Origin of the sequence: Turicibacter sp. T129 (genome assembly GCF_025594975.1) — a bacterium.
Taxonomy (GTDB): domain Bacteria; phylum Bacillota_I; class Bacilli_A; order MOL361; family Turicibacteraceae; genus Turicibacter; species Turicibacter bilis.
Genome location: NZ_JAMQUU010000030.1, coordinates 1 through 40,669 on the forward strand (window position 1 = coordinate 1; position 40,669 = coordinate 40,669).

Annotated in this window: 35 protein-coding genes, 1 pseudogene, 2 riboswitches and 1 other annotated feature; of the genes and pseudogenes, 13 read left to right on the forward strand and 23 right to left on the reverse strand. The window is 33.0% G+C overall.

Annotated elements, in window-relative coordinates; all coding sequences use genetic code 11:
* The 12 genes from NEH75_RS06340 to NEH75_RS06395 all read right to left on the reverse strand — a co-directional run.
* A partial coding sequence (locus NEH75_RS06340) for a leucine-rich repeat domain-containing protein (protein ID WP_411158681.1) occupies positions 1-474 on the reverse strand: 474 nt, incomplete at its 3' end.
* A gap of 99 nt (positions 475-573) precedes the next feature.
* Positions 574-1,173, reverse strand: a complete 600-nt coding sequence (locus NEH75_RS06345) for a sugar O-acetyltransferase (protein ID WP_055305309.1) — start codon at positions 1,171-1,173, stop codon at positions 574-576.
* 94 nt (positions 1,174-1,267) lie between these two features.
* Positions 1,268-2,521 carry an erythromycin esterase family protein gene (locus NEH75_RS06350; protein ID WP_055305308.1) on the reverse strand — a complete coding sequence of 418 codons (1,254 nt, stop codon included), beginning with the start codon at positions 2,519-2,521 and terminating at the stop codon, positions 1,268-1,270.
* A 56-nt stretch (positions 2,522-2,577) separates the two neighbouring features.
* Positions 2,578-2,937, reverse strand: a complete 360-nt coding sequence (locus NEH75_RS06355) for a helix-turn-helix domain-containing protein (protein ID WP_055277258.1) — start codon at positions 2,935-2,937, stop codon at positions 2,578-2,580.
* Positions 2,938-3,438: 501 nt separating this feature from the next.
* Positions 3,439-4,605: an AI-2E family transporter gene (locus NEH75_RS06360; protein WP_055277284.1), complete on the reverse strand. Its 1,167-nt coding sequence runs from the start codon at positions 4,603-4,605 to the stop codon at positions 3,439-3,441.
* A 148-nt stretch (positions 4,606-4,753) separates the two neighbouring features.
* Positions 4,754-5,884, reverse strand: coding sequence for a M20 family metallopeptidase (locus NEH75_RS06365; RefSeq protein ID WP_055277283.1), 1,131 nt, complete (start codon positions 5,882-5,884; stop codon positions 4,754-4,756).
* Positions 5,885-5,896: 12 nt separating this feature from the next.
* Complete coding sequence (locus NEH75_RS06370) at positions 5,897-7,324, reverse strand: YfcC family protein (protein WP_055305307.1); 1,428 nt, start codon at positions 7,322-7,324, stop codon at positions 5,897-5,899.
* A gap of 243 nt (positions 7,325-7,567) precedes the next feature.
* A riboswitch (Lysine riboswitch) is annotated at positions 7,568-7,742 on the reverse strand.
* Between the two features lie 442 nt (positions 7,743-8,184).
* Positions 8,185-8,391 (reverse strand): hypothetical protein, encoded by a 207-nt coding sequence (locus NEH75_RS06375; protein ID WP_055277279.1) that lies wholly within the window; start codon positions 8,389-8,391, stop codon positions 8,185-8,187.
* Positions 8,392-8,488: 97 nt separating this feature from the next.
* Positions 8,489-9,736: a transcriptional regulator gene (locus NEH75_RS06380; protein ID WP_055305306.1), complete on the reverse strand. Its 1,248-nt coding sequence runs from the start codon at positions 9,734-9,736 to the stop codon at positions 8,489-8,491.
* 429 nt (positions 9,737-10,165) lie between these two features.
* Positions 10,166-11,302, reverse strand: a complete 1,137-nt coding sequence (gene nagA / locus NEH75_RS06385; RefSeq protein ID WP_055305305.1) for an N-acetylglucosamine-6-phosphate deacetylase — start codon at positions 11,300-11,302, stop codon at positions 10,166-10,168.
* Positions 11,303-11,606: 304 nt separating this feature from the next.
* Positions 11,607-12,815 carry a TolB family protein gene (locus NEH75_RS06390; RefSeq protein ID WP_055305304.1) on the reverse strand — a complete coding sequence of 403 codons (1,209 nt, stop codon included), beginning with the start codon at positions 12,813-12,815 and terminating at the stop codon, positions 11,607-11,609.
* Positions 12,816-12,824: 9 nt separating this feature from the next.
* Positions 12,825-13,133 carry a cupin domain-containing protein gene (locus NEH75_RS06395; RefSeq protein ID WP_055305303.1) on the reverse strand — a complete coding sequence of 103 codons (309 nt, stop codon included), beginning with the start codon at positions 13,131-13,133 and terminating at the stop codon, positions 12,825-12,827.
* 102 nt (positions 13,134-13,235) lie between these two features.
* Here NEH75_RS06395 and NEH75_RS06400 point away from each other — a divergent pair, with 102 nt between their 5' ends.
* Positions 13,236-13,676 (forward strand): staygreen family protein, encoded by a 441-nt coding sequence (locus NEH75_RS06400; protein ID WP_055305302.1) that lies wholly within the window; start codon positions 13,236-13,238, stop codon positions 13,674-13,676.
* On the opposite strand, the gene NEH75_RS06405 is transcribed toward NEH75_RS06400, so the two are convergent.
* Positions 13,673-14,245: a GNAT family N-acetyltransferase gene (locus NEH75_RS06405; protein WP_055277268.1), complete on the reverse strand. Its 573-nt coding sequence runs from the start codon at positions 14,243-14,245 to the stop codon at positions 13,673-13,675. The two genes, NEH75_RS06400 and NEH75_RS06405, sit on opposite strands and share 4 nt — an antisense overlap.
* A 138-nt stretch (positions 14,246-14,383) precedes the next feature.
* Entirely contained in the window at positions 14,384-15,733 is a 1,350-nt protein-coding gene (gene brnQ, locus NEH75_RS06410) for a branched-chain amino acid transport system II carrier protein (RefSeq protein WP_262948650.1), read from the reverse strand.
* A gap of 258 nt (positions 15,734-15,991) precedes the next feature.
* Positions 15,992-16,251: a binding site (T-box leader), on the reverse strand.
* A 321-nt stretch (positions 16,252-16,572) separates the two neighbouring features.
* On the opposite strand from brnQ, the gene NEH75_RS06415 reads away from it, so the two are divergent.
* The 3 genes from NEH75_RS06415 (at position 16,573) to NEH75_RS06425 (ending at position 19,405) form a co-directional block, all read left to right on the forward strand.
* Positions 16,573-18,054, forward strand: coding sequence for a YjjI family glycine radical enzyme (locus tag NEH75_RS06415; protein WP_262948651.1), 1,482 nt, complete (start codon positions 16,573-16,575; stop codon positions 18,052-18,054).
* Positions 18,054-18,887, forward strand: coding sequence for a YjjW family glycine radical enzyme activase (locus NEH75_RS06420; RefSeq protein WP_055305299.1), 834 nt, complete (start codon positions 18,054-18,056; stop codon positions 18,885-18,887). Before NEH75_RS06415 ends, NEH75_RS06420 begins: the two co-directional genes overlap by 1 nt.
* Before the next feature lie 134 nt (positions 18,888-19,021).
* Positions 19,022-19,405, forward strand: coding sequence for a hypothetical protein (locus tag NEH75_RS06425; protein WP_055305298.1), 384 nt, complete (start codon positions 19,022-19,024; stop codon positions 19,403-19,405).
* Positions 19,406-19,606: 201 nt separating this feature from the next.
* Here NEH75_RS06425 and NEH75_RS06430 read toward each other — a convergent pair whose 3' ends face one another.
* The 3 genes and pseudogenes from NEH75_RS06430 to aac(6') all read right to left on the reverse strand — a co-directional run bounded on the left by NEH75_RS06430 (position 19,607) and on the right by aac(6') (position 22,102).
* Positions 19,607-20,830, reverse strand: a complete 1,224-nt coding sequence (locus NEH75_RS06430; RefSeq protein WP_070104378.1) for an IS256 family transposase — start codon at positions 20,828-20,830, stop codon at positions 19,607-19,609.
* A gap of 378 nt (positions 20,831-21,208) precedes the next feature.
* A pseudogene (locus NEH75_RS06435) lies at positions 21,209-21,628 on the reverse strand (bifunctional hydroxymethylpyrimidine kinase/phosphomethylpyrimidine kinase).
* A 21-nt stretch (positions 21,629-21,649) separates the two neighbouring features.
* Positions 21,650-22,102, reverse strand: coding sequence for an aminoglycoside 6'-N-acetyltransferase (aac(6'), locus tag NEH75_RS06440; RefSeq protein WP_055245245.1), 453 nt, complete (start codon positions 22,100-22,102; stop codon positions 21,650-21,652).
* 325 nt (positions 22,103-22,427) lie between these two features.
* On the opposite strand from aac(6'), the gene NEH75_RS06445 reads away from it, so the two are divergent.
* Both NEH75_RS06445 and NEH75_RS06450 read left to right on the forward strand, forming a co-directional pair.
* On the forward strand, positions 22,428-23,258 hold the full coding sequence (locus tag NEH75_RS06445; protein ID WP_262948652.1) for an AraC family transcriptional regulator: 831 nt from the start codon (positions 22,428-22,430) through the stop codon (positions 23,256-23,258).
* A 13-nt stretch (positions 23,259-23,271) separates the two neighbouring features.
* Positions 23,272-23,910 carry a nitroreductase family protein gene (locus tag NEH75_RS06450; RefSeq protein WP_055277512.1) on the forward strand — a complete coding sequence of 213 codons (639 nt, stop codon included), beginning with the start codon at positions 23,272-23,274 and terminating at the stop codon, positions 23,908-23,910.
* A gap of 287 nt (positions 23,911-24,197) precedes the next feature.
* On the opposite strand, the gene NEH75_RS06455 is transcribed toward NEH75_RS06450, so the two are convergent.
* The gene (locus NEH75_RS06455) at positions 24,198-24,782 is read right to left on the reverse strand and encodes a helix-turn-helix domain-containing protein (RefSeq protein WP_262948653.1); all 585 of its coding nucleotides are present in this window, start codon (positions 24,780-24,782) and stop codon (positions 24,198-24,200) included.
* 539 nt (positions 24,783-25,321) lie between these two features.
* Positions 25,322-25,380: riboswitch (Fluoride riboswitch) on the forward strand.
* A 39-nt stretch (positions 25,381-25,419) separates the two neighbouring features.
* Here NEH75_RS06455 and NEH75_RS06460 point away from each other — a divergent pair.
* On the forward strand, positions 25,420-26,652 hold the full coding sequence (locus NEH75_RS06460; protein WP_237297020.1) for a cation:proton antiporter: 1,233 nt from the start codon (positions 25,420-25,422) through the stop codon (positions 26,650-26,652).
* Positions 26,653-26,697: 45 nt separating this feature from the next.
* On the opposite strand, the gene NEH75_RS06465 is transcribed toward NEH75_RS06460, so the two are convergent.
* From NEH75_RS06465 to NEH75_RS06480, 4 genes are all read right to left on the reverse strand, one after another.
* Positions 26,698-27,873 (reverse strand): NupC/NupG family nucleoside CNT transporter, encoded by a 1,176-nt coding sequence (locus NEH75_RS06465; protein ID WP_055305296.1) that lies wholly within the window; start codon positions 27,871-27,873, stop codon positions 26,698-26,700.
* A gap of 18 nt (positions 27,874-27,891) precedes the next feature.
* Positions 27,892-28,542 carry a deoxynucleoside kinase gene (locus tag NEH75_RS06470; RefSeq protein ID WP_262948654.1) on the reverse strand — a complete coding sequence of 217 codons (651 nt, stop codon included), beginning with the start codon at positions 28,540-28,542 and terminating at the stop codon, positions 27,892-27,894.
* Positions 28,543-29,424: 882 nt separating this feature from the next.
* Entirely contained in the window at positions 29,425-29,913 is a 489-nt protein-coding gene (locus NEH75_RS06475; RefSeq protein WP_212725980.1) for a YbhB/YbcL family Raf kinase inhibitor-like protein, read from the reverse strand.
* A gap of 97 nt (positions 29,914-30,010) precedes the next feature.
* Positions 30,011-30,265: a hypothetical protein gene (locus tag NEH75_RS06480; RefSeq protein ID WP_055245240.1), complete on the reverse strand. Its 255-nt coding sequence runs from the start codon at positions 30,263-30,265 to the stop codon at positions 30,011-30,013.
* Positions 30,266-30,699: 434 nt separating this feature from the next.
* Here NEH75_RS06480 and NEH75_RS06485 point away from each other — a divergent pair, with 434 nt between their 5' ends.
* From NEH75_RS06485 to NEH75_RS06495, 3 genes are read left to right on the forward strand one after another with little or no spacing between them, the layout of a single operon-like run.
* Positions 30,700-31,392, forward strand: a complete 693-nt coding sequence (locus tag NEH75_RS06485; RefSeq protein ID WP_055245238.1) for an ABC transporter ATP-binding protein — start codon at positions 30,700-30,702, stop codon at positions 31,390-31,392.
* 2 nt (positions 31,393-31,394) lie between these two features.
* Positions 31,395-32,201, forward strand: a complete 807-nt coding sequence (locus NEH75_RS06490) for a hypothetical protein (protein WP_055277500.1) — start codon at positions 31,395-31,397, stop codon at positions 32,199-32,201.
* Positions 32,202-32,214: 13 nt separating this feature from the next.
* Entirely contained in the window at positions 32,215-33,324 is a 1,110-nt protein-coding gene (locus tag NEH75_RS06495) for a hypothetical protein (protein ID WP_055305293.1), read from the forward strand.
* Between the two features lie 1,741 nt (positions 33,325-35,065).
* Here the strand turns inward: NEH75_RS06495 and NEH75_RS06500 are convergent.
* Positions 35,066-37,297: a glycoside hydrolase family 3 C-terminal domain-containing protein gene (locus NEH75_RS06500; protein WP_055305292.1), complete on the reverse strand. Its 2,232-nt coding sequence runs from the start codon at positions 37,295-37,297 to the stop codon at positions 35,066-35,068.
* Between the two features lie 505 nt (positions 37,298-37,802).
* Between NEH75_RS06500 and NEH75_RS06505 the strand changes: the two genes are divergently transcribed.
* The 3 genes from NEH75_RS06505 to NEH75_RS06515 all read left to right on the forward strand — a co-directional run bounded on the left by NEH75_RS06505 (position 37,803) and on the right by NEH75_RS06515 (position 40,327).
* A complete protein-coding gene (locus NEH75_RS06505; protein WP_238581276.1) occupies positions 37,803-38,738 on the forward strand; it encodes an aldo/keto reductase in 936 nt (311 codons plus the stop codon).
* 20 nt (positions 38,739-38,758) lie between these two features.
* On the forward strand, positions 38,759-39,247 hold the full coding sequence (locus NEH75_RS06510; RefSeq protein ID WP_055244207.1) for an LURP-one-related/scramblase family protein: 489 nt from the start codon (positions 38,759-38,761) through the stop codon (positions 39,245-39,247).
* Positions 39,248-39,508: 261 nt separating this feature from the next.
* Positions 39,509-40,327 (forward strand): aldo/keto reductase, encoded by an 819-nt coding sequence (locus NEH75_RS06515; RefSeq protein ID WP_055305290.1) that lies wholly within the window; start codon positions 39,509-39,511, stop codon positions 40,325-40,327.
* The last annotated feature ends 342 nt before the right edge of the window (positions 40,328-40,669 follow it).

Consider the following 40,669-nt stretch of genomic DNA (forward strand, 5'->3'; position numbering starts at 1 on the left):
ACATTTCTGTTTATATATATATAAATAGTATAAAGTAGGTATATTTTGCAATGGCTGTAAATTAGTTACTTGATTATTATTTAGATTCAATAGTGTTACATTTTTTAAATTAGCCAGTGGTGCAATATCTTCTATGACGTTATCATTTAATAATAATATCTTTAACTTAGTTAAGTTACTCAGGGGAGTTAAATCCTGAATATTATTTTCATGTAACTTTAAGAATGTGACATTTTTAAAATACTGTATTCCTTCTAAATTACTAATACCCGCCTGACTTAAATCAAGGGTTTGGGGTGCATTCTCAGCTTCTGCTATGGAAATCTCATCATTTGGTGATTTTCCTAATTGACGTAAAAGAGCAACTTTTAAATCTGAGTCTGGAAATTGAATGACATCACTAGCTTGAATACTGAAAGAAAAAATTAACAATAGACTAAAAATACTTATCATAGTAGATATTTTTTTCAACATGTATTGTTCCTACCCTTCACAAGAATGTTATTTTTAATATGTTAATTTTAAAGTAACCTTATGAATGAATTTAAAAAAAGGAGTCAAAAATGACTCCTTTTATGCTTCAATTCTTAAATTCTTATAGTAATATTTTTTATCCTCATCTGTAATTTCACGAAGAACACGACATGGATTTCCAACTGCAATTGAATTAGCTGGAATATCTTTTGTAACAACACTTCCTGAACCAATGACACAGTTATCCCCAATTTTAACACCTGGATTAACAACTGTATTCCCGCCAATCCAAACATTATTTCCAATCATAATTGGTAAAGCATATTCATATTCTTGATTACGAGGCTCATGGTGAATCGGATGTCCTGCTGTAAATAAGCTAACATTCGGAGCAATAAGTACGTTATCCCCAATTTTAACTTTGGCACAATCCAGAATCGTTAAATTATAGTTCGCATAAAAGTTATTTCCAATTTCAATGTTATATCCGTAATCACAGCGAAATGGCGGTTCAAAGTAGAAATTTTCCTTTGTTTGACCTAATAACTCACGTAACAAATTATGACGCTCTTCAACGAGTACTGGATTCATATTATTAAATTTGAACAAGACTTGCTTTGCATATTGGCGCTCTTTTACTAATTGCTCTTCACTTCCTAAGTATGCTTTTCCAGCTAACATTTTATCTTTTTCAGTCATCTATCTTACCCTCCAATGCTAGTGTTTAACTACATGAATTTCTCCGTACCTTACTCTACGTAGCTCGGTTTTATTTTAATATTAGTTTTCCTCTTTATTTTTCTTTAATTATTTTAGTGGGGTTTGCATCTGCTACAAATATCATGCTATCATAAAGTATCGCAGGAGGTTGAAACATTCGGTAAGTCGGAGGAAGGATACGCATAAACCAAGAATAACCTTCTCCAAGAGTACCCATATAGATGTATTGAGAAATTAGTTCAGCTAGTTCCGAATTTCCCGGGACATTTTCAAAATCCAACCAGCAAATATCTAACCCAGCCATTTTTGCTGTTTTAGCCAATGGATTATGTGAGTAAAATACTTGATTTGTGCGTCTTTTAGAAGAACGCGTTGGCATATTGCAACGGGTCCTATAGAAATCTGTACCTATTACATAGTAACCATCGTCTGTTTCATTTGAAAGTAATTTACCCATGGAATCAAAGCTACCCCATTTAGCCACATGACTGTTATGACCTGTAACAAAGATACGCTCGTAACCTCTCTGTTGCTCTTGCTGTAATATCCATTGGACATTTTCAGCCATAAATCTATCTCTTAATGTACTGCCATCTGTATCTGTTAGGTCTTGAAGTTCACAATATTGCAATAGCATATCTGCAAAATGTATTGCTTTAGTAGAATCGTTCTTCCCCTTAAGTTCATTTTTGACTTGATTTATGATTTCCATTCGAGTAAGGTAATCGTATTCACTACTCCAATTTTCGCCATCCATAAGTTTTTGTAAAATAGTGGTATCTACGCCCAGTTCTTTGCATGCTTCATTTAAGAATTGAAAACTGTAATAGATTCTTTGCATATCAGATCCGTAAAAGCGAAGGTCTTCGCCTTCCGCCGCACTTTCATTATACTGTTTCATATACGAAATAAGCTCAGCCATCTCATCCGTGCGATATATAGCAAAACCAATAGCCGCTGCTGCTTCTTGAGCAGTTCCTTCTCCACCATGTATGTATCGATTTACTTGCTCACAGCCACCATAGTCCCCCTCAAGCACAAACGCTCTCACACCATAGTCTTCCACCATTTGTTTGAATACATCAAGCTTAAGCTGTTGGAATTCTACATTCCCGTGTGTAGCCTCTCCTAAGGCTATTATTTTAGCATTTTCTGGTATTGTAATATCTTCCACAGATTGTGCATATTTAGCAAACTCTTCTGGATTTGCATTTTCTCCTGTACTAAATCCGCCCAAGTGCATAAATATGAATGCCGCCAAAACTATTACTCCTAATAGTCCAAAGACTATATACCATATCTTAGAGTGTTTTGTTCTTTTTTTCATAACTAATATTTCCCCTTGTTATTAATATGAATTTCTCTACGTCATACTTATCATATCTAGTGTACTTCGTGTAATAGTTCTTCAGCAGAGATTTTAAATAATCTTGCAAGTGCAATTAAATTTGAGGTACTTGGATCAGATGTTCCATTCTCCCATTTAGATACAGCTTGTCTGCTTACACCTATTGCCTCTGCAACAAACTCTTGAGTCATATTACGGTCTGTTCGATGCTGTTTTAAAACTTCACCAAGAGATTTTCTGATGATTGATTTTTCTTTTCTAACATCTCCTGATTTTATATATTTAATTAGTGCTTTCATGATAAGTATACCTACACCGATAAAACATATTATAACTGTCAGTCCAATAAGAAGTATGCCTCCAAAAATAGCTACTCCTAAAAAATCAAGTTTCATACTATCAACTCCTTTCTTAGGTTTACTATAACAATATTTTCTGGTTTACACCACCAACTATCTCGCTATTCTAAGTTGCACTTTGGTTGCAAATATAAAATAGTGTAAATTTCAATATTATTTTACTCCTTTCCTATCAAAGTTTAAGTACTCAGACTTAATATAGAAATTAAATGCAAATAAAAAAGCACTCCATCCCTCAAAGATTAGTTCTAATTTTTATTTACTTGATACGATAGCTCTAAAGCAAAAGTAATTCGCCGACGCAGTTGCTCAAATAAATACTCTAAGGATGCTTAGTGTTGACGCACTAAGCATTTTTTATTTATATAATTATTATATTATGTTTAAACCTAAAATAAGATATAAGTTTTCTAATTAAAGCGTGCTCCGTTACTTGTGATACGGTTCATCATAACATATCCCTATATATGCAACAATAGTTGCTGTAAAATCAGTAACCCGATACAGAAAAAGGCACCCTAATAGGGGTACCTTGAATTAATCCATATAATTATTTGTTTCAGTGGGTAAACCTTTATATCGTAAACGTGCTTCAATAATATCCTTAATAATTGAATAAATGACTGCAAACATCGGAACTCCAATGATCATTCCTACTAATCCAAACAGTTTTCCTGCAACTAAAATTGCGAATAAAATCCAGAAGGCTGAAATTCCAATTGAATCTCCTAAGATTTTAGGTCCAATAATATTTCCATCGACTTGTTGAATCACAAGAACAATGACTAAGAACCACAATGCTTGGATTGGAGATACGAATAAAATGATAATGGCTGATGGGATTGCACCAATAAATGGTCCGAAAAATGGGATAATATTCGTAATCCCAATAATCACTGAAATTAATAAGACATACGGCATCTTAAAAATAGCTAAGATGATAAAGGTTAAAATCCCAATAATCAATGAATCAACAATTTTTCCACCGATGAACCTACCGAATGTTAAATTAGTACGATTCGCCAAGTCTAGAATAATTGTTGTATGCTTTTCATTAAATAACGATGTCACAACTTTTTTTCCTAGTCCAAAGAATTTTTCCTTGTCCATTAATAAGTAAATAGAAATGATAATACCTAAGACAATATTCCAAATACTTGAGGCAATAGACATCACAGCATTTCCGACAATCGGTAAAACGTTTGTTAACAACTGAATTACCCAGTTTGTAATCTCTGCGAATTTTTCACTAATGAGTGTCATATATTCTTGATTAATATTCATTTCTTGCAACTGCGTATCAACAATAATAGTTAGCTCTTTAACATATCGTGGAATATCGTTAATTAATCCACGGACACTTTCAATTAATTGTGGAAGAACAAATTGCATAAAGACATATAATATAATTCCTGCGGTAATATAAGAGAGTAAAATCCCTAGACCTCTTATCGATGACTTTTTAACTTTATTTAGCCCTCTCATTTTAAATACTTTATTTTCATAAAACTTAAGAATAAAGTTTAATAAATACGCAATAATGAATCCGATAATGAAGGGTTGAAAAATACCCATAATTTCATTTAACTTGCCTGCAAAGCTTTCAAGCTTTGAGATAATATTATAAAAAATAATACTTAAACTCACAACAATAAACGCATATACTGCAATCGTGTTATATTTCTTATTCCAGTTGAATTTCATATGTCCTCCTTATGACTTTTTAATTAGTCTTCCTAATCCGCTATCTAATTATAATTATATATCATAAATAAGGTAAAACTTATACCTATGTTCCTATATTTCTACTATTTTTCTATATATGTAAAAAACCACCTTTGGGTGGTTTTTATTATTTCAATTTAATAGCTCCAGATAATACATCATATCCTGTATAAGCTAAAGCAACTGCAGCTGTTATTAAACGATCATGAGCGAAATCTGTTACCGTTGCATCAACCATTTGTTGAGAATGTCCTGTAATTTCACAATCAGCAATTCCGATATACGGATGGATAGTTGGACATACATTACTAATGTTTCCAATATCTACTGATCCTGTTCCTTTACGATGTTTATGAATCTCTGTAATTCCTAATGAACGAAGGTTTTCGTTAAATGTTTCTGAAAGCACAGCATTTGTTTTTAAATCATCATATGATAACTCATAGTTGCTTACTTCTAAAGTTGCTCCTGTCATTAAAGCAGCCCCTTGAGCAATACCTAACACTTTTTCCTTAACAACTGCTAAATATTCTTTAGTTGCTGCGCGGATATAAAACTGTGCTGTTGCATGTTCAGGTACAATATTAGCAGCAACCCCACCATTAGTAATAATTCCATGCATTCTTACATCTGGTGTCACATGCTGACGTAAAGCATCTACTCCATTAAATAATTGAATCACTGCATTTAAAGCATTAATCCCGTTTTCAGGAGATGCAGCTGCATGAGATGGACGACCTGTATAATCAAACTGTAAAGCTTCCATCGCTAAAGATGTTCCACTTTCTGTCGTGAATCCCGAAGGGTGCACCATCATAACAGCATCCATCTTGTTAAACAGTCCAGCCTCTGTCATAGTCACTTTTGCTCCATTTGTTTCTTCGGCAGGTGTCCCGAACACATAGACTTTTCCACCGATTTCATCGATAACTTTACTTAAGGCAACTCCAGCCCCGGCACTGATTACACCAATCATATTATGACCGCATCCATGTCCTAGTTCAGGTAAGGCATCGTATTCACAAAGGTATGCCACTGATAAACCTGGTTTCCCACTATCGTATACAGCCTCAAATGCAGTGTCTAACCCTGCCACTGGGCATTTAATTTCGAAATCATGTTCTTTTAAAAAGGTTGTTAATTTTTCAACTGCTTTGTATTCTTGATTCCCTAATTCCGGATTATCATGAATAAAGCGATTCATGTCTACTAAACGTTCTTTTAATGATTCCCCGATTGATAATAATTCTTTTTTCATTATACTGTCTCCTTATGACCATCCCATTAAGATGGCAATTGTAATAAAGATAATTGCTAATCCACCAAAAATTAATTGAACTGGCCAAACCCATTTAATCCATTTTGCCCATGGAATTCCCGCTACACCTAAACAAGCCATTAAAACAGCACTTGTTGGGAAGATAGCATTTGAGAATCCATCACCAAATTGGAAAATTAAAATTGAAGTTTGTGGTGTAATACCAACTAACTCACCAAGCGGTGCCATGATTGGCATCGTTAAAGCAGCTTGTCCTGATCCCGATGAGATAAAGAAATTGATAAACATTTGAACAAAGAACATCACATATCCAGCAACTAACGATGGCAATTGTCCAATGAAGTTTGATAAGTTATAAAGAATCGTATCAATAATTTGTCCGTCTTGAGCAATGATAACAATTGCACGTGCAAATCCAACCACTACTGCTGCACTAATCATATCTTTTGCTCCATGAATGAATGAATTGGCCATATCATCTAAACTTAAACGCCCAATGAATCCACAGATAATTCCCGTTGCAAAGAAAATAGCCGCAATTTCTGGAATTCCAAATCCAAATTGTAAAACACCTATAACGATAGCAGCTAAACATACTAAGATAGATGCTAAAATAACTTTATGTTTGAATGTGAATGGTAAATGTTCAGATTCTGCGTCTTCTAACTCCTGACGACGTACCTGATCAATTTCGTAAACTGGACTTAATTGTGGATTACGTTTAATACGGCGTCCATACCACATTAAATATAAAATTGAAGCTACTGTTGTAACCGCCCAGATGATCGTGCGGAATCCAACCCCTGTTCCTGCTGGCACCTGTGCGATACTTTGAGCAATTCCTACCGAGAATGGATTTAACATGGCTGTTGCGAATCCAACAATACATCCCATATAAGAAATTGCCATCGCCATAATACTATCGTATCCTAAGGCTAAACATAAAGGAATAAGCATCGCAATAAATGGAATAGCTTCTTCCGTCATTCCGAAGATGGCCCCACCTAATGAGAATAATCCCATAATAACCGGAATCATTAACATTTCTTTTCCTTTAAATGATTTAACGGCATTTGTAATTCCAGCATCAATAGCACGTGTTTTTGTAATAATTGCAATTGATCCGCTAACTACAAATAAGAAAGCAATAATTTCTGCCGCTCCTACAATTCCATGAATTGGGGCTTGTAATACACTAAATAATCCTTGTGGGGTTTGATCAACATAAGCGAATGAACCATCAACAACGACTGTTTTCCCTGCATCATTGACGATACGCTCATATGTTCCTGCAGGTAAAATCCATGTTGCTAATGCTACGATAACTAAAATAAATGTAACAATGACTAAAGTATGAGGGACTTTAAATTCTTTTGTCTCCTCTTTACCATCAACTCTTGGTTTTCTTAAACTAAGCATATTTTTTTCTCCCTCTTATTTTAAATTTTAAATAGTGTTTAGTTGAAAGAGGCAAATAAAAAAAGCCTTGAGCCATTCACTCACGACCTTCAGAAAAGAACAATAGATCATCCTTATTTCCGATTCTCAAATGATAGCTCTCCACGATTATTGGGACGACTCTAATCAAAACATTCAAAAAGTCCTGAGGCCATTCTCAAGACTTTTATCATATAACCGTACTAAGTTAGGATGATTTAAATCCGGAATGATAGCCCTCCACAATAATAAATTGTGACAATGTTAAATATCTTCTACTTAACACCAGCTCTATAACCTTAAAGTATCAGTTATAGGCTTCGGCGAGAATCCCTTTCCTATCGCGTCAACATCTTCACTCTTCGATAGTACTCTTAATTACCGCACCTCTATCTAAAACCTATTTAATTTACAATGTCATCTTATCTTATTTTATACTCAAAAACAACATTTTTTTATTAAATAGTATAAGAAACACTTATTTTTTATTATTAAAACATTAAAATTTTATATAAATTAGTTATAAATACCATATAATGTTGAAATTAGCATTTTATTATTTGATGCTTGTTTTATCATTCTCTATTTTATAATCATATAGTTTAAAAGAAGACTATTTCGTTTATTTTTTAAATATTAATGTGTATTCATGATGATTTAAGGCTTTATTTTTTTGAATATTTTTAATGAAACATAAAAAGCTGTTGCTACCCCTAACAACAGCTTTCTACGTACCCTTGTAATGATGAACGACACTAATCTTAATTAGAGTGTATAACACTCTCCCTAATTAATGATAGATATAGAAACTTATTTTATATCGATTTTATTTGTAAGACATTTCAAATATGATGTGATTCTTCCAAGATTTCATCTAAATTGACTAAGTCAATTGGATAATCTTCTAAACTAATTTTATTATTAGTTGAGTTATTCGGAGTATCATTTACTTTCGTATCCGGAATGTACTTATTCTTTTGATCGATACAAAATGATAATCGTAATAAATAAATCATCCGATGCATTTGATAATCGTTAAATTTATTCACTACTACGTCCTCCTGTTTCCATAACTATTATAAGTAGTTATTTATTGTATAATAAAGAAAAAAAAGGTCACAGATTTATTAAAAAATCTGTGACCTTTTACGTAATAGCATCAAGTAAAATACGGTATTCATTTAAATCTTTCTGTTGACCAAGAACATCATCCATAATCCTTTTATATAATCGATTTTGAAATTTCGTATAAATAAACTCATCTAATATCTCTTTATCAACTAATTTTTGAATATCCTCTAACAAAATCAACATGGATTCAAAGTCTTGAGTTTCCAAATATAAATCTAATCCCCACTCTAAAGTCGCCTCTTGTTGTTCAAAAGAACCTTTATGAAAAATAATATCTTTAACCTCGACTAATAGACTATGAGCTTTTTCATAATTGCCTATTCTAAAATAAACTTCGCCCATCAAACATTTGGTAATCGAGCGTTGCTTAACTGTTTCACGGAGAGGGAGTGCTATCTTTAAACAATCAAGTGCTTGTTGATATAGTCCTGAGTCTTTAAAGCTATAGCCTAAATTATGATAAGCATAACCCAAATAGTCTTCATAAAAAGGATTATTAATCAATTCGAGTAGTAACTCTCTTCCTAACTCATCTCGACCTTGTCTTTTTAAAATAGTCGATTTAATTAAATACGCTGCCGCTTTAGGCTGTAGATATTCATTTTGTTCTAATACAGGAATAATCCACTCTAAACTTTTTTCATACTTGGCTTGATTTAAATAACAAAGAGAAATGTAATATCGAATGCGATTAATATTTCTCCCCCTATCACCCTCCTGACAATTAATAGACAGTTGTAAGATAGAAATAGCTTCTTGATATTGCCCTAATGTAATATAATTAGTTCCTACTACTTCATATAAAGAAGCAGGATTTTTAGTAACCTGGATACAGTAGCCGATTGCCTTTAATAAATGAACATTAGCTGCTAATAACTCATCATTTTTAACATAGTGTAATCCAAGTAATGTTTCTATTTTAATTTTATATTCAATTAAATCAAAATCCGATGCAATCTTATTAAAAGTTTCATATTGATTTAAGGCATCTTGAAGATTACAATGCTGCTCTAACCATTCTCTTGCTTGTTCAACAGGTGATTTTATAAACTCATTATAGGAATAGTATTGTTGATAGTCACAATTACTCAATTCACAAATTGCATCATAAACATTTCTTAACATATTTTCATTTAAGGAGCGCTTCTCTGTCTCAATCATACTAATATAATTACGTGAGAATCCATAAGACTCAAATGCAATCTGCTTCAACCCGTACTTCTCTCTTGCCTGACGGATCTTTTCTCCTATTGTTAAAAACATTTTATCACACCTAAACTATAATGATACTCTTCTTAGATTAAAAACTAATCCAATGGATAATTATAACTTTTTTATATTTATTTTACCACCGATTTTAAATGTCAATACTTTCCGAGCATTCAATAAATTTTAAATTCATCTGTCTAACAAATGTGTTATATTCTTGAATAATTGTATTATCAATTGATACCATCCCACATATTTACTTTTACTATATATACAGAAATATTTCCTATAGCAATCTAAATGTTTGATATTTATGGCTTCCAAGACAGACTATAGTCTGAAGCGAGCCTGACATCTCCCGACAAAACGTATCCTCCATTGGCAGGGTTTGGATCACCTAGCGATTTCTGAAAGAAATCTATTCCTCAATTGCTAGGGCTTTAAAAGTTTTTACGATGTAAAAAACTTATGGGAGCTTATATTTTAATCAAGTTGGTTATACACCTCGCGACCTTCAACGATGGATAAGTAACAATTCATTTCCTCATCAAAGATTGCAATATCTGCATCTTTTCCGATTTCTAAACTTCCTTTACGATTGCAAACTCCAATCGATGTCGCTGGATTTAATGAAGCCATGTGAATAACTTCGGCAATAGTAGCATTTGTATTTTGCAAGAAGTTATAGATGGCTTTGTTTAATGTTAAGACACTTCCCGCTAAGTTTCCACTTTCTAATCGGGCAGCTCCATCTTTAACAACTACCCGCTGTCCACCAAGATCATATTGCCCCTCCTTCATGCATCCCCCGCGCATACTATCTGTAATTAAAACAATCTTTTCTTTTCCTTTATTGTCTAATACGAATTGAAACAATTGTTTATTCACATGAATCGTGTCAGCGATTAACTCAGTAAAAACATCACTAGTTAAAGAGGCTCCGACTACACCTGGCTCACGATGATTTAATGGTGTCATTGCATTAAATAAATGTGTCACATGTGAACATCCTAAAGAAAAGGCTTCTTTGGCTTGGTCATATGTTGCATTTGTATGTCCAATCGACAACGTAATATCTGTTTTTTCTTTCACATCTTTTGTGAATGAATAATCTTCATCCATTTCAGGTGCATATGAAACTAATCTAATCACATCTGTATAGTCTTTGATAAATTCATAACTCGGTTTAATAACATATTGTTCCGGTTGAGCCCCTTTATAAATCCTATTGATAAAGGGGCCTTCCATGTGAGCACCTAATACTTTCGCCCCATTTAGTGATTGTTCCATACATTCACGAATCACATTTAAAGCACCATAAATATCTTTAGGACTCATCGTCATCGTTGTTGGCAAAAATGATGTTACCCCATTCTTAGCAATACCCGTACCCATTAATTTAATCGCTTCCGTTGTTTGATCCATCGTATCTGCTCCGCAGCTTCCATGGACATGAACATCGATTAATCCTGGAGCAATATACATCCCCTTAGCATCAATCACCTCACAATCGATTGGCACTTCTGTTTGAATATGCTGAATTGTTTCATTAAAAACTAAAACTTTATTTTCAATAACCCCATTTAATGTTACTAATTTCCCATTAATAATTGCTTTCATACGCCACCTCATCCTATTGATCTTTGTTTAAACCAAACTCAAAATTCTCATTATTACACCTATCATATCTTCCATGACTGTTTTTTCTGCGATTAATCGATAATGATTTATTGATGATAGTCACCCTGTGATAAATTCCTTTCTTTATTTAGGAAAAGAACTGCTTAACATTTTTTATTTCGTTCCTTTAAGGAACAAAATTGTTCAATAACTAAACTATAATTAAAAATGATTTTTTTCAAGCAATAAAAAAGACTTTTCCAGCTAGTTTAATGCATAAAAAGTCTTTTTTTATTCCATCAATTTAGTATTTAACATTCAAAATTTGATAGCTATCTAGGTAGCCATAGATTTCAAAATTAGTCGTTAATAAGTTAGTTAGGATAATACTTTCCTCACCCTTATTTTCTCTTCTCACTAAACTTAACTGGTGATCTTTATCAAATCTTAAAAATAGTAATTCTTCATTTTCAATGTCTTGTGGATAGAAATCAAAACCAGTTCGATCATTGGTTAGCTTCTCGGTCTTTTTCGTGTTTAAATCATACACGTAAATTTGATTGCTTCCTGGTACAAAGGTAGTATATTGATCTTTTACTTCTATACCAGCTGAATAATAGAGCCTCGTTCCGTCCTGTGAAAAGGATGGACTCATGGCTACGATACCTGGTTTTGTTATATTCTCGATTTGCTCATTCATCGGATTAAATAATTGTAACTGCTTATTCTCATTCATCATACGCCATGTTCCATTAATAACTGCAATGAGATTATCGTTAGTTGGATGAATGGCTAAATTATCAGGATACACCAACATCTTAATTTGATTAAACGTTTTAAACTCTTTTGTCTTCACATCATAAACACATAATGGAACACCATCCATTCGTTGCGAAGCTGAATTAGGTTCACACCAGATATATAATAGCTCACCATTTGTTGATAATTTAGCAATAGAAGGGTCCATTCCAATGTCGTCTTTTGTAATGGGAATATAATCAATAATTAAAGACTCCATTTTCTTATTAAAATCATATTGAATGATTCCTACAGGCGAATCTTCTTGAATTAGATATTTCTTCGCAAATAAAAGTCCTTGAGAATTAATCGTTAATTCATCATAATAATACTTTGACCTCTCAATTAAAGAGATGACTTTGTTTTTACTCATATCGTATAAAAATATGCCGCCTTGTGTTTTAGAGAAGATAAGATTATTACCATATACAGCATAAGACTTCACATCAGACATTTGAAATATTGTATCAAACGGATCGTTTAACTTTGATAGATAGACGTTTGATTTTAAATCTTGGTAAGCAACAAATTGTTTATTATCAAAGATTTGAGGATTAAAAAAATCTTCACCTTTATTCAAAGTTATTACTTTATTATTTTCCTCCAAATCAATCGCCACAATTTCTTTCTCTTTAATCGCCACAACTGAAGAAGCAGCGAAGACGGAAGTGGATGGTAGCATAAATAAAATGAATAATAAAATAACTTTTTTCATGATAGCAACTTAATCTAATGACTCTGAAATGGTCACTAATATTTGACTTTCTAATGTAGCAAGGACATCATGTTCTACCCTAGCATCAAAGGATAAAAAATCTCCAGTTAATAACTCATAGCTTTGACCATCACTAAAACTCATTCCTATTTCGCCTTTAATCACATAAATGGTCGCATATCCATTATGACTATGTTTCGGTAATCCTCTCCCGACATCAAACTTAAAATATACCGTACGGAACTTAGAATTACTTGCAATCACTCGTTGATCCTCATTTAAGTTTTTCAACTTATAAAATTGATTTTGTTCACTCATAATAGACCTCCATTTCATCAATCTTAGTATGCTTCATAACCATCATGTTATGAATGACCAAAACTAGGCAACCCTCATACAATAGACTAAGGAGGAGATGATATGAGTAATTTTAACCCAAATAAATTGTGGATTAACTATCGCTTGTCTAATCTAAATCAAATTCAACCAAGAAGATATACGTTAACACATTCCGATGAGACAGGTGAATTATTTTTAGTCATTGGATCTGATTTTGCTTACGAGAAGTTCACAACAATGCGAGATGAGGTGGCGGCAGAGTGGATGACGAATAGCTCAGGTCAATATTATTTTTATGTTTACATTCGTGTAGATGGAATTGATGGCACCAAATCATCGACTAAACGAAATGAAATTTTTATGAAAGAACTCCCTTTAGCATTGAGTGCTATCAAACATGGCGATCCTCATCTCTTTCATCTTTACCCACAATTTGAAAATGCCCCTATTTATGTGTTCTTTCAATCACAAGATTCAAAATTAAATCGAACCGAATGCTTCGGTTCTTTTAAAGACTATTAAAGCATTTTAACGAAACCAGTACACTCATGAACTCGTTTGTATCTTTTCTTTATCATGTCCCAATCCGTCCCTGTATATTGACAGAATGACTGGACTGGAATCAGTCCTGAAACTTGTGATCGAATCCCATTATTTCCATTTACATAGACGTGTAAATATGTACTTAATTTCATAAATTGTTGCTTTAGGTACCAACGTTGCACCCATTTGTCATCACGGGTCCATGCTTCAAGATAAGTAATCTGTTTTTCCTTTAATCTTTTTTGTGCCTCATTCAACAAAGAAGTGCCAATTCCTTTACGGCGATAATCTGGATGTACAGCTAAATGCCAAATCATAGCCCCTAACGTCTCATGTGCTGTGCAAATAGCATTTGGTTCTTCTTCACACTCAATATCAAGCAATCCTATAACAACTCCGTTTTCTACTGCGACCAATTCAATAGACGGATGTTGATATCTTTCCTTCTCTCTTGCCACAATGTCATAATAAGCCGTATCTAAAAAAGATAACACGCGACAACGTACCCAACTGGTTTCATCTTCTATTTGATAATCCCTAATTTCCATTTAGCTCTCCCCTATCTATATAAAAAACATTAGAATCTCTAGATACTACATATACTTTCATTATACTCACTTGCATCATGAATCATGTTTTTCTTTCTATACATAAAAGAGGTATCGCTAACGATACCTCTTTTCATTTTACTCTTCTACATATTTAACTTTTGTTGTTTGGTTTGATGTTGATAACTGGAAAACTTTATCCATGACAACTGTCACAACAATAGCTCCGAGAGCTAACGTTACCCATCCTAATCCTTGTTTATATAACGGAAGGTATTCACACCATGTTGTTAAAGCTCCTAAACGAATATTTACTTGATTTAAGGCATCTACCACACTTATGACTCCAGTGACTAAGATTGTTACACTATAAACTAAACGACTTTCATTAATAAATCGATTCATCATCGCTAAAACGATTAACATGATCGCCACTGGATAAATCGCATTTAAGATTGGAACCGAAATTGAAAGGATTTGATTTAATCCCATGTTAGCTAAAGTAAAACTTGCAAAAGCCAACACCGTCGCCCATACTTTATAGCTCATTTTTGGAGTTAACGAAGCAAAATATTGTCCACAAGATGTGATTAGACCAACACATGTTGTTAAACATGCTAGTGTGAAAACAACTGCTAGTAGGAGAGCCCCTTGCGTTCCAAAGATATAAGTCATAACATACGTTAACGTTTGTGCTCCATTTTCAGTTGCTCCGTAAATAGCTCCACTCATTGCACCTAAATGTCCTAAAATCGAATAGATGGCAACTAATAATCCACCTGCAATTAACCCGGCTTTAACGGTCGTGCTAACAACTGCTTTTTCTTCTTCTAATCCTTTAGTTTTAATCGCTAAAGCAATGACAATCCCAAAGTTTAAAGCTGCAATTGTATCCATTGTTAAATACCCTTCTAAAAAACCTTTAACAAATGGCGTCGTTGCATAATCCCCTGTTGCTTCTCCATAACCACCTAGTGGTTTAATAAGTGATCCTACAAAGATAACTGCAATTAAAGTTAAAAGAGTTGGGGTTAACACCTTTCCCATGCGATCGACTAATTTAGTTGGTGCTAAAGCTAACCAGTAAGCCACACAGAAAAAAACAGCTGTAAATAAGAAACGTGCTAAAGTCACTGAAAATTCTGCTGGTAAATAAGGAGCGACTGCCATTTCAAAGGGTAAACTTCCTGCACGAGGAATTCCGAGCCCTGGTCCAATTGATAAATAAATTAAGACGGTAAATACAGAAGCAAAGACCGGGTTCACACGGTTAGCTAGATTATATAACCCCTTTGACTTAGCAACAGCAACAACTCCAAGTACGGGAAATCCAACCGCTGTAATAAAAAATCCTAACATTGAAACCCACATCTCTGTTCCTGCACTTTGTCCAAGAAACGGTGGAAAAATTAAGTTTCCTGCTCCAAAAAATAATGAAAATAACATTAAACTAACTAATAATAAATCTTTTCTTGATAATTTATTCATGAAAATGCCTCCCTTGTGGATTAATCTTTGTTCCCCCAAAGACTAATCTCTAACTTTGATTTTCTAGATTTTACTCGATAATATCACCTAAAATATCAGACTCCAATTGAATCACTCCCTTCAAATACTTAACAACCTTTCAATCAAAAAAACTTTTCTCATTCCTAAAACAGCTACATAGTAAGTAGTAAAGATCTTCACCTTCCTCAATCAATGAGATAATTTCAGAGAATAAAAAAAATCCCATGAATATAACATTCATGGGACGAAAAATTCTCCGTGGTACCACCCAAATTCTATAAGCTAAAAAAGCTCATAGCACTCTATACGTCTCACCTATTTCAAGGTTTTAACGGCTTTTTTTGATAACGGGAAAAGACACCCGATAAGACTTACTCTTGGTTCAGCCTTACTTCTCAGAGATGATTTTCAGTTAATCCGTGACCATCGACTCTCAGCAAACGTCGACTCTCTGTGAGATATTAAACTAACTTACTCTTTCTCTTCAACGAATTTGATTTCTTGTTGTGATTATCTTAACACCCCCTAGACACAAAGTCAACACAACTTTTACATTTTATCCTATTTAGTTATTAAATTACTAATAACTTACTCTGATTAAAACGTGTCTATAAAAACAATACTTTCTACATGAAATAACTCAAAAGATATTCCTCTACTTAACATAATGACTATTAACCAATACATTCTATCCATTCTTAGCCTTTATATGGATTTTTTTTCGTATAGTGAATATCTAGTGTGAAATGTTATAATGTAATCTTACCCTGCGGTCATTAATACCCTGGGTGTTGAATATTAACTATGAGGTGAGATTTATGACTGGTGTTGAACAAATTGTTAAGGATACAACTTTAACATTTGAACAAAAAGTCGTGGCATTAGCACGTTATGCTGAAAATAGTGTTCAAGTCTTAAATATTTCAGAAGAAACACAAGCGTTACGTGATGCGGGAATTATTTGTGATTTATTTGAGGGAAATGTTCCATATCGTCCACGCTATATTCTTCCTAACTATGAGAAATTAATGAAAGAAGGATGCCAATTCTTACAACTAAATCCTCCTAAAAACATTTGGGAAGCAACAAACTACTTATTAATTTTCTATAAGCATGTTCCTTCGATTACAACAATGCCTGTATATATTGGAAACATTGATTACTTATTAGAACCATTCATTACAGATGAAGAAGAGGCTAAATTAGCAATTCGTTTATTCTTCACACAATTAGATCGCACAATTACAGACTCATTCTGTCATGCTAACTTAGGTCCAAAACCGACAAAAGCAGCTAAGATTATTTTAGAAGTGGAACGCGAACTAGAAAACGCCATTCCTAATTTAACGTTAAAATATAATGAAGAAACACCAGACGATTTAGCTATTGAAGCGATTAAAACTGCTTTAGTAACAGCTAAACCAAGTTTCGCTAACCATGCGATGTTCACTGAAGATTTAGGTGATTACGGAATTGCAAGTTGTTATAACGGTCTTCATGTTGGTGGAGGGGCCCACACATTAGTACGTATGCGCCTTTCAAAACTAGCGGAAACAGCAACTGATATCGATGATTTCTTCAACAATAAATTACCTCATGCCATGACTTGTATGGCAAACTATATCAATGAGCGCATTCGATACATCGTTGAAGAAAGTACATTCTTTGAAACAAACTTCTTAGTTAAAGAAGGATTCATTTCAAAAGATCGTTTTACTTCAATGTTTGGATTAGTAGGACTTGCTGAGTGTGTGAATACTTTATTAAAAGCGGAAAAATTAGAAGATAAATTTGGTCATTCACAGATTGCAGATGATTTAGGTGTGCGTATCATGGATGCCATGGAAGACTTCATCAATAACTTTGAAAGTAAACATTGTACTGTGACAAATGAGCGCTTATTATTACATGCTCAAGTTGGAATCGGTGATGACATTAATACAAGCCCAGGTTCTCGTATCCCAATTGGAGAAGAACCAGAGTTGTGGAAACATTTAAAACAAACGGCTCGTTTCCACAAATACTTCCCATCAGGGGTTGGGGATATCTTCCCATTCGAATTAAATGCAGCCAATAATCCTGAATTTATTTTAAATATCATTCAAGGGGCATTTAAAGAAGGAATGCGTTACTTCTCACTTTACTCATCAGATGCAGATGTGATTCGTATTACAGGATACCTTGTTAAACGTAGCGAAATTGCAAAATTAGATCAAGGAATTGCTACACTTCAAGATACCGTTGTGCTTGGACAAGGACAAGTTCGTAATGGAAAAGTGTACGAGCGAAAAGTACGCTAATGAACGGTTATTTAAATAAAATCATTCCTTTCAGTTCTGTTGACGGCCCTGGAAATCGTACCGCCATCTTTTTACAAGGATGTAATTTTGACTGCGTCTACTGCCATAACCCTGAAACCATTAATCATTGTATTAACTGTAGTTTCTGCGTCAGTTTCTGCCCGGTTGAAGCACTATCTGTCAATCGTGAAGAACGACGTGTTCTTTTCAATCCAGCACTTTGTGTTGAGTGCGATGCCTGCACGAAAAAATGTCATCGTAACAGTACTCCTAAATATAAAGTCCAATCAGCCGATGACATCATGAAAGAAATTGAAAACTATCGTCCATTTATTCAAGGGATTACTGTTTCTGGCGGTGAGTGTACACTACAAGCTCCATTTTTAATTGAGCTTTTCACCAAAGCAAAAGAAATTGGATTAACATGCTTCATTGATACCAATGGATCAACGGATTTAAGGGAGCATCCTGAACTAATGGCTTTGACAGATGGGATTATGCTTGATATAAAAGTATGGGATAAAGAAACTCATCGAAAATATATAAAAGCTGATAACGATATGGTCCTTAAAAATTTAGACTACCTTGTGGATTGTGGAAAACTTTATGAAGTTCGTACGGTTATTGTGCCTGAACTCTTTAATAATGAGGAAACCATTCGTGAAGTCTCTAAAAAAATTAGTGGACATAATATTCGTTATAAGCTGATTAAATATCGTCATCTCGGTGTTCGGAAAAATCATTTAAATATGCAAACCCCAACGGATGATGACATGAAAAAATTAGAATCTATCGCTCATAACTTAGGCGTTTTAAATACAATTATTGTTTAACTTAAAACGGAAGTAAGCCTAATTGCTTACTACCGTTTTTTTATCTTTTTAAGAGCTCTTAGTGAAGGCTTTTTATGATGACCTATCTTTTTATAGTAAATTTGTAGTATAATGCTTTAAAAGGTGGTGCTATCATGACAATCCGTATTCAAAAATTAACCTTTTGGTTTTACATTTGGTTCTTCTGCTCATTATCGTATTTATCGAGTTTAGGAATCTCTTTAAATCAACCGAGTATCGTGATTCTAACACAGCTTCTTTTATTCCTGATTTTCTTAGGAATCTCATTAGTTGTACTTTCTAAACGCCAAAAAGAAATTAAAGAGTTAAAAAAAGCTCCTTCATTTCAGGCTCTTTATCGTCGTGAAATAATAACAGCTTGCATTGTTGCATTCAGTAGTGTGATTGATATCTTTTTCTTAACTAATATTTCTAAACTTATTTACTTAATTGCAGTATTTTATCACTTATATTGGTTTATTAAAAATTATTCATTATCAACAACTACCAACAAGTAAAATAAACCTCTATCAACTATCGATAGAGGTTTATTTATTATCCATCAGTCACTCTCAGATTAATTTATTTCGTTTAACGACAAACAAAATTAAAGGTGTGAATTTAAAATAGTTACCTTATTATAAGTCCCCTAGTCATAATCCCCACTTATAATGATAGCCGAGCCTGTCAAGTTAAGTGTGTAAACTAATTTTTAAAAATTATAGATAGGGTGTTAAACGATCTGGGTATAAGATTAATAATTGATTTAATATTTGACTCCAATTTGAAAGTTGACGTCGCCACTTCTTAGTAACTTCCATGGTTTGAAGATAGATTAATTTCATCACCGATGTTTCATTTGGAAAAGCTCCTTTTCCTTTTAGAACTTTTCTTAATTGGCTATTGTAGCTTTCAATGGCGTTTGTCGTATAAATCATTTTTCGAATTTCTTTAGGAAAATTAAAGAGTTGATAAACTTCTTCGATGTTATTTTCCCACACTCTAACGGCTAAAGGTACCAGGGGACTCCATTTATTTTTAAAGGTCTCAAAGGCTTGTTCTGCTACTGATCGATTAATCGCTTGATAGATTTGTTTTAAATCATAACAGAATGATTTTCTATCTTGATAAGAAACAAATTTCGTTGATTGTCGGATTAAATGAACTAAACAACGTTGAACGAGGGCATGAGGAAAAACAGCTTGAATGGCCTGTTTAAAGCCACTTAAACCATCCACACAGGCAATACAAATATCTTGCACTCCACGAGCCTTTAATTCATCTAATAAACTCATCCAATAAGAGGCACTTTCTGCTTCTCCGATAGAGAGGCTTAAAACATCTTTGCGACCATCTAAAGACACACCTATGATACAGTAAACTGCTTTGTTTGAGGCACTCATTCCATCACGCACTTTGACATGAAGCGCATCTAAATAAATGATAGGATAAACAGGCTCTAAAGGCCGTTGTTGCCAATCTTGAATCAGTGGAATCACTTTATCAGTTACAGCAGAGATCGTTTCATGTGACGTTTCAAAGCCATAAATCTCTGCTAATGTTTTAGAAATATCACGCGTTGATAAACCTTTAGCATAAAGCGATAGAATCTTTTCTTCAATTCCGATGACATTGGTTTGACGTTTAGGCACGATTTGAGGTTCAAATGAACCTTGCCGATCTCTGGGAGTCTGAATCGTTGTTTCACCAAGACGCGTTTGAATGGTTTTAGATTGACGTCCATTTCGTGCATTTGAAGTTGATTTATTACGAAAATCATATCGGCTATATCCTAGATGTTGATCTAATTCAGCTTCTAATGCTTGTTCAATAAAGCCTCCAAACATGTCTAATAAAACAGCTTCAATATCACTAGCAGATTTAATGTTGTATTCATCTTGGAGGAGATTAAATAATTGGTTCATCGTAGCTTTTCTTGTCATAAATAATAAACTCCTTTGAAATAGTTAACTTATTATGGTAACTGTTCTAAGAGTTTACACACTTTATCTTACGCCCTCTGATAGCCGTTCTAAGTATGTACTGACTTTATGTTACAATTTAATTAAATGTATTGTCACTACTCTTGACTTATATGCCTGTCATTTCCTTATCCCTCAGTGCATATCATTTATATTGGATATATATAAATACTTGAATCTATCATCATGAATCTTTATAAAAGGAAGTGGTATTATGGGGTGGTTTAATGGAAGAACAGCCGCAATCTGCATTATTCTATTTATTGTATTCGCCCTACTATACACAGACTTCTTCGATGACATAAAAAGATGAGACTAAAACTGGTCTCATCTTTTTTACTATTTAATAATATACGTATGATCAAGTGGGCCATTCCCTTGGCCTAAATCTAATCCTTGTTTCAATGCTCCTGTAATATAATCTTTCGCAAATTTAACACTATCTTGTAGTGAACATCCCGCTGCTAAATGGCATGCAATGGCCGATGATAAGGTGCATCCTGTCCCATGTGTATTTTCAGTCAACACACGTTCACTATTGAATCAATACTCTTGTTCATTAGCATAGAGTAAATCATCCGCATCACTCACAGAGTGTCCACCTTTAACTGAAACGCCTCCGTTTAATTGGCCTGAAATAGTTTTTGCTGCATTTATCATGTCTGCTTTTGAAGTGATTTTAAATCCGCATAACACCTCAGCCTCTAAAAGGTTAGGTGTTATAATTGTGGCTAACGGGAGAAGTTGATGAATGAGCACATCCGTGGTATTTAATAAAAATTAATACGATTCGCCTTTTAATGGTTTTGTAAAACAGATAATACGATTCGCTTCTTCAAACCCAACACAACGATGAAAGTTTAGGCTTTCTTCACTAGATAATTCACAGTCACTTGCTAATTCTTCACATCCTTGTTCACGTGCCCATTTTTCACATGCAGCTAATAATTGTTTTGCACCACCTTGTTGACGATAATTCTCAACAACGAAGATTCCTTCTAAGTATCCAACTGGACTACTATGTGTCCCTTCTACATAATCATGTCTTAAATTAACCTGAGCAAAACCAATGGTTTCATTTTTATCAAGTGCTAAAAAGTAGGCTCCTTTATTCTCTTGTATTGTTTCTGAAATTTTTAGTGCCATAGCGTGCATTGAGTGATGGGGCCATAAAACTAACGCTAATCTCGCTACATCTAATACATCATTTAAATTTGCTTGTTTAATGTTCATAAAGTCTCCCTCCTAACCCTTTCAAGACTACTCTCGTTGTGGTCTGTTTTAATATGATTTATACAATTTATCTCTTTAAAATTGTATAAATTATCAATCTTAATCATAAAGCTATACAAATAAAAATCTCATAGAGTTTAGTTACTACTAGTATTAAAATATCTACTTCTCTATATGTAATCGATTACACTTTTGATTAATATAAAAACGCATCCAATAATAACAGTCAATATTATACAATATATATAAAAGTGCTTTCAATCAATGTACATAAAGCCATTAAACTATGATATAATGACTTCAGATATGGAGGGGGATATTTAAAATGTATTGTTTTAAACCAAAAGCGGATTATTCTAGATTAGATTTTATGCTTTATCACTGTGGTAACAATGATTGTGAAAAGAACCAATCATGGGGGCCTGGAATTCGTGATTATTATAGCCTATATTATGTAACGGAGGGGTCAGGCTTTTTAACGATCGATGGACAGGATTATACAATTGTAGAAGGAACTTGCTTTCTAATTCCACCACAAGTTATTGTTAGTTACAGACCAGATTTATTGAATCCATGGTCCTATCATTTTATTGGATTTAATGGTCAAGCCGTGGATGATTACTTAGCACGTATTGGATTATCTGTCTCATCTCCTATTTCAAATTGTGAGAATGGTAAGAAAGTTGAAGCTTGTTTTGAGTACATTCTCGAATCAGTTAACCATCCAAAGAGTGCAGATTTACAAGCTATTAGCGGATTCTATGCTTTAATTGGAACACTCTGTGATCATACTGAACCACAAATTCCTAGAATTCAAACAATCAGTCGTCAAGCTGATTATATTCGTCAAGCTATTGAATATATTGAAACGAATTATTCACGTCAAATTACAGTTGAGGAAATCTCAAATCATGTTGGAATCAACCGAAAGTACTTAACTAAATTATTCAATGAGAAAATGGATAATTCTCCAAAGAATTATCTCATTCAATATCGAATTAATAAAGCTTGTCGTCTATTAAAACAATCAACATTAAGTATTCAAGAAGTTTCGCACTCTGTTGGATATACAGATGCACTTGTATTCTCAAAAATCTTCAAAAAAGTTGTAGGAACTTGCCCACGAGAATACCGTAGTGCGAACTTTACAGCTTAACAAAGGAGTCGTTATGGCAAACTTAGATTTTATTTATAAGCGTAAAAGTATTCGTAAATTTAAAAATCAATCCATTCCAAAAGAAGATATCTTAACTTTATTAGATGCAGCTACTCATGCTCCATCACCAAAGAATCAACAGAATTGGCACTTCGTTGTGTTACAAAATCGTGACATTATCAAAAAACTCACTGAAATCGTCTCTGAAAGTCATATTGCTATTGCTGAAATAGCTCGTTCTGAAACAGAAAAAACACACTATATGAAATTATTAAAATACTATACTCTATTTCAACATGCACCTGTTGTTATTATCGTGTACGCTAATGACTATGACATGATTGAGTATGATATTTTAAAAGCAAATGGAGCCAGTGAACAACGCTTAGCTGAAATCATGGCACCTCAATCAGCAGCTCAAGGAATTGGAGCGGCTGTTGAAAACTTCTTATTAGCTGCTACAGAAATGGGATATGGAGCTTGTTACATGACGGGCCCAACACACGCTAAAAATAGAATTGAAACATTAATTAATTTTAACAAGCCTGGTTATCATCTTATGTCTTTAATTGCTTTAGGCGTTCCTGAGGAAAATACGCCTCCTGCACCTAAACGTAAACCACTTGAAGAAGTAGTAACCTTCATTGACTAATAAAAAAAGATGACTTGATGTCATCTTTTTTTGTTAGTATTATTTAAAAATGCTAGCATTTCATTTTATTGTTCTAATACAAAGATAGCAGCTTATAAATCTCTCCTCTGTTCAAAATACATTTCAAATTGAGCATGGTCACCTATGCTATGTAGTGGGTTTACAAACTCATAGCTTTCTTCCGCTGATAGGGAATGGGTCACCTACCATTTTCGAAAAAAATGTATCCTCAATTACTAGGGCTTTAAAGCTTTCGCTAGATTAAAAACTTATCTGGAGTTATATAGCTAAATAACCTGATAAAATAAACCGTGTTTTTTACAATAGAAATAAAGCTTCCCATGTTTACGTTTTTGGAATCTAAATTGCATATGCCACTCAGGGTATTGTTTACTCATTAAGATAGTGTCTCCTGTAACAAAAGCGGTGAAGGTAATGTAGTGCTCTTTTGTCATTTCATGATTGGATGTAACGTATAATTCTCCATCGATTTCTTCAATGTTTAGTTCATGTCCAGCTTCTACTTTTTTTGGTACTAATGATTGTAATGTTTTTCCACAGCAAGATAAACTTGCTTCTGCTGTTGCTGTCATTAAATTTCCACACTGTGGACATTCATAAAATTTTAAGTTTCTCATATTTCCTCCTATTTGTTCATTAATTTTCAACTCTCCAGCTAATAGATCATCGACGCTGACTCCTAAAATAGTTGCAAGTTCAGGTAATAATGAGACGTCTGGACAACCTAATCCTCGTTCCCATTTACTAATCGTTTTATCACTTATATTCATTAATTCGGCCACTTGCTTTTGCGTCATATTTTTTTCTTTTCGTAAGTCATAAATCAACACACCAATTTTTTGATAATCCATCATTCTAGCCTCCTTTCAATTCTTATCAAAAACTAAAGCACACCCTATATCATTTTAACAACTTTTATGTCTTATTCAATAAACGCTTCGTAGAGTTAAGGATAATCAAAGAAACTAGCCCAACTGTAAAACTATTTTTTAGTCGGAATCAATGAAATAACCTAATTACTTTTGGCGTCTAGGTTAGGATTAAATATTTTAAAGTCACCTATTCATCCTTTCCCAAGCACTGTTAAATGAAAATGACAAAGCGCAATTTCTAAATCAATATACTAATACACCTTCTGCTTCTAATACAGTTAGCGGTGGATTAAAGTCATGGTTAAACAATAGCTTGGAGAACTCTAATCCCAGTATAAATTTCGATCAATTGATTCAAAATATAATCTCCCCCAATACAGTATTTGATTTCCTTGAAAACTTATCATATATCATACAACCATTCAAAGCTCTAATAAAGTGATCAGACTAATAATTGATTAATTTTAATTCTATCCTCTTTTTATTTACATTTTAATAGTCACATCATATAATAAGAGTATTGAATAGGCGATGGAGTTCGCCATTAACCGCGAAAGCTAATGACTCCTACTCTTTAATTCTTTTTATTGTGTATTAAAGAGTAGGAGTCTTTTTTGTGAGTTATCAGTTAGGAGGTAAAGATATGACACTTATCATTGTATTAATTAGCTTATTGATTATCGGAATATTGGCTCATTATAGTGGGAAACTTATTGAATATATTAAGTTACCCTCTTTAATTGGAATGATGCTTATTGGGATGTTAATTGGTCCATCATTCCTAAACTTAGTACCAGATGCCACACTAACTATTGCACCAACACTAAAAGATATTGCCCTAGTAACCGTGCTATTTATTGGAGGATTAGGGATTAGTGTAGCCCAAATGAAACAAATCGGTCGCCCTGCCATCTTATTAAGTGCTATTCCAGCAACACTCGAAGGGTTTACAATCGCATTAATGGCTATGTTATTTCTTAAATTTAGTTTTATTCAGGGAGCTATTTTAGGATTTATTATTGCAGCTGTAAGTCCAGCTGTTTTAATTCCATCAATGATTGATCTAATTAATCGTAAAGTTGGTCAGGATAAAGCTATTCCTCAAATGCTTCTCGTTGGCGCAAGTGCAGACGATACCATTGCTATTACTTTGTTCACTACTTTTTTAGGTATTTATATGCAAACAACAAGTGGTGAAGCTATTTCTATTCCCATGCAACTGTTAATGATTCCATTAACTATCATCATCAGTGTAGCAGTTGGATTTATCGTATATAAGCTTTCAAAACCAATCATTGAAAAGATTTCTTCATCGATTGGGAAAGTCATCGTCGCGTTTGGATTGTGTTTATTGATGCGAGCCATAGAAAAATATTTTCATCTTGAAATCTTTAATTCATTATTAACTGTCATGATTTATGGGTTCTTTATTCGTAACTATGTTGTGGATAGTTCCCAAATGATTCTTAATCAAATGAATCGTATTTGGAAAACTGGTAAACTTTATTTATTTGCCTTTGTAGGAATGGCAATTAATCCAACATTAGTTGGAGAGTTTTTCTTGATTGGATGTGGAATTCTAGCTATCTCATTAAGTGTACGCTCAATTGGTGTGTTAATCTCATTAATCGGGACTAACTTATCATTTAAAGAACGTATCTTTTGTGTCATTGCTTACCTCCCTAAAGCAACGGTTCAATCCGCCAAAGCTGCCATTCCAATGCAAATGGGAGTTGCTGGTGGAGAAATTATGCAGGCTATCGCTATTTTAAGTGTGTTAATTACTGCCCCAATTGGTGCCATTGGAATTAAATTAACAAGTGACCGTTTACTTCAAACAGAAAATTAAAAAGGGTTAACGATTTATCATCGTTAACCCTTTTTCTTATTTATTTTATAAAAAGATTCCTAAAATAGCGCCTGTTAATAAAGTTGAAATTGTTCCACAAATTAATGCTTTAATTCCTAGTGTTGCAACCTCACCTTTACGTTCAGGTGCTAGTGACGCAAATGCACCGACTTGAATTCCAATAACTGAGAAGTTCGCGAAGTTACACAATACGACCGATAAGATTGCAATCGTTCGAGGGGATAACACGTTTATAACATCAACCATTTCTCCATAAGCAACAAATTCATTTATACTTAGCTTCGTTCCAATTAATGAAGCAAAAGTAAATGCCTCGTCTGGTGGAATATGAAATAAGTAAGCAACTGGTAAAAAGACGTAACCGAATAATGTTGATAGACTTACCCCAAATAATCCTAAAAAGGCATTCACGATGGCAATAAGTCCAACAAAGGCAATTAAACTTGCACCAACATTAAGAGCTAATCCAAGTCCATTACTCGTTCCTTCTGAAATAGCCTCAAACAATGTTTCAGCTTCAGAACCAACAATTTCAGCATTTGCTGTTTTTGACGTTTCTGTTTCAGGCAACATCATTTTTGAAATCATTAATGTACTAAATGGAACAGTAAAGACTGCGATTAATAAATATTTGATATCAATTCCCATCATACTATATCCACCTAAAATACTCGCTGAGGCGGAACCAAAACCACCGACCATGACAGCAAATAGTTCTGATTTTGTTAACTTCGGTAAATAAGGTTTAATGACTAATGGCGCCTCTGTTCCACCTAAAAAACTATTAGCTACTGCACAAAAAGTTTCAACTTCTGTAGTCTTCATTAAACGTGCAATAAACTTCCCAACATATTTCACTAAAAATGGGATGATTTTTAAAAAGTATAATACTGAAATTAATGCTGACGTAAAAACGATAAGCGATAAAACATTAATAGCAAACACATATCCTTCAGCAATTCCTCCAAAGACAAAGTCCACACCTTCCATTCCCATTTGAATAAGGTTATTCACACTAAGAGCTAATTTCTCTAATAAAAACTGGCCGACTGGTATTTTGATCACAAAGAAAATTAAAATTACTTGTAATAAAAATCCCATCACAACTGTTTGTAAATTAATTTTCTTCCTATCTGTGGATAAAATAAATGCTAATACTAATAAACAAATAACTGCAATTAAACTAAAGATGCTATTCATGCTGCACGCTACTTTCTATTAACGGTTGCGAATCTCGTTTAATTTTTCTTCAATCATTGATAAAACTTTTTTCTTATCTTCTTCATTATTAACATAATCAATTTCATCAATATTGATGACAAGTACTTCGCTAGCATCGTAATGTTGCTCAATCCAGTTGTCGTATCCTTTCCATAACTCATAGTAATAAGATACTAATCCTTCATCTAATTCATATTCACGTCCACGTTTTTTGATACGTTCAATAATTGTTTCAAAGCTTCCTGATAAATAAATCATTAAGTCTGGCGCTTTTTTGGGTAATCCTTTTAATTCCTCCATCATGTTGTCTAAAAGGGATTCATATAAACTAAATTCTAATTCTGAAATACGACCTAGTTCTTTATTAACTTTAGCAAAATACCAATCTTCATAAATACTACGATCTAGTACATTATTATCATGAACTAAAGCTTCTTTAATATTTTTAAAACGGGTATTTAAAAACCATAATTGTAATAAAAACGGATAACGTTTCGCTTGGATTTCCTCTTCTGATGCTGTATAAAATAACGGTAAAATTGGATTATCATCCACACTCTCATAAAATACTTCTGAATTAAAATGCTCTGCAACAAGTTCTGCTAAACTTGTTTTCCCAGCTCCAATCATAGCTCCAATTGTAATCAACATTCTTCACCCTTACCTTTCATAAACTTACATAAAAATACAATAGTTTTTTTGAGATAGCAACTCTTAGATAACGCCCCTCAAAAAATAGCACGGTTTAAATCATAGCACAAAAAAACAACAAAATCACACATAATATTCTGTCCAAATTTCACCATATTTTTTTATCCACAAGTTATTTTTGACAAAAAAATCATCTTCCTCTTCGCAAAGAAAACGATTACAAACTGCGTTTTTCAATCTCCTATTTTGTCAAGAAAAAATTAAAATTTACTCTTTTTTAAACGACCAATTTAAAATAAAATTTTATTTATCCACAAGCAAAAAAATTAAATAAAGCTGTGTTTCATCGACAATTTTATAGATAGATGATTTGTTAAAATTCATGTTATTCAATAACTATTAATGGAAAGGGAGAACATGATTATGTATCAACTATTAAAAACTCTTAGATTTATTAGTATTATCGGTAGCATTACTAATATTTTTCTCTTATTATTGAATCTGTCGATTATTCTTATCTTTAATTCACTCGAACATATTTTAGCTCTTTCTTGGAAAAGCTTTTTTATTATTACAATGATAACTTTAATATCTTCTATCCTAGGATACTTCTTACACGGACAAAAAATAAAGATAAAGAAAAGAGTCCATAATGAATAACCCAGTTGCCTAAAAACTTAATTAAATAATACATAGCCTCTCTTGTATGACGTCTGCTTCTTGTTGTATTCCAGTATTTAAAAAAGTTGTATTCATAAATTCTCTCCTAAATAGATAATAAACACCCCTTGGATACATTTGACTAATTGTTAAATAATTTTATTTTTTCTATTAAGATTATAAAAAGCTCCTAGAGATTATCTTTTAGGAGCTTTTACGTTAATTCTTATAAATACCTTTTAAAGTGCCTTGATCTAAAATATGCCCATCCATTTGATGATACAACTCGTTATAGTTGAATCCTTGTTTTAAATCAAGCATTGTGTCTAACGCATAGACATGAATTTCATAAACATGAGGTGCATCTGGTGGCGCCATTCCACCGTAATAACTACAGGCTTCTACTGGGGTACCGTCACTTATCCAGCTATTAACACCTTGAATAAAATCAGTCGCACTTTGGCTTTCATTTTCTTGAAGTTGTGTTTTTGTAATATTGGCAGCTGTCCAATGAATCCATGAGAAACCACAGACTGGAAAGGCATCCTTATCTTCTAAAACTAATGCATACGAAACGGTATTAGCCGGTGCATCTTCAATTTTTAAAGGTAACGAAACAGTCGGCATCTCATACTCATTCATTGGTCCACGTTTCCCGTAACGATCATGAATGACACCATTAACAATACCTTGACTACTTAACTTCATTAAATCATCTCCTTTCAACGCTATCTTTATTATAACCTAACGGTGAATTAAATTAATACTTCATCATAAAAAAAGTCACTCAGCATGAGTGACTTAATTAATCTTTAAGAATCCAAACTTTTTCATAAACTTGACCAAACTCAATATCACAGATGAATCCATTACGGTCATATAAATAAAGTTTATTTGTAATTGAATCTTTCTTTAGTTCCCCTGAAAGAAAAACCATCTCATCATAACATTCGATTTGAATTTTTTCCCCTAATTTTACACGTTCAAGAAATTCACGAGTAAAATAGTCATGAATGTGTAACTCATCATTATTCACAACGAATAAAATATCATTAAACATTGAACAACACCTCTTCTATTGTCAAACATACTTCTTTATGAAACAAGTTATCATTTCTTCTTCACCTGAAATTAAAACTTGGTATTACCTAATTCATAACTATAACACATAGTAAAATACAAATTAAGCAATATGCTAAGCAAATAGATTTCATCAAAAAAGCTAAGTCAGTTTTTACTGACTTAGCCTTTTGTTTAAAGCAATAAAAAAACTCTCTACTACAATTACCTAAGTTTATAATTATAATATTTACCTTAAAAGAATGACTCAGAGATTTTATTTAAGGTATTCTCTTTCTTTAACATATATTTTCTCCTATTCCTCCATTAAGAAATTCTTAAGATTTTCTTCATAATTTTGTTACGTATTTCTTAATATTTACACTTTATACTGAGTTTAGGATTTAATTGTGAGAATTAAAAAGGAGGATCTTCATGCTAGAGCTGAAAAATGTAACGAAGCGTTATGGAAGAAAAGTTGTACTTGATGACGTTTCAATAGAGTTTAAAAAGGGATATATTACTTGTTTACTTGGTTTAAATGGGGTTGGAAAAAGTACAACAATGAAATCAATTATGAGATTAATTCCAATTAATAAAGGTGAAATTTTAGTTGATGGAGAGAAAATTACTCAAAAAAATATTAATAAAATAGCATACGTGCCTGATATTCCAATTCATGATCTAGGATGGACAGTTCCACAAAACTTAGAGTTTGCTAAAGTCTTTTATCCAGGATTTGATACCGAAAAAGCTGAACGTATGATTCAATTGTTTAAAGTCCCAACAGATAAAAAACTAAAGGAATTATCTAAAGGAAATTTAGCCCGTTTTAATATTATTGTAGGAATGTGTCAAAAAGCACCTTATATTTTATTAGATGAGCCATTTAGTGGAATCGACGTTTTTACACGTCAATCATTCATTAGTATGTTAAAGTCTGAATTTTTAGATGAAGGTCAAACCGTCGTAATTACTACTCATGAAATCGATGAAGTTCAAGATATAGCAGACTATGTTGTTTTATTAGAAGAAGGTCAAGTCTTTGCTAATTTCTCTAAGGCTGATGCACAAGCTGAAGGGTTAACTATCGTTGAAAAAATGAGAACTTTATATTGTGAGGTGTAATAATGAAATTTCTAACATTAATCGAAATTGAAATTAAAAAAATCCTACCTTGGTTGGGCACTTTATTTATCGGACTAACAGCTTTATCAACTGGAATGTTCTATCGCTCGATTGGTAATTACAAAAATGAGATGCTACCTGAAATCATGAGTAGCTCAGTTTCAGAATATGTACAAGCTAATGGAAAGCTAAGCTTAGTTCAAATTTTTGATAGTACAGCTTTCTTGCCCTTATCCTATATTTTTGCTGCTATCCTTTTAGTTTGTGTTGCCTTCTACTTATGGTATAAAGAATGGTTTGGAGCATCTAAACGTATTTATATGCTTCTTTCTTTAAAAGGACAACGTTTCTCAATTTTCTTATCTAAGTTAGTCATTATCCTATTGTCTGTTTTTTGTTTTTATGGGGTAATCTTGATTAACTTAGGTATTGGCGCTTTGTTGATGAATGCTTTACTGCTTGATGGAACGGTAGCTAATCAATTAATGACAACGATGTTACAAAAATCTTATTTTATTGGGATGATATTACCACTCTCTATCAGTGATTTTATCTATAAGATAGCGTTTATTATCTTAATGTTTAGTCTCATTTCAGTTTTTGTCTTATGCGATCGTTCAAAAAAAATCTTTGGATTAATTGCTGGGGCTATTTTTGGCATCGCTAATATCGCCTTGTTTATTTATACAAAAACATTGTATTTATATATCGATGAGCGATTTTTTGTTGATTATGGATTTGTCTTTGGAATGAGTACCGTTAGTATTTTAATTTGCGCATGGCTTTTAAATAAAAAAGTTTCAATTTAGGTGAGGTGAAAATATGAAGTTATATCATATTATTGGATTAAGTACAGCTAGTTTATTATCATTAGGTGCTCTAGGATTGATGGCACAAACTGAAGCGACACCATATAATACAGATTTCCGTTTAGAAACATTAAGTGGGAATGTTACAGCATTAAATGGAATTCAATTAGAAAATATTACAAAAACAGGACCTAATCAGTTTTCTAAAGTCATTATTACAGGAGAGAATGCTTCATTGACACCAACTAAATATGATACGTTTCATGGAGTCGGAGAAGATGTATTAGAAAATCGAGAATTATACCGTCACTTAACATGGCCGGAAACATTAGAAAATGATAATTATTTGATAACGGCCAACTTTAATTACTCTTACCTCTATACGAATACTGAGCCTGTTCTTCGAATTCGTTCAAAAAACAAGGACACAGGACAAATTAATATCCAAGAAGTTTCACTAGATCAGCTGCTATACGGTGAAAATATCATGACTGAATTTCTAACTGAGAATAACGGAAAATACTACTACATTGCGAAGGTTTATGATCAACGTGGGAATAAAAATGACCGTATTCTCACTTATGAAATTGATCCAACCACATTAAAATTAAGCCTAAAGTATGAAGAAGAACTTTCTGAATGGTCGTCAATGTATGTTCACAATGGCGTGATTTATAGAAATCCTAATGAATCAAATCATTTAATGATAACAACACTCGAGACTAACGAAACAAAAACTTATAAAATGAACGGAGTTGATGAATACGTCTATATTGAAAATATTACTACAGTGAATAATGAACTATTTTTCCTAATTGATTCAGTTATTATGAAAGCATCTTTTAATGATGACAATCAGGAAATCAATTTAACTCCAACTCAAACACCAAGCTTTATTGAATCATCAACAAATGAATTTGAATCAATATATCCACAGAGTCTCACTGAAAATAATGATTTAGTTTATACAATGTATGAATCATACAATACTAATTCAAGTACACAGTACTTATCAGTGCTAGATCCTTCAACCGATAAAATTATTTATGAAGGAAAAATCATGATTCGTCCTGATCAAGGGTTAGTTAATAATTATCAATTAAAAACTGTAAATCAAGACTAATCAATCTCCTTCCCCCCCCTTTAACATAATCATAATAAAAACACGACTTCTATGTCGTGTTTTTATGTTATAACATATGAAAAAAAAGCCATCACAACACAAAAGGTGTCTAGATGGCTTCTTTTCCCGGGTTCTCATATCTTATTTATTAAAGACGTTTTGGGTATCTTTTACTTTAAAATACCATTATATATGTAATGATATTTTAGTACTTATGGGAGTTTCGTTCAAAAATAATCTAAAATTGGGTAGTCTTTCAGATTATTTATACTAAGTAAGAAATAATATGAGTTGGGAGCTCTTATTCCCTACCTATTGTGCTTAACATACCCTATTAAAATTAGGAATGATAATAGAATCTTGTACTGTATAATTGATATAAATACCTGATCCATGTTCACAATGTTAGAATCAATTAGAGAAAATAAAACGGCTACTTTATAGCCGATTATCTTATCATATAGTGTATTGATTCTATTAAAATTATAATACATTTTGCATCATATTGTCAATTAATGCCGAAAATAAATAAAGTTATCTTATCAGTAACCAATCATTTAATTATACGTTGCTAAATACTGTAGCTTATTGATTAAAGATAAAAGAATTATTGAATGTGTATAATTACATAAAAAAAACAAGTCTGATTTTATATTATGACCATTGAAAAAACAAAACATAGATTACCCCCCTGTCGTAAATACGTTGCATTAATTAATGAATCACTTTCTAAAAAATTTCAAAACTTATCTATTGGATGACATGTCTGCTGAGGAAATTTTCATTCTTCATAATTCTCATCAGGTAATTATGATTCTGCAGCAAAGATTTATTCCCTGAAACTACAATTGATGCCTTCTTCTTAGAATATCATAACAATCATAAGGGTGATTTTATTTCACTACATCAAAAATCAAGTTGTTATTATTGGTTTAATTACTTGCAATTGCGCTAAATTAGAAGATGAAAACGCAATTATATCGAAGTAATAGCCAATAGGTTACTATTCATTAATTATGTTTAAAAACAACAATTTTTTTCGAATTTATAAATAATTTGTCGGATTCGGTAGAAACTATTACTGGTTATTAGTTAACCAAACATCTAACTAGAGTTCCTCCTTTTATCTGATTTCACGCTCCTATTCAAAAAGTCCATGCTAATTAATTATTAGTGTGGACTTTTAGTCTATCAAGAAACAAAAAAGTTTTTCACATGATTCACTTCAAACTAAAAGTATAAAAACATTGATATCAAAATATCTTATAGTTCAGTGCTGTACCTACCATTTCCAACGGAAATGTATCTTCTACTGATAAAGATTGGGTCACCTAGGGATTTCTGAAAGAAATCTATTCCTCCTCTACTAGGGCTTAGTTTTTACGATATGAAAAAAATTAATAGGACCTATATATACCGTGCTAAATGTATTATATCAAAATGACACATCCCCTTTTCTTTTTATCATGCCTCAAAAAATAAAAACAAAAAACCAATGCCAAATTGACATTGGTTTTGTATTGCACTTAATTAAAGAAAGCTACTCATAAATTCATTAACTAACATGTGTTTTAGATTTCGCATTATCTTTATACACAGCAGTTTTAGTTAATGCACTACAGCGTTTCCTATGTAATTCATTAAGACTGTGTAACTGAGCAGGTGCTAATTTCATAACACTCGCCTCCTTTAAGATTAAGTTACACACTTAATATTCCAGAAGTTCATTTATTTTATGCACTTATTTAAGCAGCTGATTTAAGGTCGTAATTAAACTTTCAATAGTGACATTATCAACTCCTTGGAAGCTACGTAATGCACGTAGAGGTATTTCTTTAACCATCTCTAACTGAGCTTCTTTATCTACATTTTCCTCTCCCATATCTCCGAGTAAATCATAAATAACTGGTCTTAGCTTAGGGTGTGAAATTAACTCATTAAACGTTGTATTCCATGTCACTTTAAATGGTAATTCTATCGTACTTGTCACAGTGATCGTCTCTTCTAATTTAATATCTCTTGAAGACTTAGCAATCAAAATACGATATTGTCCTGTTGGTACATACCAGTCTGAAATTCCCGTATGATAATAAGCAAAATCACGTTTTGTTAAAGTAAATGAAATAGTTTGGGTTTCACCTGGTTGTAAGGCTACTTTTTCAAATTGTCTCAACTCTTTTACTGGGCGAATGGCTGTTTCTGTTAAATCTTGTACATATAATTGAACAACCTCTTTACCAAAGACTTTTCCTGTATTCGTGATATCGACACTTACTATTAATGATTCATCATCACGAATATGATCTTGATTAACCACTAAATGACTGTATTCAAATGTGGTATAGCTGCATCCGTGACCAAATGGAAATAGAACTGGTATTTCCTTTGTATCATAATAGCGATAACCAACAAATACTTTTTCATCATAGTAAATTTTATTATCAACGACTTTATATGAAAGATATGATGGGTTGTCTTCTAAGCGAATTGGGAACGTTTCAGCTAGTTTTCCAGATGGATTCACAACACCAAATAATAAATCCACAGTTGCCTCTCCAACGGCTTGTCCTCCAAGATACATCTCTAAAATCGCAGGCACTTCATCTACCCACGGCATCTCTACTGGCGATCCATTGTGTAAGACGACAACCGTGTTCGGTTGAACGGCTGCCACTTGTTTAATCAACTCATTTTGACAGTTTGGTAACTTCATATGAGTTCGGTCATAAAACTCTGACTCTGATGAATCTGGTAATCCTGCGAAAATAACAGCCACTTCACTCGACTTTGCAAGCTCGATAGCTTCATTTAATAAATCTTCTCTTGTCTCATCAACATCAGTCACAAAACCTTGAGCAAAATGAATATGATCCATTCCCTCTACAGCATCAAGCGCACTACTTACTTTAAAAGCATTAATATGTGAGCTTCCCCCTCCTTGATAACGAGGTTCTTTAGCAAAGGCACCAATAAATGCAATCTTAGTATCAGTCGCTTTAAGTGGTAATACATCATCATTCTTCAATAAGACGGCACTCTCTGTTGCAATATGGCGCGCTAATCGATGATGTTCTTCTTTATCAAAAATGACTGGTTTTCGATTATCCACAAATTCAAAAATCTTACGTAAAATACGTTCAACACTTTTATTTAATACTTCTTCACTTAATGTTCCATCTTTAACAGCTTGCAATAATAATTGATCATTTGTTCCGTTGCTACCCGGCATTTCTAGATCCATTCCTGCTTTTAATCCCTTTACTCGATTATTAACTGCTCCCCAATCACTCATGACATAACCATCAAAGCCCCATTCATTTCTTAAAATATCGGTTAATAAATAATGAGATTCAGATGTAAATTCCCCATTCAAACGATTATATGAGGTCATTACAGTCCAGGGCCTTGCTGATTTTACCGCTCGTTCAAATCCGGGTAAGTAGATTTCCCGTAATGTTCGTTCATCAACCTCTGCACTTGCTGTCATTCGATAACTCTCTTGATTATTACAAGCAAAATGTTTAAGGCTTGTCCCAACATGTTGACTTTGAACACCTGTAATATGAGATGCTGCCATCTCCCCTGTTAAATAAGGATCCTCTGAAAAGTATTCAAAATTTCGTCCACATAAAGGAGAACGCTTAATATTAATCGCCGGTCCTAAAAGAACAGCTACATTTTCTGCCTGACATTCTTCTCCTAAGGCACATCCTAATGTTTTTAATAAATTTCGATCAAATGAACAAGCAGTGGTTGCTCCTGTTGGAAAACAAACCGCTTTAATACTATTGTTGATATCTGAAAAATCTGCTTCGTCCGATTGTTTTCTTAATCCATGTGGTCCATCACTCACCATGACAGTTGGAATACCGAGATGTTCAACTGATTTTAATCGCCAAAAATCTGCTCCTGAGCACATCCCCACTTTCTCTTCAAGCGTCATCTGACTAATGATTGTTTTAATAAATCTCATTCTTAATCTCCCCCCTATTACAAAACATTATATTCAGTAGTTAATTAACTTATTTACACGAATAAAATAAAATTTGCATACACAATTTAACCAACTTTTAACTTTAGAAATGCTATGCTGAATACAACAAATCACTGAAGGGATTTTAATGAAAATGAACAGAAAAAACACAGACTTAAATGAAAGTTTATTAGATTCAAATATGAATAATAAACAAGCAGAATCAACGATTAAAAAAAGCTTTCATGAAGAAAAAAAATGAAATAAATGAGTCAGAAACTAAAAATGGTGCTTAATTTAGTCCAACTAAGAAATTAACTCTAATGGATCCGAATACTAAAATTCTAAATCTGTGATTGAGCTATTTATATTAACTTTTTATCAGGAACCTATTCTAGTATTGAGACCATACTATATTTAAAAATTAATAGACAATATAATTTTCTTTACTATAATCTCAAAAAATGCCATACTTTTAAGTAACAAAACTTAAAGGAGTGAGATGATGCAACGCATTCAGATTAAAGATACAGAACTTTCATTATGCCCTATTGGATTCGGAACAGCTAATGCAGGTGTAGCCTGGGATCATGAAGATGCATTTAAATTGTTAGATCTCTACGTAAGTCTTGGAGGAAATGTTATTGATACGGCAAGAATTTATAATGATTGGGTTGAAGGAGAAATCGGTCGTTCAGAGCGAGTGATTGGAGATTGGATTCAGTATCGAGGTGGACATGACGATTTAGTCATCATTACAAAAGGTGGACACCCAGCTCTTAATACGATGCATGAAAGTCGATTAAGTAAAGAAAACATGAGAGCTGACTTAGAAAAAAGCTTAACTGCTCTTCGCATTGATTGTATTGATATTTACTTCTATCATCGTGATGACTTGAATCGCCCCGTTTCAGAATTGATTGAGACAATGGAAGATTTCGTACGTGAAGGAAAAATTAAATACTATGGATGCTCAAACTGGACAACAGCGCGTATGAAAGAAGCAATGGCTTATTGCAAAGAAAAAGGATATCGTGGATTTGTTGCAAACCAAGCCTTATATAATATTGCATCAAGCCAAATGAAACCCTATCCAGATGAGACCATGGTAACCATGGATGAAGAAATGTTAAAATTCCATCAAGAGTCAAACATACTAGCCATGCCTTATTTTAGTTTATGTAGTGGATTCTTTACGAAATTAGCAGCCGGGGTTGATGTAACAACTAGTCCTTACTATACAGAGGAAAATATAAAATTAGCTGAACACTTACAGGTGTTAACATCGAAATACAAGGCGAGCTTAACACAGGTTATTATGGGACTCTTCTTTGTCCAAGATATGCCGATGTGTGCTTTAGCTGGAGCGAGCCGCGAAGATCAATTGATTGATTTCATGGAAACTCTAAACAAACAATTTAACTCAAAAGATTTTCAATAATTCCTAGAGGGGATGAGAGGATGAGAACCTTTTATATTAAACAAAAGATTTTTACACTAAGAGATCGTTATTATGTTTATGACGGGCACAAACAACCGGTCTATGAGGTAACGGGAAAATTTTTCTCGATTGGGGATGAATTAACGATCAGCGACTTAAATGGAAATCCATTATTTCGTATCAAACAACGCGTCATGTCTTTCTTTGGGGCATATGACGTATATCAAAATGACATTCTTTGTGCGACCATTAAACGCCGTGCAACCTTCTTCAGACCCAAGCTTGATGTTGAAAGTAATTATGGTAAGTTCGAAATTCATGGGGACTTTTGGGATTATGATTTCTCGATCACGAAAGATGGTCATACGATGGGAACTATCGAAAAAGAATGGTTCGCATTCAGTGATAGCTATAAATTAACAGTGGCTCATGGAGAAAATGAGACCTTCTTCATTGCGATGGTCATTGCAATTGACAACTGTCTTCATAACGAGAAAAATAACAACTAATTAAGAATAAGAATAAATAAGATGGATAACATAATAATTGGCTACATGTTTCAATATGCTAAGTAATTCTACTTTTTAGCCTTCTTTCTACTTCCTAAATCCTAAAAAAATCCACGAGTCCTTCAATCGTGGATTTTTATTATGTGACTTATCTTTAGTTAATCCAGTTAGAAAAATCATTAGATGAAATAATTGTAAAATAAAATGGAAAATATTATAATAATAAATGAAGCATACTCATTTAAGAAGGGATGAAAAAGAATGCAAACAATATGCGTAACGTTAAACAATGGGATTAAAATGCCAATCTTGGGATTTGGTACTTTCAAAGTTGAAGATGCTCAACAAACAATTGATGCTGTTAAATGTGCTTTAGAATTAGGATATCGTCATATTGATACGGCTACTATCTATCAAAATGAAGAAGGCGTTGGACAAGCCATTAAAGAAAGTGGTATCCCTCGCGAAGAAATCTTTCTTACAAGTAAAGTTTGGAATAGCGATCAAGGATATGAATCAACATTGAAGGCATTTGAAACATCTTTAAAAAAATTACAAACTGATTACTTAGACTTATACTTAATTCATTGGCCAAAAGCATTAAATCATGAAACATGGCGAGCATTAGAAGAGCTTTACAATCAAGGTCGCATCCGTGCAATTGGAGTTTCAAACTTCAAAGAACATCACTTAGATAACTTATTAGAAGTGGCTACCGTTTTACCGGCGGTCAATCAAGTTGAGTATCATCCTCGTATGATGCAAACTTCTTTAGCAAAATACTGTAAAGAAAGGGGCATCCAACTTGAAGCTTGGGGACCATTAATGCAAGGAAAAGTCTTTGAACTTGATTTATTAAACGATTTAGCACAAAAATATAATAAAACAATAGCTCAAATTGTTTTGCGCTGGGATATCCAAAACGGAATCGTGACCATTCCAAAGTCAGTACATCCTGACCGTATTAAAGGAAATGCTGAAATCTTTGATTTTGAAATCTCACCCGAAGATATGGAGTTAATCAATTCACTAAATAAGGAGGAACGCATTGGTCCAGACCCTGACCATATTACATTCTAATTTTTAGTCTATAATCCAAAAAGATTGCATATAATGTATTGTACTATTTGTACATATCACTATTTTTTAATATAAAATCTCCTTTTTAAAATTTTTACTTTTGGGAATTTCCTTTATCTTTCAAGCCAAGAAGAGTTTTTCTTCTTGGTTTTTTAGTTTCAACATATAGATGTATCATGCAAATTTTTATCATGAAAATTAGATAAAATAACTTACTATTCACACAATATAAGTATGTAGAAGGAAACAAAACTAATAGTGATAAGATATAGGAACCCGACAATACTCTAACTCATTTCTAAAAAATTATTACTTTAATCATGGCTCAACACCAAAATTGGT

What these genes read in the sequence shown, in the direction of transcription:
- NEH75_RS06345 (WP_055305309.1), bottom strand. Translation starts at nt 1,173, where the DNA reads ATGACTGAAAAAGATAAAATGTTAGCTGGAAAAGCATACTTAGGAAGT.
- NEH75_RS06350 (WP_055305308.1), bottom strand. Translation starts at nt 2,521, where the DNA reads ATGAAAAAAAGAACAAAACACTCTAAGATATGGTATATAGTCTTTGGA.
- NEH75_RS06355 (WP_055277258.1), bottom strand. Translation starts at nt 2,937, where the DNA reads ATGAAACTTGATTTTTTAGGAGTAGCTATTTTTGGAGGCATACTTCTT.
- NEH75_RS06360 (WP_055277284.1), bottom strand. Translation starts at nt 4,605, where the DNA reads ATGAAATTCAACTGGAATAAGAAATATAACACGATTGCAGTATATGCG.
- NEH75_RS06365 (WP_055277283.1), bottom strand. Translation starts at nt 5,884, where the DNA reads ATGAAAAAAGAATTATTATCAATCGGGGAATCATTAAAAGAACGTTTA.
- NEH75_RS06370 (WP_055305307.1), bottom strand. Translation starts at nt 7,324, where the DNA reads ATGCTTAGTTTAAGAAAACCAAGAGTTGATGGTAAAGAGGAGACAAAA.
- NEH75_RS06380 (WP_055305306.1), bottom strand. Translation starts at nt 9,736, where the DNA reads ATGTTTTTAACAATAGGAGAAAAGATCCGTCAGGCAAGAGAGAAGTAC.
- nagA (WP_055305305.1), bottom strand. Translation starts at nt 11,302, where the DNA reads ATGAAAGCAATTATTAATGGGAAATTAGTAACATTAAATGGGGTTATT.
- NEH75_RS06390 (WP_055305304.1), bottom strand. Translation starts at nt 12,815, where the DNA reads ATGAAAAAAGTTATTTTATTATTCATTTTATTTATGCTACCATCCACT.
- NEH75_RS06395 (WP_055305303.1), bottom strand. Translation starts at nt 13,133, where the DNA reads ATGAGTGAACAAAATCAATTTTATAAGTTGAAAAACTTAAATGAGGAT.
- NEH75_RS06400 (WP_055305302.1), top strand. Translation starts at nt 13,236, where the DNA reads ATGAGTAATTTTAACCCAAATAAATTGTGGATTAACTATCGCTTGTCT.
- NEH75_RS06405 (WP_055277268.1), bottom strand. Translation starts at nt 14,245, where the DNA reads ATGGAAATTAGGGATTATCAAATAGAAGATGAAACCAGTTGGGTACGT.
- brnQ (WP_262948650.1), bottom strand. Translation starts at nt 15,733, where the DNA reads ATGAATAAATTATCAAGAAAAGATTTATTATTAGTTAGTTTAATGTTA.
- NEH75_RS06415 (WP_262948651.1), top strand. Translation starts at nt 16,573, where the DNA reads ATGACTGGTGTTGAACAAATTGTTAAGGATACAACTTTAACATTTGAA.
- NEH75_RS06420 (WP_055305299.1), top strand. Translation starts at nt 18,054, where the DNA reads ATGAACGGTTATTTAAATAAAATCATTCCTTTCAGTTCTGTTGACGGC.
- NEH75_RS06425 (WP_055305298.1), top strand. Translation starts at nt 19,022, where the DNA reads ATGACAATCCGTATTCAAAAATTAACCTTTTGGTTTTACATTTGGTTC.
- NEH75_RS06430 (WP_070104378.1), bottom strand. Translation starts at nt 20,830, where the DNA reads ATGACAAGAAAAGCTACGATGAACCAATTATTTAATCTCCTCCAAGAT.
- NEH75_RS06445 (WP_262948652.1), top strand. Translation starts at nt 22,428, where the DNA reads ATGTATTGTTTTAAACCAAAAGCGGATTATTCTAGATTAGATTTTATG.
- NEH75_RS06450 (WP_055277512.1), top strand. Translation starts at nt 23,272, where the DNA reads ATGGCAAACTTAGATTTTATTTATAAGCGTAAAAGTATTCGTAAATTT.
- NEH75_RS06455 (WP_262948653.1), bottom strand. Translation starts at nt 24,782, where the DNA reads ATGGATTATCAAAAAATTGGTGTGTTGATTTATGACTTACGAAAAGAA.
- NEH75_RS06465 (WP_055305296.1), bottom strand. Translation starts at nt 27,873, where the DNA reads ATGAATAGCATCTTTAGTTTAATTGCAGTTATTTGTTTATTAGTATTA.
- NEH75_RS06475 (WP_212725980.1), bottom strand. Translation starts at nt 29,913, where the DNA reads ATGAAGTTAAGTAGTCAAGGTATTGTTAATGGTGTCATTCATGATCGT.
- NEH75_RS06480 (WP_055245240.1), bottom strand. Translation starts at nt 30,265, where the DNA reads ATGTTTAATGATATTTTATTCGTTGTGAATAATGATGAGTTACACATT.
- NEH75_RS06485 (WP_055245238.1), top strand. Translation starts at nt 30,700, where the DNA reads ATGCTAGAGCTGAAAAATGTAACGAAGCGTTATGGAAGAAAAGTTGTA.
- NEH75_RS06490 (WP_055277500.1), top strand. Translation starts at nt 31,395, where the DNA reads ATGAAATTTCTAACATTAATCGAAATTGAAATTAAAAAAATCCTACCT.
- NEH75_RS06495 (WP_055305293.1), top strand. Translation starts at nt 32,215, where the DNA reads ATGAAGTTATATCATATTATTGGATTAAGTACAGCTAGTTTATTATCA.
- NEH75_RS06500 (WP_055305292.1), bottom strand. Translation starts at nt 37,297, where the DNA reads ATGAGATTTATTAAAACAATCATTAGTCAGATGACGCTTGAAGAGAAA.
- NEH75_RS06505 (WP_238581276.1), top strand. Translation starts at nt 37,803, where the DNA reads ATGCAACGCATTCAGATTAAAGATACAGAACTTTCATTATGCCCTATT.
- NEH75_RS06510 (WP_055244207.1), top strand. Translation starts at nt 38,759, where the DNA reads ATGAGAACCTTTTATATTAAACAAAAGATTTTTACACTAAGAGATCGT.
- NEH75_RS06515 (WP_055305290.1), top strand. Translation starts at nt 39,509, where the DNA reads ATGCAAACAATATGCGTAACGTTAAACAATGGGATTAAAATGCCAATC.